Origin of the sequence: Chryseobacterium hagamense, from assembly GCF_007991455.1 — a bacterium.
GTDB lineage: Bacteria > Bacteroidota > Bacteroidia > Flavobacteriales > Weeksellaceae > Chryseobacterium > Chryseobacterium hagamense.
Genome location: NZ_BJYJ01000006.1, coordinates 1 through 57,671, shown reverse-complemented (window position 1 = coordinate 57,671; position 57,671 = coordinate 1). Strand labels below are relative to the sequence as shown.

General features: G+C 41.7%; 46 protein-coding genes (1 of these 46 running past the window's edge). 23 read left to right on the top strand and 23 right to left on the bottom strand.

Features of this window, described 5'->3' with window-relative positions; all coding sequences use genetic code 11:
* Positions 1-1,194: the 5' portion of a putative DNA modification/repair radical SAM protein gene (locus tag CHA01nite_RS08560; protein WP_146940900.1), read on the bottom strand. The gene continues 66 nt to the left of window position 1, outside the view; only the first 1,194 of its 1,260 coding nucleotides appear in the window; its start codon is at positions 1,192-1,194; its stop codon lies off the left edge, out of view.
* 200 nt (positions 1,195-1,394) lie between these two features.
* On the opposite strand from CHA01nite_RS08560, the gene CHA01nite_RS08555 reads away from it, so the two are divergent.
* The 7 genes from CHA01nite_RS08555 to CHA01nite_RS08530 all read left to right on the top strand — a co-directional run bounded on the left by CHA01nite_RS08555 (position 1,395) and on the right by CHA01nite_RS08530 (position 8,075).
* Positions 1,395-2,723 carry a hydroxymethylglutaryl-CoA reductase, degradative gene (locus CHA01nite_RS08555; RefSeq protein ID WP_146940899.1) on the top strand — a complete coding sequence of 443 codons (1,329 nt, stop codon included), beginning with the start codon at positions 1,395-1,397 and terminating at the stop codon, positions 2,721-2,723.
* On the top strand, positions 2,723-2,887 hold the full coding sequence (locus CHA01nite_RS20480; RefSeq protein ID WP_170234704.1) for a hypothetical protein: 165 nt from the start codon (positions 2,723-2,725) through the stop codon (positions 2,885-2,887). The genes CHA01nite_RS08555 and CHA01nite_RS20480 overlap by 1 nt, the downstream gene beginning before the upstream one ends.
* On the top strand, positions 2,874-4,019 hold the full coding sequence (locus tag CHA01nite_RS08550) for a hypothetical protein (RefSeq protein WP_228458374.1): 1,146 nt from the start codon (positions 2,874-2,876) through the stop codon (positions 4,017-4,019). The genes CHA01nite_RS20480 and CHA01nite_RS08550 overlap by 14 nt, the downstream gene beginning before the upstream one ends.
* A 106-nt stretch (positions 4,020-4,125) precedes the next feature.
* Entirely contained in the window at positions 4,126-5,424 is a 1,299-nt protein-coding gene (locus CHA01nite_RS08545) for an AAA family ATPase (RefSeq protein WP_146940898.1), read from the top strand.
* Positions 5,414-6,043 carry an RloB family protein gene (locus CHA01nite_RS08540; protein ID WP_146940897.1) on the top strand — a complete coding sequence of 210 codons (630 nt, stop codon included), beginning with the start codon at positions 5,414-5,416 and terminating at the stop codon, positions 6,041-6,043. Before CHA01nite_RS08545 ends, CHA01nite_RS08540 begins: the two co-directional genes overlap by 11 nt.
* A gap of 18 nt (positions 6,044-6,061) precedes the next feature.
* Entirely contained in the window at positions 6,062-6,448 is a 387-nt protein-coding gene (locus CHA01nite_RS08535; RefSeq protein ID WP_146940896.1) for a DUF423 domain-containing protein, read from the top strand.
* Between the two features lie 349 nt (positions 6,449-6,797).
* Positions 6,798-8,075, top strand: a complete 1,278-nt coding sequence (locus CHA01nite_RS08530; protein ID WP_146940895.1) for a chloride channel protein — start codon at positions 6,798-6,800, stop codon at positions 8,073-8,075.
* Positions 8,076-8,214: 139 nt separating this feature from the next.
* On the opposite strand, the gene CHA01nite_RS08525 is transcribed toward CHA01nite_RS08530, so the two are convergent.
* The 3 genes from CHA01nite_RS08525 to CHA01nite_RS08515 are packed head-to-tail and all read right to left on the bottom strand — an operon-like array spanning position 8,215 to position 12,610.
* The gene (locus tag CHA01nite_RS08525) at positions 8,215-9,636 is read right to left on the bottom strand and encodes a TolC family protein (protein ID WP_146940894.1); all 1,422 of its coding nucleotides are present in this window, start codon (positions 9,634-9,636) and stop codon (positions 8,215-8,217) included.
* Entirely contained in the window at positions 9,620-10,933 is a 1,314-nt protein-coding gene (locus CHA01nite_RS08520; protein ID WP_146940893.1) for an HlyD family secretion protein, read from the bottom strand. Before CHA01nite_RS08520 ends, CHA01nite_RS08525 begins: the two co-directional genes overlap by 17 nt.
* Positions 10,934-10,945: 12 nt before the next feature.
* Complete coding sequence (locus tag CHA01nite_RS08515) at positions 10,946-12,610, bottom strand: peptidase domain-containing ABC transporter (RefSeq protein WP_146940892.1); 1,665 nt, start codon at positions 12,608-12,610, stop codon at positions 10,946-10,948.
* Between the two features lie 380 nt (positions 12,611-12,990).
* Here CHA01nite_RS08515 and sucC point away from each other — a divergent pair, with 380 nt between their 5' ends.
* Both sucC and CHA01nite_RS08505 read left to right on the top strand, forming a co-directional pair.
* Complete coding sequence (gene sucC / locus CHA01nite_RS08510; RefSeq protein WP_146940891.1) at positions 12,991-14,181, top strand: ADP-forming succinate--CoA ligase subunit beta; 1,191 nt, start codon at positions 12,991-12,993, stop codon at positions 14,179-14,181.
* Positions 14,182-14,340: 159 nt separating this feature from the next.
* The gene (locus tag CHA01nite_RS08505; RefSeq protein ID WP_146940890.1) at positions 14,341-14,832 is read left to right on the top strand and encodes a hypothetical protein; all 492 of its coding nucleotides are present in this window, start codon (positions 14,341-14,343) and stop codon (positions 14,830-14,832) included.
* 108 nt (positions 14,833-14,940) lie between these two features.
* Here the strand turns inward: CHA01nite_RS08505 and CHA01nite_RS08500 are convergent, their stop codons facing one another.
* Positions 14,941-15,828 carry a mechanosensitive ion channel family protein gene (locus tag CHA01nite_RS08500; RefSeq protein WP_146940889.1) on the bottom strand — a complete coding sequence of 296 codons (888 nt, stop codon included), beginning with the start codon at positions 15,826-15,828 and terminating at the stop codon, positions 14,941-14,943.
* A 98-nt stretch (positions 15,829-15,926) separates the two neighbouring features.
* Here CHA01nite_RS08500 and CHA01nite_RS08495 point away from each other — a divergent pair, with 98 nt between their 5' ends.
* Positions 15,927-16,562 (top strand): peroxiredoxin, encoded by a 636-nt coding sequence (locus CHA01nite_RS08495; protein ID WP_146940888.1) that lies wholly within the window; start codon positions 15,927-15,929, stop codon positions 16,560-16,562.
* Between the two features lie 115 nt (positions 16,563-16,677).
* On the opposite strand, the gene CHA01nite_RS08490 is transcribed toward CHA01nite_RS08495, so the two are convergent.
* The 3 genes from CHA01nite_RS08490 to CHA01nite_RS08480 form a co-directional block, all read right to left on the bottom strand.
* Positions 16,678-17,268, bottom strand: a complete 591-nt coding sequence (locus CHA01nite_RS08490; protein WP_146940887.1) for a porin family protein — start codon at positions 17,266-17,268, stop codon at positions 16,678-16,680.
* A 153-nt stretch (positions 17,269-17,421) separates the two neighbouring features.
* A complete protein-coding gene (locus tag CHA01nite_RS08485; RefSeq protein WP_146940886.1) occupies positions 17,422-17,937 on the bottom strand; it encodes a PepSY-associated transmembrane domain-containing protein in 516 nt (171 codons plus the stop codon).
* Positions 17,938-18,025: 88 nt separating this feature from the next.
* Entirely contained in the window at positions 18,026-20,305 is a 2,280-nt protein-coding gene (locus CHA01nite_RS08480; RefSeq protein ID WP_146940885.1) for a TonB-dependent siderophore receptor, read from the bottom strand.
* A gap of 166 nt (positions 20,306-20,471) precedes the next feature.
* On the opposite strand from CHA01nite_RS08480, the gene CHA01nite_RS08475 reads away from it, so the two are divergent.
* On the top strand, positions 20,472-21,527 hold the full coding sequence (locus tag CHA01nite_RS08475; protein WP_146940884.1) for a Gfo/Idh/MocA family oxidoreductase: 1,056 nt from the start codon (positions 20,472-20,474) through the stop codon (positions 21,525-21,527).
* Positions 21,528-21,717: 190 nt separating this feature from the next.
* On the opposite strand, the gene CHA01nite_RS08470 is transcribed toward CHA01nite_RS08475, so the two are convergent.
* Positions 21,718-23,616, bottom strand: coding sequence for an ABC-F family ATP-binding cassette domain-containing protein (locus CHA01nite_RS08470; RefSeq protein ID WP_146940883.1), 1,899 nt, complete (start codon positions 23,614-23,616; stop codon positions 21,718-21,720).
* 203 nt (positions 23,617-23,819) lie between these two features.
* Between CHA01nite_RS08470 and CHA01nite_RS08465 the strand changes: the two genes are divergently transcribed.
* Complete coding sequence (locus tag CHA01nite_RS08465) at positions 23,820-24,986, top strand: peptidogalycan biosysnthesis protein (protein ID WP_146940882.1); 1,167 nt, start codon at positions 23,820-23,822, stop codon at positions 24,984-24,986.
* 212 nt (positions 24,987-25,198) lie between these two features.
* Here the strand turns inward: CHA01nite_RS08465 and CHA01nite_RS08460 are convergent, their stop codons facing one another.
* A complete protein-coding gene (locus CHA01nite_RS08460; RefSeq protein WP_146940881.1) occupies positions 25,199-26,062 on the bottom strand; it encodes a glycoside hydrolase family 25 protein in 864 nt (287 codons plus the stop codon).
* Positions 26,063-26,128: 66 nt separating this feature from the next.
* Here CHA01nite_RS08460 and CHA01nite_RS08455 point away from each other — a divergent pair, with 66 nt between their 5' ends.
* The 5 genes from CHA01nite_RS08455 (at position 26,129) to deoC (ending at position 30,539) form a co-directional block, all read left to right on the top strand.
* A complete protein-coding gene (locus tag CHA01nite_RS08455; protein ID WP_146940880.1) occupies positions 26,129-27,391 on the top strand; it encodes an NAD(P)/FAD-dependent oxidoreductase in 1,263 nt (420 codons plus the stop codon).
* On the top strand, positions 27,388-28,065 hold the full coding sequence (gene trmD / locus CHA01nite_RS08450; RefSeq protein WP_146940879.1) for a tRNA (guanosine(37)-N1)-methyltransferase TrmD: 678 nt from the start codon (positions 27,388-27,390) through the stop codon (positions 28,063-28,065). The genes CHA01nite_RS08455 and trmD overlap by 4 nt, the downstream gene beginning before the upstream one ends.
* 293 nt (positions 28,066-28,358) lie before the next feature.
* Positions 28,359-29,303 carry an endonuclease/exonuclease/phosphatase family protein gene (locus CHA01nite_RS08445; protein WP_146940878.1) on the top strand — a complete coding sequence of 315 codons (945 nt, stop codon included), beginning with the start codon at positions 28,359-28,361 and terminating at the stop codon, positions 29,301-29,303.
* Between the two features lie 15 nt (positions 29,304-29,318).
* Complete coding sequence (locus tag CHA01nite_RS08440; RefSeq protein WP_146940877.1) at positions 29,319-29,789, top strand: Lrp/AsnC ligand binding domain-containing protein; 471 nt, start codon at positions 29,319-29,321, stop codon at positions 29,787-29,789.
* 3 nt (positions 29,790-29,792) lie between these two features.
* Positions 29,793-30,539 carry a deoxyribose-phosphate aldolase gene (gene deoC, locus CHA01nite_RS08435; RefSeq protein WP_146940876.1) on the top strand — a complete coding sequence of 249 codons (747 nt, stop codon included), beginning with the start codon at positions 29,793-29,795 and terminating at the stop codon, positions 30,537-30,539.
* 59 nt (positions 30,540-30,598) lie between these two features.
* On the opposite strand, the gene dusB is transcribed toward deoC, so the two are convergent.
* Positions 30,599-31,597, bottom strand: a complete 999-nt coding sequence (gene dusB, locus CHA01nite_RS08430; protein WP_146940875.1) for a tRNA dihydrouridine synthase DusB — start codon at positions 31,595-31,597, stop codon at positions 30,599-30,601.
* 196 nt (positions 31,598-31,793) lie between these two features.
* Between dusB and CHA01nite_RS08425 the strand changes: the two genes are divergently transcribed.
* The gene (locus tag CHA01nite_RS08425) at positions 31,794-33,575 is read left to right on the top strand and encodes a T9SS type A sorting domain-containing protein (protein WP_146940874.1); all 1,782 of its coding nucleotides are present in this window, start codon (positions 31,794-31,796) and stop codon (positions 33,573-33,575) included.
* 93 nt (positions 33,576-33,668) lie between these two features.
* On the opposite strand, the gene CHA01nite_RS08420 is transcribed toward CHA01nite_RS08425, so the two are convergent.
* Positions 33,669-36,893 (bottom strand): DUF8818 domain-containing protein, encoded by a 3,225-nt coding sequence (locus tag CHA01nite_RS08420; protein ID WP_228458373.1) that lies wholly within the window; start codon positions 36,891-36,893, stop codon positions 33,669-33,671.
* 174 nt (positions 36,894-37,067) lie between these two features.
* Between CHA01nite_RS08420 and CHA01nite_RS08415 the strand changes: the two genes are divergently transcribed.
* A complete protein-coding gene (locus CHA01nite_RS08415) occupies positions 37,068-37,928 on the top strand; it encodes a lamin tail domain-containing protein (protein WP_146940872.1) in 861 nt (286 codons plus the stop codon).
* A gap of 156 nt (positions 37,929-38,084) precedes the next feature.
* Positions 38,085-38,942: a lamin tail domain-containing protein gene (locus CHA01nite_RS08410; RefSeq protein WP_146940871.1), complete on the top strand. Its 858-nt coding sequence runs from the start codon at positions 38,085-38,087 to the stop codon at positions 38,940-38,942.
* A gap of 302 nt (positions 38,943-39,244) precedes the next feature.
* On the opposite strand, the gene CHA01nite_RS08405 is transcribed toward CHA01nite_RS08410, so the two are convergent.
* The 8 genes from CHA01nite_RS08405 to CHA01nite_RS08370 all read right to left on the bottom strand — a co-directional run bounded on the left by CHA01nite_RS08405 (position 39,245) and on the right by CHA01nite_RS08370 (position 48,642).
* Positions 39,245-42,061 carry a gluzincin family metallopeptidase gene (locus CHA01nite_RS08405; RefSeq protein ID WP_228458372.1) on the bottom strand — a complete coding sequence of 939 codons (2,817 nt, stop codon included), beginning with the start codon at positions 42,059-42,061 and terminating at the stop codon, positions 39,245-39,247.
* Between the two features lie 54 nt (positions 42,062-42,115).
* A complete protein-coding gene (gene pyrF, locus CHA01nite_RS08400; protein ID WP_146940870.1) occupies positions 42,116-43,495 on the bottom strand; it encodes an orotidine-5'-phosphate decarboxylase in 1,380 nt (459 codons plus the stop codon).
* 171 nt (positions 43,496-43,666) lie between these two features.
* A complete protein-coding gene (locus tag CHA01nite_RS08395; protein ID WP_146940869.1) occupies positions 43,667-44,014 on the bottom strand; it encodes a YkvA family protein in 348 nt (115 codons plus the stop codon).
* A gap of 80 nt (positions 44,015-44,094) precedes the next feature.
* Entirely contained in the window at positions 44,095-44,634 is a 540-nt protein-coding gene (locus CHA01nite_RS08390) for a TlpA family protein disulfide reductase (protein WP_146940868.1), read from the bottom strand.
* Positions 44,635-44,709: 75 nt separating this feature from the next.
* Positions 44,710-45,273, bottom strand: coding sequence for a thioredoxin family protein (locus CHA01nite_RS08385; protein ID WP_146940867.1), 564 nt, complete (start codon positions 45,271-45,273; stop codon positions 44,710-44,712).
* 18 nt (positions 45,274-45,291) lie between these two features.
* Complete coding sequence (aroC, locus tag CHA01nite_RS08380) at positions 45,292-46,362, bottom strand: chorismate synthase (protein WP_146940866.1); 1,071 nt, start codon at positions 46,360-46,362, stop codon at positions 45,292-45,294.
* Positions 46,363-46,407: 45 nt separating this feature from the next.
* Positions 46,408-48,048: an LIC_10190 family membrane protein gene (locus tag CHA01nite_RS08375; RefSeq protein WP_146940865.1), complete on the bottom strand. Its 1,641-nt coding sequence runs from the start codon at positions 48,046-48,048 to the stop codon at positions 46,408-46,410.
* A gap of 51 nt (positions 48,049-48,099) precedes the next feature.
* Positions 48,100-48,642: a YMGG-like glycine zipper-containing protein gene (locus CHA01nite_RS08370; RefSeq protein WP_146940864.1), complete on the bottom strand. Its 543-nt coding sequence runs from the start codon at positions 48,640-48,642 to the stop codon at positions 48,100-48,102.
* A gap of 271 nt (positions 48,643-48,913) precedes the next feature.
* On the opposite strand from CHA01nite_RS08370, the gene CHA01nite_RS08365 reads away from it, so the two are divergent.
* Both CHA01nite_RS08365 and CHA01nite_RS08360 read left to right on the top strand, forming a co-directional pair.
* The gene (locus tag CHA01nite_RS08365) at positions 48,914-49,348 is read left to right on the top strand and encodes a hypothetical protein (protein WP_146940863.1); all 435 of its coding nucleotides are present in this window, start codon (positions 48,914-48,916) and stop codon (positions 49,346-49,348) included.
* Positions 49,349-49,786: 438 nt separating this feature from the next.
* Positions 49,787-50,074, top strand: a complete 288-nt coding sequence (locus CHA01nite_RS08360; RefSeq protein WP_146940862.1) for a hypothetical protein — start codon at positions 49,787-49,789, stop codon at positions 50,072-50,074.
* 422 nt (positions 50,075-50,496) lie between these two features.
* Here CHA01nite_RS08360 and CHA01nite_RS08355 read toward each other — a convergent pair whose 3' ends face one another.
* Positions 50,497-51,336: a glycosyltransferase family 2 protein gene (locus tag CHA01nite_RS08355; RefSeq protein WP_146940861.1), complete on the bottom strand. Its 840-nt coding sequence runs from the start codon at positions 51,334-51,336 to the stop codon at positions 50,497-50,499.
* 646 nt (positions 51,337-51,982) lie between these two features.
* Between CHA01nite_RS08355 and CHA01nite_RS08350 the strand changes: the two genes are divergently transcribed.
* Complete coding sequence (locus CHA01nite_RS08350) at positions 51,983-55,753, top strand: fibronectin type III domain-containing protein (protein ID WP_146940860.1); 3,771 nt, start codon at positions 51,983-51,985, stop codon at positions 55,751-55,753.
* A 387-nt stretch (positions 55,754-56,140) separates the two neighbouring features.
* On the opposite strand, the gene CHA01nite_RS08345 is transcribed toward CHA01nite_RS08350, so the two are convergent.
* Both CHA01nite_RS08345 and CHA01nite_RS08340 read right to left on the bottom strand, forming a co-directional pair.
* Entirely contained in the window at positions 56,141-56,329 is a 189-nt protein-coding gene (locus CHA01nite_RS08345) for a hypothetical protein (protein ID WP_146940859.1), read from the bottom strand.
* A gap of 776 nt (positions 56,330-57,105) precedes the next feature.
* The gene (locus tag CHA01nite_RS08340) at positions 57,106-57,378 is read right to left on the bottom strand and encodes a hypothetical protein (protein WP_146940858.1); all 273 of its coding nucleotides are present in this window, start codon (positions 57,376-57,378) and stop codon (positions 57,106-57,108) included.
* Positions 57,379-57,671 lie beyond the last annotated feature (293 nt).

Sequence of the window (57,671 nt, the reverse complement as noted above, 5' to 3'; positions counted from 1 at the left end):
TTTCTTTAAATTGTTATCGGTTAAATATTTCAGGAATACATTGCCTGCATTAAAATCGATAAAATACTTTGCCCGGTTGACCGCCGCCCCAAGTTTTTTAAGGTGGTCTATGTTCAATACCTGGAAACGTCTGGCGCTTACAATTTTTTTTGCCGTCTTTACACCGATTCCGGGAATCCTCAGGATCATCTGGTAATCGGCGGTCTGTAAATTCACCGGAAACTGCTCAAGGTGACGCAATGCCCAGCTCAGCTTCGGGTCTATTTCCAGATCGAGGAACGGCATACCCGGATCCAGGATTTCTTCAGCTTTAAAACCGTAAAACCGCATCAGCCAATCCGACTGGTACAGACGGTTCTCCCGCAGCATTGGAACCTCAGTGGTTAAAGAGGGGAGCCTTTTATCTTCCAATACCGGAACGTATCCTGAATAATATACCCTTTTCAGGCTGAAATTCTTATAAAAATGATCGGCCACTTTAATGATCTGCAGATCGTTTTCATTGGTAGCACCCACAATCATCTGGGTAGACTGGCCGGCCGGTGCAAACTTCGGGGTTTTCCTGAAGATTTTCTTTTCATCTTTATACTGGGCAATCCCGTTCTGGATGTACTTCATCGGATTGAGCATATCCTGTCGGTTTTTTTCAGGAGCCAAGAGTTTCAGTCCGCTTTCCGTCGGAATTTCCAGATTGATGGATAGCCGGTCTGCATACAGGGCTGCTTCCTGCATCAGTTCATCACTCGCTCCCGGAATCGATTTCAAATGGATATATCCGTTGAAATTTTCTTCCAGACGCAGTTTTTTGGCAACACGTACCAGGCGTTCCATCGTCGTATCTGCATTTTTAAAGATCCCTGAACTCAAAAACAGGCCTTCAATATAATTCCTCCGGTAAAAGTTGATGGTGAGATCCACCACTTCCTCTATGGTAAAAGCTGCTCTTTTAATATCGTTCGAGCTTCGGGAAACACAGTAGGCACAATCATAAATACAATGATTCGTAAGTAGAATTTTAAGAAGGGAAACACACCGCCCGTCTTCGGTATAGGTGTGGCAGATCCCGCTGGCAGAGCTGTCTCCCAAAGCACCTTTTTTATTTTTCCGTGACCCTCCGCTGGACGAGCATGAAACATCATACTTCGCTGCATCGGCAAGGATTTCAAGTTTTTCTTTCAGGCGGTCAAAATTCATATATCGTATTGAAAATAATTGTTTTGGATCTTATTTACTTTTCAAATATAACTCCAAAATTGATAAAAATCAACCTTTTTTGATTGATGTTATCAACAGTTTAAAGTGACAAAATTAGTATATTTACGCTCATCAAATAATGGATGAAATCAGCAGGATCAGATTTGATCAATGATATCAAAGAAATAAACCCATCACTTATGAACCATAAACCCGTTGAAGGTTTTTCCAAATTAACAAAAGAGGGGAAAACCGATTGGCTCGTTAACGAATACCTTGAAGGAAATGTAGAATACCGGAAAATATTACAGCAGTACTGGAATGAAAATCCGGATCTTCAGAAGCTCCACGACGAGTTTTCCGAAAACACGATTTCCAATTTCTATATGCCTTACGGAATTGCCCCGAATTTCCTGATCGACGGGAAACTTTTCGCGCTTCCGATGGCGGTGGAAGAAAGCTCGGTAGTGGCAGCCGCTTCAAAGGCCGCTAAATTCTGGCTGGATAAAGGCGGTTTCAAAACGACGATCATCAACAATGAAAAACTGGGGCATACCCATTTTATCTTCAATGTGGAATCCCACAAACTGCTTCACTTTTTTAATTTTAATTTAAAGAAAAAATTACTTGAAGCAACGGAAGACATTACTGCCAATATGAGAAAACGCGGTGGTGGAATCTTAGATATTAAACTGGTTGATAAAACGGCCGAAATGCAGAATTACTACCAGCTGAAAGCGAGCTTCGATACGGTAGATTCAATGGGGGCCAATTTTATCAATTCGTGCCTGGAACAGTTCGGTAAAACTTTAAAGCAGGAAGTAGCCATAAGTGAGGATTTCAGCCAGGAAGAAAAAAACTCTTTGCAGATCGTCATGAATATTCTTTCCAATTTTACGCCGGACTGCCTGGTAAGGGCTGAGGTCTCCTGTAAAATTGAGGATCTTAAAGATGACAGCGGGATTTCCAATGAAGAATTCGCCTGGAAATTCAAACAGGCGGTTACCATTGCTGAAATCGAGCCTTTCCGTGCAACGACCCACAACAAAGGGATCATGAACGGAGTAGACGCCGTAGTCATCGCGACCGGAAACGACTTCCGGGCTACGGAAGCCTGTGCCCATGCCTATGCTGCAAGAAACGGGAAATATTCTTCTCTGACCCACTGTACCACCGATAACGGGATTTTCAGATTCTGGATCGACCTTCCGATTTCCGTAGGAGTGGTGGGCGGTTTAACAAATCTTCACCCGTTGGTTAAATTCTCGCTGGCACTTTTGGGGAAACCTTCTGCGCAGGAACTGATGAGCATCCTGGCCGTTTCCGGGCTGGCCCAGAATTTCGGGGCGATCCGTTCACTCGTCACTACCGGAATTCAGAAAGGGCACATGAAAATGCACCTGTTGAATATCCTGAACCAGATGGGGGCTACCGAAGAGGAAAAGCAGCATTTTGTGACGTATTTCAAGGATAAGACGGTGAGCCACCATGAGGTGATCCATGAGTTTAACCGGTTAAGGGGTCAATAATGTTCGGAATTATCCTATCCGCTTTGATGTTGGTTTTCGGAATTTTTCTGCAGCTGACTAAAGATCCCGGGTTTGCAGGCAGTAAAAAATTTGCGTGGATGTTTATGACTATCGGGCTGGTGGCCCTGGTATTTAAAATGTATATGTTCAGTGAGAATAAGTAATCTTTTTCCCGGGGTTTTTCATCGGGTGGTTTCTGCGGGCCGGAAAGTACGGAGTGGGTCCGTTTTAAAGAAAACGCTGTTGTTTTTACTCATTTCCGGACTGGGTTTCAGCCAGCAGCAAAATGTAAAGATTACCGATCTGCCGCCCAGATCCGAAGACTTTGTTTTTCCGTTCGTTTCTTATCCTCAAAATCCGAAAGCAGCAGAGAAAATCAATAGGTATCTGCAGGTGGATCAGTTGGAATACATTCCCGGATCGGCAGGAAATCCTTCTGAACGGGTATCTTCAGGCAAAACTTCTTATTCCAACTATGTCTATTTTTATAATTGGGAAAAGCTGCCGGCGCCTGAAAATATTTTGAGTATTGCTTTGGATGGTGAAGCTTCAGGGGCTTATCCCGAAGGCTTTGAAATCTGGAAAAATTTTGATCTGAGAACCGGAAACCTGATCAATGCCAAAGATCTTTTCCAGCCTGATGCAGTTAAAACGATAGAAGGCATGATCCGTAAAAAAGTCCGGAAAGAGATTGATGATTTTCTGAAAGATCTGAAGTCGCAGAAAGATTCTTCTAAAGAAATGAAAGATCAGATGGCCATCTACGAAGATTGTTTTACGGATTACACTTTGGGCAGCATTCAATATTATTTTACAAAAGACAAAATAAAATTCATTGCCGAACGCTGTTCCAATCACGCCATGCGGGCATTGGACGAACTGGATACCCATGAAGTTGATTTTACCTATAAAGAACTGGAAAAATACTGGAGCCTTTATGCTAAAAATATATGGTCCGGTGCCCGGCAGACCGATCAGACCGGCTTCAGCAATAAATTATACCACGGAAGAATTGACGGAAAATATCCGGTAACGGTTCTGATGGGAAATGTAAATGAAGACGGCTCTTTTTCCGCAAAATACTGGTACGATAAGAATAAAAAGATCATCGGGTGGCACGGAAAAATAAAAGGCAGCCACATTTCCCTGGTAGAAAGCAGTGAATATAGCGAAGAAGCCAATCAATGGATGGTGACCGCTTTGATAGAAGCAGATCTGAAAGGAAATAAAATTACCGGGACCTGGCAGGATCAGAAGACAGGAAAAAATTTAAAACTGGAATTAGAAGAATTATAATAAATTTGAAAAAGGCTGTTTTTTAACTTTACTTTTCATTAATAAAAGCTTTAATCCTTTTTTTTAGTTTAATTTTGTAAACGATTTACAAAAAATAAGATAAAAAATGATAATTAATTTCAGTGTAGAAAATTTTGGTTCTATAAAAGAAAAGCAAACTTTATCTTTTTTGGCCAATAAATCTGATCATCTAGAAGATTATTATATTATTGAGCCAATAAAAGGTTTAAGACTTAATAAACTGGCTCTTATTTATGGTGCCAATGCTTCTGGTAAGACTACGATTTTAAAAGCTTTAGACTTTTTAAGAGAAATCTGTACAAATCCTTTTAGTAAAAAAACAGAGACGTTTAATTTCGAACCCTTCCTTTTTGATGAAGATACACCAAACCAAAACACCAGATTCGAATTAGAATTTATAAAGAGCGGAATCAGATATTTATATGATGTTGAATTAAATAAAAATTCTATCATCAATGAAAACTTGTATAATTTTAATCCGAACAAAGCATTAGTATTCGGAAGAATAACGGATGAAAAAAAGGAATTAACAAGAATAAGATTTGGAGGTAAAATTTCTAAAAGAAAAACATTAAATGATAATTTAGAAATTTTCACTCTTTGGAATAATACTGTTTTGGGAGGGTTTCAAAAAGCAAATTTAGATAATTTTGAACTTAAGCAAGTCTCAGAATGGTTTAAAACTTTATTAAATTTACCAGCTGATAGTAAAAAAACAGAAGATCTTGTCACAAGATTATTGGAGAAACAAAATATAAAGAAATCATTCATATTAGATATTCTGAAAAAAGCTGATTTGAATATTGTCGATTTAGATTTAAATATAGAATCTGAAGACTTAGATGACGATACAATAAGTTTTTTTGCAAAAAAATACGGAAATGATGTAGTAGAGGAATTAAAAGATAAAGCAACCGTAAGAGAAGTTATTTTGACACATAATGTAAATGGTAAAAAATATTCGCTAAGTGTAAATAATGAATCAAAAGGAACTCAAAGGTATTTAGGGTATTCAAGTTTGTTGAGCATGCTAATTGAGTTCAATGGATTCATTATGCCAATTGATGAACTTGAATCATCTCTTCATCCTGATTTATTTCACCATTTTCTTCTAACATATTTGGTGAATGGAAAAAAGGAATCTCAATTAATAGCTACGACGCACAACAGAGAGATTCTTAATAACCGGGATTTGTTCCGGGACGATGCTATTTGGTTTACTGATAAAAATGGAGATTCTGCAACAGAGTTATACTCATTAGCAGATTTTGATTCATCCGTGGTCAGAGATACTTCTAATGTTTTTAACGCTTATAAATCCGGAAAGTTAGGAGGTGTACCAAATCTTGGGGATTACTATATTGATTTGGAAGATGAAGAATAGAAAATCATTTTTTAGCAGAGGAAAAAAAACTTACGCAATTGTAGGGGACGGCGATTGTGAAAAATGGTATTTTCAATTATTAAAAGACAAAGAGCAACTTACAATCAATATCCAGCCTCAATTATTAAAAAAAGCTACTCTTGCAAAGCAATACGAATATGTAAAAGAATTGGCCAAAACTTTTGACAGAGTTTTTTGGATTGTAGACTATGATGTAATAGATAGAGAAACTAAGGAATGTAAAAAGGGAGAAGAAAAACGGAGTTTAGAATTTGTAAGGTATTATAAGGAATTAGCTTCAATTGAGAACGTAAAGATATTAGTTGTTAATACTTGTTTTGAGTATTGGTTATATCTTCATTTCAAATATTCTAAAAAGAATTACAAAGATTGTGATGAAATAGGTAAGGATTTAAAAAAAGAATTCCCGGCTTACGAAAAAACTGAGAAATTCTATAAGAAGAATAATTCGGATATTTATTCTACCTTAAAACCTAAACTATCGACAGCAATCTCGAATGCTGCTAAACTAGGAGATTTTGATATGAAAAATCCTGGCAATCCTGTTTGTGAAATACATAAATTATTTAACGAAGACGGGAGCTTTAAAGAGGATTAGGCAATAAATTTAAATAATATGAAAACAATTACTTTGGTTTTTGGTGCCGCTTACGGAATGCTTTCCGTGATTCTGGGTGCATTCGGCGCGCACGCTTTAAAGAAGATTTTATCGCTGGAACGGCTGGAGAGCTTTGAAACGGGCGTACGATATCAGATGTATGCCGCCTTCTTCTTAATGATCGTCGGCTATATCTTAAAATTCGATACGTCTTCCCAAAAATGGATTTCCATCCTGATGATTGCCGGAACCCTACTGTTTTCATTCAGCATCTACGGTTTAAGCATGCAGGATTATTTTGGGATGAACCTGAAATTTTTAGGACCGGTTACCCCGCTGGGCGGATTGCTGATGATCATAAGCTGGCTGATGCTGATTTTTTACTTTGCTAAAAACAGGATTTAGTCTTCAAAGGTTCAGTACTGATCCGGAAGATTAATTTTCTGAAGATTGATCGGATTTTTAAGGACGAAGATGCAGTGCTGACCCATGAGTCACAAAGAGATTTTAAATAGTTTGAAAATATTTTAGAATACAGATTCCACGCATGACGGTATGGCTTCGGCTTCGCTCAGCCACCGGAGCAGCTGTGCGGCGTATAAAAATCTTTGATTTTTTCTGATGTGCTCTAAAATATGCGCCCGGCAGGAAACTAAAAATCTGATGTGACTCATGTGCTGAAAGGCTTTTTGCAACTTTTACAGTGGGGTATCGGTTAAAACAAATGATGATGGTAATCTAAATTTAAATTAAAATGAGAATCAACAGAAAACGGAGGATTATCAGAACCCTGAATTTGCTGGATCAGCCGATCCGGTTCAACCCGTTTGTATTCAGCCGAACTTTTTTTATGTGGGCCATCACCGGATTGGTCGGCGGGATTATTGCCGGCGGTTACTGGATTGTTCTGGAGCACTTCACTGAGTTTTTAGCGGAGTTCAAGGGCTGGATGGTAATTCCCGTCATGGCCATCAGCGGGCTGCTGGCCGGGCTGGTGATCCACTTTATCGGTGACCCGGGAGAAATCCATCTGATTGTAAACAACATCCGGTTCAACAAAGGAAAGCTGGAGCCTAAAAACAATCCTTCGATGATCCTGTCGTCGCTTTTCTGTGTGGCATCCGGCGGAAGCCTGGGGCCGGAAGCACCTTTGGTACAGGTCACCGGTTCTACAGGAACCTGGCTGGGGAAAATTTTCAGACTGAAAGGGGAGGAGCTGCGTTCCTTAAGCATTGCCGGCATGGCTTCCGGATTTACCGCATTATTCGGGGCGCCGCTCGGAGGAAGCCTGTTCTCACTGGAGATCCTGCACCACAAGCATGCGGTGGAATATTACAAAGCCATCATCCCTGCATTGGTGGCGAGCTGCTTCAGTTACCTGATGTTTGCCCTGATCATCCACCTGGGAATCGGAGCAATGTGGGACCTCAAAGCCTATCATTACACCGGCGTATACGATTTTTTATATGCTACCTTATTCGGCATTGTAGGAACCTTATTCGGATGGATCTTTATTTTTGTAGTTAAATTTTTCAGGAAAATTTTCGAATACAGGACATTTCCGATTTATATTAAAACCTTAACCGGCGGCCTCGTTTTAGGCATAATCGCTTTTTACTTTCCCATTACGCGGTATTTCGGGCATAACGAAATCAATCAGCTGATCAACGGGGATTATGCCCTGAAATTTCTGATTGTTGTCCTGATCTTTAAAATTATTGCCATAGCGGTTACGGTAACTTCGGGGTGGAGAGGCGGTTTCATCATTCCGCTTTTTTTTGTGGGAACGACTTTAGGACTGATCATCCATCAGCTGTTTCCGACGATTGATACAACGCTGGCTGTTGTGAGCTGTATGGCAGCCATCAATGCCTGTGTCACCAGAACGCCGATGAGTACAACGATCATTCTCGGAACCTTAACGGGATTCACTTATTTCGTACCGATCCTTTTTGCAAGTTTAACAGGTTATTTCCTTGCTCCTAAAATTCCGTTTATCGGTTCGCAGTCTCATCAGCTGTCGGAGGAATAAAACTAAAAAAGTTCAGGCTCTCCCTGAACTTTTTTATAAAATGCAATGATTCCGTTTTATGATCCATCCCTTTGATCCTGTTTTTACAATAGGAACTTCCGGCATCCGGCTTCCCTCTTCCGGCATATTTACCTGATTCCTATTCTGGATTTGCTGTATTATAGAGGAAATTTTCCCTCATCCATTTCAGCTTATTGAAGCTTTTCAGGAATTTTGTACGGATGGAGATAAATTTTTCCTGGGCTTCAATGACTTTATTTTCCCTCGAGTTGATCAGAAAAAGGGAGCTTTCCCCGTTGCTGTATCGGGTTTCTTCGGCATACAGCAGTCTGCGGTAGTTCTGAAGGTTGTTTTCCGATAAGCTGATCTGGGTATGATAATTCAGGATTTCGCTTTTATAAGTCTCGATCTTTACATTCAGTTCCCTTCTTTTAACGTCCGTATCCAGTTCATTCTGCATCAGCTTAATTTTCGCCATCTGGTAATTGGCCCGGGCTTCCCGCTGGAAAACGGGGATTTCCAGTTTCAGCCCGTATTGAAAGTTATTGTCAAACAGCGGCAGATAGTCGGCCCTGTAATTTTCCTTGTTGAAAAAATTATAGGTAAAATCGATTTTGGGGAGGAAGCTCTGCCATTTCAGCCGCCTTTCGCTTTCCAGGATATTCTGCTTCTGGCGGTAGTATAAAACAGAAAAATGGGTATTGATCTGCCTGGATTCTACATCATCGATTAAGAATTCAAAATCGGAATAGGCAGGATGACGCGAAAGGCCATCAGCAGGATAGATCATCTGAGATAATTCGTAAAACTGCCGGTTTTCTTTCCACAGGAACAGCTGGAGCTGCCGGGTGCTTTTCACAAAGTTCAGGAATGCGTCCTGCTGCTGAAGTTCAAAGCTCTGCAGCTGGGAAAGGGCTTCTACCGTATCGATAGCCGGCTTTTCCCCATATTCGAAAGTTTTTTTGGTCAGCTTTAAACGTTCTCTGTTGATGTTTACGATTTCCGATTTCAGTTTATACACCTCATAATTCTGCACCCATTCCCAATAAGTATTTTCCGCTTCCAGCAGCAGATCGTTGGTTAAGACCGCCTGTTCCGCTTCCGTCATTTTCTGTGCAAATTTTGCCTGGTCCAGCAGCGCCCGTCTTTTGTCGTAGAGCAGGTTTTTGGCCAGGGGAACGGTGACCCCAAACTGGTAGAGCCCGCCTCTGGTATCACTTGGGTCCAGCTTTTCACCATCCAGGTAGTTGTAGCTTCCGGTAACTTCAACTCCATACCAGGTGGGAATCTCCAGGGCTGCATTTCTCTGTTCGTAGTACCGGGTTCCGCCGATATTCTTTTCCCCGAGCTTTCCGGCCAGAACAGGATCGAAATTTCCCCTTGCCCTGGTGATTTCAGCTTCCGCCATTTTATTCTGGAGGCGGTATTTTAAGGCTAAGGGATGATAGCTCTTCACCACCGAAATAAATTCATTGGCAGATATTTTAAGGGAATCCTGTGCAAAACCGGACTGGAAAAGCAGAAAAATCAAAACAAAAAGTACCTTATTTGCTTTTTTCATCTTTTGCTGATTTTGTGTTCGTTACTTCATAATAATCCGGCGGGAAGCCATTGATATTCCGCCATAGCTCGTACCAGATCGGTACATCGTTCAGGATGGCGATTCCCTGTACGCCGGTTCCCATCTTTATTTTCGGCGGCCATTTCTTCTCGTTTTTATCCTCGATCACCAGGGCTTTGAAGAGCCCGTTCGGACTGATGTTGCTCTCTACCGCAACCACTTTGCCGGCAAAGGTTCCGTAGCTGGAATCGGGCCATCCGGAAAATACAATGGCCGGGAAACCGTCGAAAATACACATGACACGCTGCCCTTCCTTTACCAGCGGAAGATCCACCGGCTTGATGTAGATTTCCACGGCATAGTCAACCGTTGTGGGAACAATGGTCCCGATATTCTCTCCGTCTTTCAGGACTTCCCCGATACCGGCTTTATTCAGCTGGACAATCTGCCCGTCCTGGGACGCAAGAATGAAGTACAAACCCTGTCTGGCTTTGTAGTTGGCAACCTGATTCTGAAGTTTGGCAATATCGCCGTCGCTTCCTTCAATCTGTCCCATACTCTGGAAACGTTCCCCTTCAGTTTTGCTCAGTTTTTCGGTATAATCCTGAATGACGGAATTCTGCTCGATCTGCGTGTTGACGATTTCCTGGCGGGTCTGTGCCACTTTATTTTCAGTGGCGGTCTTCTTGGCAACGGCATTCTGGTAGGAAATGCTCCGCTGCTGAAACTGCGTCAGTGAAACCAGCCCTTCATCATACATTTTTTTCTGTCTGGCAAACTGATCTTCCGAAAGTTTCAGCTCGTTTTTAGCAGCTTCGAGTTCCGCTTCTTCCCCGGTGAGCTTATTGTTGAGCTGGCTTATTTTAATTTTCAGCTGGTTCAGTTTGAGTTCCCTTGAGGCATTTAAGGCCTGCAGCTGGTTTTTTGCCGTTCCCACTTTGGCTTCGTAATAATCCCTGACGCCCTGTTTTGCCTGCACCTGTTCCTCGGTTCGCTGCACCAGAAGCGGGTCCAGGTAGTCGTCTTTAATCTCGGACAGCTGCAGCAAAGTATCGCCTTTTTTTACGTAATCCCCGTTTTTCACATTCCACTTAATGATTCTTCCGGGAATCGGTGAATTCAGCTGCTGGGGCCGCTGTTCCTGATAAAGGGAGCTTACGTTTCCTTTTATTTTGATGTTCTGTGTCCATGGAAGAAACAGGGTAATGATGCCCGCCAGAAGGATGAAGAAGAACCACCTTTTGACCCTGGATTTTTTATGGATGCGGTATATTTTATCGAATGATTTCAGTTTCATTTTGTTTGAATTTTAGGGGATAATTCTTAAGGTGCCGTTATCAAGATGAAGATGCCGGTCTGCGCCGGCAATAAGGTGCCGGTCTGAAGAAACGATAACAACGGTAGCTCTTATCTTAACTTCATGCAGGTACTGAAGCAGCTTTTGCTGAAATTCTTCCGGCATTCCGGCCATCGGGTTTTCCAGAAGGATCAGTCTCTTCTCGCCCAGCAGGGTGCGGAGCAGCAGGATTTTTTTTCTGGAACTGAAGGTAATCTCAGAATCCGTTTCGCTGATATCGGTATAAAAACCGTTGCTGAAAAGATGAGAAATATTTTCGATGCCTATTTTTTCGGAAACCTGCAGGATGTTTTCGGTATCGCTCCTGGAATTTCCCAGCAGGATGTTTTCCTGGACCGTCCCCTGGATCACTTTCATGTTTTCAAGATACAATCCGACCTGTGACCGGAAAAGCGGTTTATTTAAATTTTTCAGCGGAATCTTATCAAAAAGAATGGCTCCTGAGACCGGTTCATAAAATCCCGCCATCATATTCAGCAGAAGGGATTTCCCGGCTCCGGTATCTCCGGTAATCACATTGAGGGTATTGGGCTGTATTTTAAAATTCAGATCATTAAGAATCGGATGGGCATCCTGAAATCCAAAATTAACGTCCTTGAATTCCACCTCCGTACCGTAAGGTTTCTGAGAAAGCTCGATATCACCGTCCGTTTCTTCTTTCAGCTCAGTCACTTTCGTCAGTTTTGCATAGGAGGCAATCAGGTCATAATAGCTTTCCAGGCTTACGATCAGCTTTTCCACGGCAGCCATAATGCTGAGCACCACGATTTCCGTAGCAATAAAGGCCCCGATGTTCAGCTGCTGATCCAGCATCAGGTAAGTCCCGATTACAAGCATGACCAGGGTGATAATCACCTTAAATGCAATAATAGTCTTGTACTGGAACATCAGCACCTTAAAGTGGGAAGTCCGGTGATCAAGGTATTCCAATACGCGCTCATCGGTTCCCTGGAGGTGCGTCTCATTCTCAGAATGCATTTTGAACGTTTTTACGGAACCGGCAATATCTTCGATCCAGGCTGCGGTATCGTATTTTTTATCACTTTCCTCAATGCTTGATTTGATCCCGCTTTCCATAGTGTATCTGAAGATCACCGCAACGGAAAGTACCACCAGTCCTCCGAATGCCAGAAACCATACATGATAAAAGGAAAGGAGCAGGATCCCGAAAACAATCTGGATAAGGGCGGTCGGGATTTCAAGAAGGATCTTAGAGATCCCTTTCTGAAGATTCTGCACATCAAAAAAACGGTTAACCAGTTCAGGCAAGTAATATTTTCTGGATGACGAAAGGTCTGTTTTAGGCAGCTTTTCGGTAAAAGCAACGGAAAATTCAACAAAAATTTTCTGCTGGATTTTCTCAATGATCTGTAAAACCTTCAGTCGGAAGTGCCCGACGAAAAAAGTACCGAGCACCACAAAGAAAATCAGGAGGTAAATAGAAGTTACCATCGTTGCCCCCATCACAAAACTGATGATGGACTGAATTCCCAGAGGAATACTCAGGGAGACCAGCCCGTTGAGGATTGCGTAAAAATAAATATTGGTAACATCTTTTTTCTCTTTGGTGATGTACTTCAGGAGTTTTATTCCATATTCATTTGCTGTTGCCGCCATTTTATTGATAATAAATTATGTGATATACCTGTTCAGGGCATTGCTATATGTCCTGATTTTATATGATTAATAATCAATATTGTGTTTGGTGCATCAGCCACATATAAAACATATGTTTTATGGCCAGTTATATACAAAGATAGATGATGAAATCCATAATACCACATCATGAAATTAGAATGCCATTAAAATCAGATTAGAATTAGTAGACTTATTTTAACGGAATGCTTACTGCCAGGTCCTAAGTACGGAAAAATAAGGATCAGAAAATCAGCTGACTTTTCCATTCCGTTAAAAGTTCCACAAATTTCTTTTTAACCTTGTTCATTTTTATTAAATTTGTCAACCTTTAACTATTAAAATAAAATAATAAAAATAATATGAATCTTCACGAGTATCAATCAAAAGAGATTTTATCAAAGTATGGAGTAGCTATCCAACGCGGTTTCGTAGCAAACAACGTAGACGAAGCTGTAGCGGCTGCTGAAAAACTGACGGCTGAAACCGGCGCTCAGGGTTGGGTGGTAAAAGCTCAGATCCATGCAGGAGGCCGTGGTAAAGGAGGCGGTGTAAAGTTCTCTCCAAATTTGGATAAGCTTAGAGAAAACGCTCAGAACATCATCGGAATGCAGCTGATCACGCCGCAGACTTCTGCTGAGGGTAAAAAAGTAAATTCTGTTTTGGTTGCAGAGGATGTATATTATCCGGGAGAATCTGAAACAAAGGAATTCTATGTTTCTATCCTGTTAGACCGGGCTGAAAATAAAAACACCGTAGTCTATTCTACCGAAGGAGGAATGGATATCGAGCATGTGGCTGAAGTAACGCCGCACCTGATCCATAAGGAAATCATCGACCCTACTTTAGGGCTTCAGGGATTCCAGGCCAGAAAAATCGCTTTCAACCTGGGTCTTGAAGGGAATGCTTTCAAAGAATTTACAAAGTTCATTACGTCTTTATATAACGCCTACACGGGAATCGATGCTTCTCTTTTTGAGATCAACCCGGTATTGAAGACTTCCGATAACAAGATTATCGCAGTAGATGCCAAAGTAACCCTGGACGACAACTCATTGTTCCGTCACAAAGATCTTGCTGAGCTTAGAGATACGAGAGAGGAAGATCCGATGGATGTAGAAGCAGGGGAGGCAGGTCTTAACTTCGTGAAGCTTGACGGTAACGTAGCCTGTATGGTAAACGGTGCCGGTCTTGCCATGGCAACGATGGACATCATCAAATTGTCAGGCGGTAACCCGGCCAACTTCCTGGACGTAGGTGGAACTGCAGATGCACAGAGGGTACAGACGGCTTTCGGAATCATCTTAAGAGATCCGAACGTAAAGGCAATCCTGATCAATATCTTCGGTGGTATCGTAAGATGCGACAGGGTAGCACAGGGAGTTGTGGATGCTTACAAAGCAATGGGCAGTCTTCCGGTTCCGTTGATCGTAAGACTTCAGGGAACCAACGCAGTGGAAGCTAAAAAACTAATTGATGAATCAGGTCTTCCTGTACATTCAGCAATTACTTTAGAAGAAGCTGCCAACAAAGTAAAAGAAGTTCTGGCATAAGGCTGAAATTTTTATAAATCTGAAACCGTTTCATTTTGAGGCGGTTTTTTTTTTAGGCAGGGGCCTGTTTTGAAATCAGATATACGAAATTTGTAATTTTTAAGTTTAAGATGATAGAACCATGGGTTCAAATTTTATAATTTAAAAAAAACTTACATCATGGAAAAGATAAACATTCCGGATCCCTGTTCTGAAGACTGGGACCGTATGACTCCCTTTGAAAAGGGCCGCTTCTGTGCGGTTTGCAACAAATGTGTAATTGATTTTACGCAGAAAACACCGTCCGAAGTCCGTCAGATTTTAGCCGAAAGAAAAAATGAGAAAACCTGTGGACGATTTTATACCGTACAGCTGGATCCGGTTCGGAATTCCGGAAAAGTAGGTAATCCACTCTTCGGGTATCTGCCTTCAGCATTACGGAACAGCAGCATTTTACTGGGCATGTTGTCTTTCATTCTTTTTCTGGCCGGTTGTTCGAAAAAGCACGAAGACTTCAGAACTACAGGTCTGATCGTTTCGGATACGGAACAGGACAGTATCCGTAACAAAGATGTTATCATAGGTGAAACCGTTATTCCGGAAGACCCGGATACTATAAAAATGCCTGCTAAGGACAACGTTCGTTATGATCGGAAAATGCCGGAAAAATAACCGGCTGGTCATGCCGTCAAATAGCTTAAGATTATCAGTAATGCACCAATTATTTAAAAAGCAGTCTCGTCACAGGCTGCTTTTATAATTCATATTTATTGAGGAGAATTACTGTTGCTGATTATTCAGCAGTGCTGAGGAATTTCCGTCTGCGATGCTGATGCTGGTGGGGGTTACCAGCTGAATGCCGCTTTGATCCAGCCTTTCCTTGATCTTAAGGAATGCTTTGCTTTTCAGGACCCCCATATTGGCTCCCACAGTCATCCAGAATTTAACCTGTAAGGTAAAAACCCCCTGTTTCAGGTCGGTGAAAATAACTTCCGAAGCTTCAGGACGGTCAATATCATGAAGTTCCTGAAGAATTTCGGAAGCAATGACACGGGCTTTGTTGATGTCCTGATCTGCCGGAATTTCAAAATTGAGAATGATTTTCCGCTGCGGCGACGCACTGATGTTGGAGAACGGAGCGTTGAAGATCACCTGATTCGGGATGTAGACTTTCTTCCCGTCGTCACTGATGATTTTCGTCGTCAGGAAACCGATTTCCATCACGGTACCTGAATTATTTCCGATACTGATATAGTCTCCGATTTTAAAGGCTTTGTCAATCCCGATCAGCATTCCGGAGAATATACTGGAGACGAGATCCTTCAGCGCAACCCCGGCAATAACCCCGGCTACTCCTAAACTTCCGATAAACTTCCAGAGGAAGCCACTGAATCCCATAATCTCCAGCGCAATGAATGTTCCCATAATCATGATCAGAAAACGGAAGATACTGATGGTTGTCACCAGGGAACTTTCTCTTTTGCTTTTAGGAAACAGCTTATGGAAAAGTTTGACGGCAGCCTTACTCAGATATTTACTGGTGATAAGAAACAGTGAGAACACCAGAATTCCGACGACGAGTTTGGGGGTAAGTTCTGCAAATTTCAGGTACCAGTTTTCCAAAACCCGGTACACCACATCAATATATCCGAGAGTGCCTTCCTTCATGCTAAAAAAAAATTTGATTAAAGATACAATTTTTAAACAAAAATTTTGCCAGTTTCAAAAACTCTACTAAATTTGTAGACTAATAAGAACAAAATATTATGTCAATCAAACTAGGAGACACCGCACCCGATTTCCAGGCAGAAACTTCTGCAGGAGATCTTCATTTCTACGATTACCTGGGAGATTCCTGGGGGATTTTATTTTCGCATCCTGCAGATTACACCCCGGTCTGCACTACAGAGCTGGGTTATACTTCCAGACTGAAAGAGGAATTTGATAAAAGAGGGACAAAAGTAATTGCCCTGAGTGTAGACGGAGTAGAAGACCACCGGAACTGGATCAGAGATATTAATGAAACCCAGGAGACAGATGTACAGTTTCCGATTATAGCGGATAAGGACAGAAAGATTTCCGAACTGTACGACTTTATTCATCCGAATGCTTCGGCAACGGCAACTGTCCGTTCTTTACTGATCATTGATCCTGAAAAGAAAGTGAGGCTGATTATTACCTATCCTGCTTCCACAGGACGCAATTTCAATGAAATCCTGAGGGTTCTGGATTCCCTGCAGCTCGTGGATTCCCATAAAATTGCTACGCCGGTAAACTGGCAGGATGGCGACGATGTGATTGTTCCGCCTTCGGTTTCTACGGAAGAGGCCAGAAAAATCTTCCCGAAAGGCGTAACCGAAGTAAAGCCGTATCTGAGATATACGCCCCAACCGAATACATGATTTATTTGATTTTTTATAGTTTAGTTTTAATTTGTACGAAAATCGTCCCGGAAATTTCTTCCCGGGACGATTTCATTACTAAAGTATATAGTGAGTGTGAAGTGATTGCTTCTTTTTATCTTACATCGTTTACAACGTCTCTTCCTTTTGAAGATGGAATAAAGATGCTGAAACCAACGTTGAAAGTAATATTCGAGTTTAAGCCTTCGCTTCCGAATCCTGCCTGCCCCTGATATTTTACCAATCCTTCTACCCCGATGTTCGGTGTAATAAAGTAAGAATATCCAGGACCAACACCGAAATCAAGACCGCTGGTAGAAATTCCGTTTTCAACAGAAGATCCTCCTACTCCCAAATTTCCTTCGAAGAACCAACGACCGTGGTTTAATAAGTTATCCACTCCTTTTTCTCCCGGAGACAGATAATAACGTCCTAAACCTCCTACTGCATAATCAAATCTTGTAGGGCTTCCGTTTGTTACTTTGCTTACTCCCAGATTTACATAACCACCGACAGCTACATTATCTTCAATAAAATAAGCCGCTTTTGGCTGGATAGCAATGTTATAACCACCTCCTGTGTTCAATCCGAAATTACTGGTCAAAAGGCTGCTTCCTACCATCCAGTTTCCTCTTTGGATCTGTGCATTGGCAGTAGTTGTCAAACCAGCAACTGCTAATATTCCTGATAAAATTAACTTTTTCATAATTTATTATTTTAATGTTTAAATGCTTATCATTTGTGGTTTCAGAAAAACAATAAATGTGCCATACTCATCCTTATGTAGTGAATTGAACATAATTAAAACCAATTTCGGGGATACCACATCCTATAATACATTCTGTCTGGCGATGGGCATTCAGACAAGCAGCAGGATAACGGCAACGGCCAATCCTGCCACCGTAAAAATCATTCCCCTCTTGAACGCTTTTGTCTTAGGGTTGAACATCCAGAAACTGGAGATCACAAAAAAGAATAATGAAATCCCGAAAAATGTATTAAGCGGCGATAGGGTGTCTTTGGACTGGGATTTATGAAGCTTTGTCATTTTGTCCAGCAGGAAGGGCAGTTCCTTTTTGGTATACCTTGCCTGTCCTGTAGCTGAATCGTAGGTTCCCTGCTTGAATTTTAGAACATTACCTTCTGTTTTCTGCACTTCCAGGTTTTTTATTTTTAATTCTTTTCCTAAAGCTTTTTCATCCAGGTTTTTGCCGATAATTTTGTCATAATTTTTTTCTTTTTTCAGGAAATCCGTGTCCCGGTAGACCAGCAAAACCCCGCTTACCGCATAAACGGCCATAATCCCGGCAAGGAAATAGCCCAGGTAACGGTGGGTAACCCTCATAAAACTTCGTGTGTCTTTAATCTTATCCATATCTTATTTGTTTGTTTTAAATTTCAAAAGTGGAAACTGCAAAATTGCAATTCCCACTTTGATTGAAGAAATTATTCTAGTTCTGTTTTCAGAGTTTGTACGTCAGGGTAAAATAATAATTTCTCGGCGTAATCGGATTCACGGAATAGTTCTCATGAACATTGTAGTTGATCACATCGAAAAGGTTTCCGACCTTTGCCTGAACGGAAAATTTACTCCATTCATATCCCAGGGAAAGGGAAACCGTGGTATAATCCTTAAGGTCAAACATTCGGCTTACATTATTCCTGCTTGTGTTGGTAGATTTGGTATCATTCCAGCCTGCAATCCGGTCACCGATGTAATAAATCCCGGCACCTACTTTCAAGCCTTTTGCATAATTCGTGAATTTATAAAACACAGACGCATTGGCAGTGGTAGCAGGCGTTCTTACCAACCTCTGATTTTCAACATATCCTTTTTCCGGAGTATCTATGTATACCGAATTGTTATAAGAAAAACCTCCGATGATCGAAATGTTTTCTGTCGGGTTTCCTGTAATGTCCAGTTCAGCACCACGGCTCCTCATTTTTCCTGCAAATTCTTTGAGATTGGTGTCTTGGGAAGTGAGAGGCTGCCCGTTTTGTCCGAGATACCAGTAAGTCTGGTAATAATTATTGTACATAATCTGGTAAGCTGTTACATTTACCGCCAAGGCATTATTCCACAGGTTTTTCTTGAATCCGATTTCATATTGCTCTACGGTAGTGGGTTTTATACTTAATCTGGAAAGGCCATTTAATTGGCTTTCAACCTGTGTGGGTACACTCGTATTTACCGTATTGAACTGATCGGAAGTATATCCTGTATTGGCAACGAATGAATTGGTATAGGTGGCAAATGCTGAAAAATTGTCATTCGGCATATAGACGATTCCTACTTTTGGAGAAAATGCCGTATTGGATGTGGATGAATTGGCAACCTCAGACTTTTCGTTTGTCGTTAAGCGGGTCATGATGGTCGGCATATTTTCTACATAAGACCATCTTAATCCGGCAATTACCTTAAACTGTTTGGTCAAGCTGATAAAATCCTGTGCATAAACACCGATTCTTCTTGTATTGATCCTGCTTTTTGTATTACCAACCGCATTTGGCATATCAACACTGCCCCACGTAGAAGGATCATCCAGATATAGTAGATTGACAGGTGCACTGACATTGTAGGTATAAGAGTCTGCCTGGCTGTAATCGGCATCTGAACCGATCAGTACCTTATGGCCTATTGTTCCGGTACTGAATTCACCATTGAGGTTCACCTGGGCAGAAGTATAATTCTGCTCGTTGTAGGTTTTTCCGAACGGTCTTTTCCACGACAGCCTGTTCGGATCTACCGTCTTATCTTTCGTATCGTAAATCCACTGTACCCTTTCGGTAGAAAAATAATCTTTGGTGTAATTCTGGTATGAAGCCGTGGCATTCAAAGACCATTTTTCATCAAACCGGTGATTGAAAGTGACATTGGTGGAAGCCTGTTCTACATTTTGATACTGCCAGTCCGTTCCGAAGAAGACATTCCGGGCAACCGTATCGTTCAGGCGGTAGCTCTGGTCTTTTTCGGTGATGGAACCGATCCCGAAATCGGGAGTAAAATTATTTTTTAGATAGTCTGCTTCAATGATCAATTGTGAACGGTCGCTTAGATTAAACAAAAATGAAGGATTGAAATAGTATTTTTCCGATTGTACCACATCTCTGAAACTTTCTGCATACTCATACGCCCCGTTCACCCGGAAAGCTATATTTTTTGACAGCGGCCCGTAAAAATCAACCACAGGCTTGTAAGAATTCCAGCTCCCGGCATTCATTCCTACGCTTCCCCCGAAATTGAACTTCGGTTTCTTGGTGATCATATTGATGACACCGCCGGCTGCCGTATTTCCGTAAAGCATGGCATTTGCCCCTTTTAAAACCTCAACCCTTTCCAGCCCCGTTACTTCAGGGAATACGCCGCTGTTAATTCTTGAACCGTTCTTGAAAATATTATCATTCCCCAAAATGAAACCGCGTCCGCCGAAACTGTCCTGGGAATTTCCTCTGGAAGACGTTATATAAATACCGTTTACATTCTGCAGGACGTCGCTCAGCTGCTTGGCCTGCTGCTGCTCGATGATCTCGTGTGTTACGATAGCGATCGGCTGGGGCGTTTCCATCACCGTAAGATTGGACTTGGTAGACATAGGCCTTGCTTTATTCGGATTTCCCGTTTTGTGAAGGTTGACGTCTTCAATGGTCTGAATCCGTACGGTATCCGCTTCGGCATTTTTCAATTGTGCCCCTAGGGATACGGCTGTGAATAATAATCCTAAAGTTACCAGCTGCTGTTTCATGTTGAGTTTATTATTTAGAAGAGTTTTAAATAAGCCGCAAATGTATAGTTTATTTAGATTTATTCAAAATAAAAATAATGATTTTTATCAGTTGATCTCAGGCTGCCGGAATAGAAATTCCGGGGGAATAAAAAATTTTATAAATATATTTGTTAAAAACAGACTTATGCAATTAGTAAAAGTTGGGCTTTGTGCCTTCGGAATGAGCGGAAAAGTATTCCATGCCCCATTCCTGAAAGAACATCCAGGATTTTCTTTGTCGGCCATTGTAGAGCGGAGCCGGGAAGAATCCAGGGAAAAGTATCCTGAAGCCACCCTTTACCGTTCGGTAGAAGAAATGCTTCGAAATGCAGATGTTGAATTGGTTATTGTTAATACTCCGGTGCAGACCCATTTCGAATATGTAAAAAAAGCTTTAGAAGCGGGAAAGAACGTCGTGGTGGAAAAGCCTTTTGCCGTTAATGTGGAAGAAGCGGAACAACTGGTGCTGCTGGCAGAAGAAAAAGGATTGTTTCTGAGCGTTTACCAGAACCGGAGATTCGACCGCGATTATCTTCAGGTACAGAAAATCGTGAGTGAAGGCAGATTGGGGAACATTAAGGAGGCGGAGATCCGTTTCGACAGGTTCCGTACCGATCCTAGCGGAAAAGCACATAAGGAAAATCCCGAAGCTGCGGGTTCCGGTTCGCTTCATGATCTCGGGTCGCATCTCATAGATCAGGCGGTGCAGTACTTCGGATATCCGGAAAAGCTTTTTGCTGACGTATTTTCGATGAAAGGAAAAGAATTCGCCAATGATTATTTTGAAATTATTTTATTTTATCAAAACGATCTCCGGGTAAGATTAAAATCTTCCGTATTTACCAAAGAAGCCCATTATGCCTATGCCATCCATGGGGAAAAGGGCAGCTTTTTGCAGGAAAGATCCGATGATCAGGAGAATGAGCTGGTTGCAGGGAGTATTCCTGCCTACGGTGAAGACTGGACACGGCCACTGAAAGAAGCCGACGGAATCCTGAATTTTTTAAATGAAAATAAAGAAACCGAAAGAACATCCACTTCCAGCGAGCCCGGCAATTATATGAATTATTACCAGCAGATTTACGAATTTATCGTCTTCGGGTATGCTCTGCCGTCACCGGCCGGAGAAATCATCAGAAATATGAAAATCATCGATGCTGCCCTGGAAAGTGCCGCGGGTGAGCGGGTGGTTTATCTTTAGAAGTTAGGGCGTTTGAGCCTGCGAGTTTTTGGGGTGATGGTATCAGACAGTGATAGGGGTTGGAGTGTTTGAGTGTTATAAAGTTTAAGGTTAATAGAGTTTGAGTTTTTTTGAGAATAAAATTCAGAATAAATTTTATTCTCATACCCTCAAACGCTCAAACGCTTCCGCTCCAAAACACTCAAACCCATCAGGCTTCTCCCAGCATCTCCTGAAGTTCCAGCCAGCGCATTTCATGGTCTTCCAGTTTGCCGGAAATGTTTTCCAGGTCTGCGGAAAGCTTTGAAATTTTTTCGTAATCGCTTTCATTATTAAGCTGATCCATGATTTTTGCCCGTTGTTCTTCCAGTTCGGGCATTTCTTTTTCAATGGTTTCCAGTTCGCGCTGTTCCTTGAAGGAAAGCCTTTTCTTTTTGGAGGCATTAGGAGTATTCACAGCCTGAGCCGTTTCTTTTACAGGTTCCGGTTTTGCCGCAGCCGATTTTTCCAATGCATCTTCCTTGCTTTTCGCTTCACGGTATTCCGAGAAATTACCGGTAAAATCACGGATCTTTCCTTCGCCTTCAAAGGCCAGGATATGATCTACGATCCGGTCCATAAAATAACGGTCGTGGGAAACGATGATCAGTGAACCCTGGAACTGCTGCAGGAAATTTTCCAGCACCGTTAAAGTCGGAAGATCCAGGTCATTCGTCGGTTCATCAAAAATCAGGAAGTTCGGGTTCTGGTACAGGATATACATAAGATGCAGCCTTCTTTTCTCTCCACCGGACAGTTTGGAAATAGGAGAGTACTGCGTCTGGTCGTCAAATAAAAACAGTCTCAGGAACTGCGATGCCGAAAGGCTTTTGCCATTGGCCAAAGGGTAATACTCCGCCACTTCTTTAATAAAATCGATGACTCTTTCGTTTTCTTTATAAGTAAGCCCTTTTTGCGAAAAATAGCCGAAGCTGATGGTTTCACCGGTTTCGATTTCCCCTCGGTCGGCTTTTTCCAATCCCTGGATAATATTCAGCAGGGTCGATTTTCCGGCTCCGTTTTTTCCTACGATTCCTACTTTTTCGCCCCGTTGGAACTGGTAACTGAAATCTTTCAACAGCACTTTGCTTCCGAAACTTTTATCGATATGGTGGAGCTCCAGGATTTTGCTGCCCAGCCTTTTCATTTCGAAATCCAGTTCGAGGCCCTGTTTCCGGGTATCGGTTTTGGCTACTTTTTCCGTGTCGTAAAAAGCATCGATCCGCGATTTGGATTTTGTGGTCCTGGCTTTCGGCTGCCTGCGCATCCACTCCAGCTCTTTCCGGTAGAGGTTGTTGGCTTTATCGATGGTCGCGTTGAGGTTGTCCTCGCGGATCATTTTATTCTCCAGATAGGTTGCATAAGACCCGTTATGCATGTAAAGATTCCCGTCTTCCATTTCCCAGATCGTATCGCAGACGCTGTCGAGGAAATACCGGTCGTGGGTAACCAGCAGCAGGGTAATTTTTGCTTTGCTTAAATAATTTTCCAGCCATTCCACCATTTCCACGTCCAGGTGGTTGGTGGGCTCATCCATGATCAGCAGGGTATGGCGGTGCTCGGCACGGGTTTCCGTAAGCAGCTTGGCCAGGGCAACCCTTTTGATCTGTCCTCCGGAAAGGGTTCCCATTTTTGCTTCCAGATCCGTAATTTTAAGCTGGGAAAGGATCTGCTTCATCTCGTTTTCCAGGTCCCATGCCTTATGGGCTTCCATATCCAGCAATGCTTTTTCAATAAAACCGGTGTCGGTGGAATGAAGGGATTTATGGTAATTCTTCAGGGCCATGATCGGCGCCGAATCCAGGGTCATCATAAATTCGTCGATGGTAAGGCCCGGATCAAAATCAATTTCCTGATCAAACAAGACGACCTGGATGTCTTTGTTGATGTTTACCGTTCCGCTGTCGGCAATCTCTTTTCCCATCAGGATTTTCAGCAGGGTGGATTTTCCGCTTCCGTTTTTGGCAACAATGGCTATTTTATCACCTTCATTGACATGGCAGGTAATATTTTCGAACAAAACTTTGATGCCGTAAGATTTGGTCAGGTTTTCAACGGAAACGTAATTCATGGGAAACTGATGGTTTGGGTTATAACTTCTACTGAGCCGCAAAAGTACGAAAATGTAATAAGAAAAAACGGCCGCTGTTATCTTCCCCCGATAATTTCCCTGAATGGCGATTGATTAATAATTGAATGTTGATATTTCTGAGGGGAATTAAAAAATAATTTTAACGGTTTGAAAGATAAAGCTACTTTTGTACAGTCTCTTTTATGTCATATCATTTAAAAATCTATACAGCAGTTGCCGGTCTTCCTGAAGATTGGGATTCGGTGACCGGCAGTCATAACATCATGCTTTCCACAGCGTACCTCCGTGTTCTTGAAGCCTCAGGACCTGAAAATATGACCTGTTGTTTTGCAGGGTTCTTTGATGATGAACATTTGATCGGCGGAGCTTTGTTTCAATACCTCGATTTTATCCGGCACAGGACGTTCCAGAAAGATGAGGTCTGGTGCAGCATCCGTAATTTTGCCGCAAGGAAGTTCAGCAGGGATGTGATGATTCTAGGCAATAATATGCTGACGGGGCAAAACGGATTTTATTTCGATCCGGAAAAAATAAGTGCTGAGAATATGCTTGCACTGCTGGGGGAAGCGGTACATCAGATGCAGAAAGAAATCAGGAAAACGGCACTCATCATTTATAAAGATTACCGGCCGGAATTCTCCCCGTTTTTCCAGGGTATGGAATCTCAGGACTATTTTAAATTTTCCGTACAGCCGACGATGATTCTCGAAATGCGGGAAAACTGGAAGACTTTTGAAGATTACCTCAATGATTTTTCCACCAAGTACAGGACCCGGGCGAAGACGGCACGGAAGAAGCTGGCGGGTATCGAAAAACGGGAATTGGGTGCTGAAGAAATCTGCAGATACCGTGGAGAGATGAATATACTGTATCAGAATGTGGCTGATAATGCGCCTTTCAATACTTTTTTCCTGGAAGAAAACCACTTTGAAAGCATGAAGGAACATTTAGGAACCTGTTTTAAAGTGTTCGGCTATTTTTCGGATCTTGAGCTGATCGGTTTTTATACATTAATTCTGAACCATGATGATGTGGATACCTATTTTCTAGGTTATGACAAAAAACTTCAGAAGGAAAAACAGATCTACCTGAACATGCTTCTGGACATGACAAGGTTTGCCATCGATCATCAGTTTAAAAGAATTATTTTCGGAAGGACGGCACTGGAGATCAAATCCACCATTGGTGCGGAGCCGGTTGAAATCTTCGGACTGATCAGGCATACTTATTCAATAATCAACCCTTTTATGAAAAATATTTTTCCTTCCCTTTCTCCAAAAACGGAATGGGTGCAGAGAAATCCTTTTAAAGCTACTTTAGATTCTGTTAAAGGCGGAAAAACAAAGTGATCCAACTTGGTTCCGGAGCAATTGCCAGTTGAAAAGGCTGCCGGAAGTTCTTTGTGCCGGTAATACAATCAAAGATAATGAGTGATCATCAGATGAAATCATTTTTCACCTGAGCAAAAAATGAATTTTATTCAAATCTTCAATCAGAAACATGGTTTTATTTTTTACCTTGACAACCGATTGGATATACATTGAACAGGGTAGGGTTTATGTTAATCCAGTGTCAGGCTTTTCAGGGACCATGTGCTTCCGTTGTAGATGTCCAGGTCCACTTTGGTATTGATGCCGTGAACGATCCCGTTTTCCGTAAACTGCCAGAAATCCCAATGTCCCTCGGGGGCGGGCGCCGGAACATCGTTGTAATTGGCCAGCCATAGCGGATAATCATCGAATTCGCCTTTCAGGAAATCTTTATAGTAATAGTAATACGTATAAATGATCGGTTTTTCACCATAGGTTTCCTCCACAATTCTGCACCATATTTTCAGGTCCTCGATCAGCTTTTTATTGGTTTTGCGTTTCGGGATTTTTTCAATATCCAGGATTGGCGGCAGGTCCCCGCTTTCGAGTTTTACATTTTCAAGAAAATTATTGGCCTGGATCACCGGGTCTTCATCGGCCCTGTAAAAATGATAAGCCCCGCGGATCATCTTCTGTTTTTTAGCCTGCGCCCAGAAGTCGTCGAAGTGCTTATCGGCATTGCGGTTTCCCATCGTGGCGCGCATCACGACAAATTCCAGCGGAATGGTTTTGTTCCCGATGGTAAGGCTGTCCCATCGGATGTCTTCTTTGTTCTGGTAATGCGAAACATCGAATCCGTAGGTTTTATCCAGGTTGTCGGAGAGGATTTTCTGGATTCTCAGGGTTTCGGCTTCGCTGTTGTGGAGTTTTTTGTGGGTGAATTTATTGAAGTAAAGGGCATAGTAGTAACTGATCGACTGCTTGAGATAGAAACCTGTTCCTGCCAGGGCGATAATCAGGATGGCCAAAAGGACTCTGCGGCGGAAAAAGTAGTTTCTCCGTCTGTTGCCGTGAATCTTTTTGGCGGTTTTTTTGCTGTACTTTTTAGGTGGCATAAAGTTCTTGCAAAACTAACTTTTTTCACTTCTAAATGCTAAATAAAATCAGTAAATTTGTCTACTATGGAAACACGCGAAAAGATCATCATCATCGGAGGTGGTTTTGCGGGGCTGCAACTTGCAAAAACATTGAATAACAGGAATAAAAAGGTAATGGTCTTAGACCGGGTCAACCATCACATGTTTCAGCCTCTTTTTTATCAGGTAGCGTGCGGAAGGATCGAACCTTCCAATATTTCCTTTCCTTTCAGAAAAATTTTCCAGCGTTCCAGAAATACCCAGTTCCGGCTGACGGAAGTAAAAGAAATTGATACCGCCAACAACAAGGTGATTACCGATGAAGCGGAGTTCAGTTATGATAAGCTCGTTATTGCTACAGGCTGTAAAACCAACTTTTTCGGAAACAAAGATCTTGCGGGAAGAGCTTTCGGAATGAAAAATACCCAGGAAGCCATCGGCATCCGGAACCATATCCTGATGACCTTTGAAAAGCTGATCCTGGAAAAAAGCCGGAGCGACGACGGAAACTGGAATATCGTAATCGTGGGCAGCGGACCTACAGGAGTGGAACTGGCAGGTGCATTTGCCGAAATGAAGAAAGACATCCTTCCCCGCGATTATCCTTATATGAATTTCGACCATTTACAGATCATTCTGGTAAGTTCTACGGAAAAGCCCCTCGCGGTGATGAGCCCCGAAGCACAGGTGAAATCCGAAGAATATTTAAAAGACCTGGGCGTGATATTCATGAGCCAGGAATACGTAACGGAATATGACGGGGATAAAGTGCACATGAAAAGCGGGAAAAGCATCCCTTCCAACAGCGTCATCTGGGCAGCCGGTGTCACGGGAAATGTGATCGGCGGTTTCCCGGCAGAACATCTGATCAGGAACCGGTATATTACCGACCGGTACAACAGGATAAAAGGCTACGATAATATTTTTGCCATCGGCGATATTTCTTATATGGAAACCCCTAAATATCCTCAGGGACATCCTCAGGTAGCTAATGTAGCCATTAATCAGGCCCGGAATTTAGGTAAAAACCTATTGAAAAAGAATTCCGAACAGTGGGTGGAATTTGAATATAAAGATAAAGGCTCCCTGGCCACCATTGGTAAGCACCGGGCGGTAGTCGATCTGCCGTTCATTAAGTTCCAGGGGCTTTTAGCTTGGTTTTTCTGGATGTTCTTACACCTGATGCTGATTCTGAGCGTAAGAAACAAGCTTGCCGTATTTTTTAACTGGATGTGGAGCTATTTCAATAAGGATTCCTCTTTAAGATTAATCATTTCGCCGAATAAGAAAAACGAGACATTACAATGAGAATTGATATTATAAGCGTACTTCCCGAGCTGATGGAAAGTCCGTTCAAAACTTCTATTTTAAGAAGAGCAATGGATAAAGGCCTTGCCGAAGTACATTTTCATCATCTGAGAGACTGGGCAATCAACAAGCACCGCCAGATCGATGACGAACCTTATGGTGGCGGAGCCGGAATGGTGATGATGGTAGAACCTCTGGATCAGTGTATTTCGGAGCTGAAATCCCAGAGGGACTATGATGAGGTGATTTATCTTACCCCGGATGGGGTTACCCTGAATCAGAAAATTGCCAATACTTTATCCATCAGGAAAAACCTGATGTTTCTATGCGGCCATTACAAAGGGATCGACCAAAGGGTAAGGGATCTGCATATCACCAGAGAAATTTCTATCGGTGATTATGTACTGACCGGCGGTGAGCTGGCGGCCTGCGTGCTGGCGGATTCCGTGATCCGTCTGATCCCCGGTGTGCTGAATGACGAGCAGAGTGCCCTGACCGACAGCTTTCAGGATAATTTGTTGTCACCTCCGATCTACACCCGCCCCGAAGTATATAAAGGCTTGGAGGTACCAAAGATTTTGCTGAGCGGTAATTTTGCCAGGATTGAAGAATGGCGCCATGACGAAGCCGTGAGGATTACCCGGGAAAAACGCCCGGACCTTTTAGAGGAATAGCCTTTTTGGATTACCGGTTTATTTTGTTAATCCGTTAAATATTTATCAGACTTTAGCGGTTAATTCATGGAGTTCCGCAAAAGGCAGTTTGTTACTTGTTTAGACTCATTTAATAGTTAATTTTAATAATTTCTGTGCAATCTGTCCTTGTGCATTAAGATTCGTATGATTTACGATTCTTATAATGCAAAAAGGTTTAAGATTTTAAGCGAAATATTTATTATATATTAAATAAAATAATAAATTTACACTTTCGATTAAATGTCAGTGAAAAATTCTAGAAAAGCGTGTTGATGGAGCTGTTCAGTTTTTACAACGTTGAAAATTTATTTCTTCCTGATCCTCCGCCGGTCCATAAGCTGGATCCTACGGCATCCGGACTCAGAAATTGGGATGAAAGGAAATACAGAAATAAGCTTCTGAAGATCGCTCATGTTTTTCAGCTCATCAGGGACGAAAATGGGGTACTGCCTTTTATGATCGGCCTTTCTGAGGTTTCCGGCAAAAAAGTGCTGGAAGATCTTGTACAGCTGCATCCTTTTGATGCCCGGTACGGAATTGTGCATTACAATTCCATGGATGAAAGAAAGGTAGATGTAGCTTTATTATATGACAAAAACAAAGTAGAAGTACTGGATTCGGAAGCCATTACTTTTTTTTTCGAAATAACCGATAAAAACCATGAATACTACGATACAACTAGAGATGTACTATATTCTAAAGTGAAATATAAAGGAGAAACCGTACATGTTTTCATCGCTCATCTTCCCTCAAAACGTGAGAAGGATGTCAACAAACCGAAAAGGGACTTTATACTGAACGAAATCCGTACCCGGATCCTGAATATGGTACATGGAGATAAGGAAAATGTCATATTGTGTGGTGATTTTAATGAAAACCCGGATGATGAAAATTTAAAGAAAATTCTTTATAATGATGCTCATGAGAAGGTGATGGAAAACCCTTTCGAGCATCTGTATGCTTCAGGAACTTACTCTACTTTTCATTATAAATCCGGCTTGCTTTTCGATCAGATCCTGTTATCCGGATCATTCTTTTCCGGGGATAACGGACTGGTATTTCAGCAGGCAGAAGTATTCAGATCAGAAAAAATAAAGAGCCGCGACCGAAAGATGCAGGGGCGCCCTTTCAGAACCTATGCAGGAAGCAGGTATCTCGGAGGCTACAGTGATCATTTTCCGGTTTTTGTAAGATTTAAAATGAAAAAAATAAAGTAAAAACATAAATAAAAAATGAAAAATTCTAAAAACACAAGCTATCAATTAGATTCTATTGACAAAGAAATTATTTACATGCTGATGGACAATGCAAAATCTTCCCTGGCCAATATTTCGAAGAGCGTAGGAATTTCCACGACGGCCGTACATCAGAGAATTAAAAAGCTTGAACAGGCAGGGGTTATTGAAACTTCAATTTCTTTTTTGAATCCCAAAAAAATCGGATATAAAGTGATTTCTTACATCGGGGTGTTTCTGGATCTGCCCAGCCATTACCCGGATATGGTGAAATCTTTGAAAGATATCAATGAAGTGGTGGAAGCCCATTATACGACGGGAAATTATACCATCTTCCTGAAGGTGATCTGTAAAGACAATGACCACCTGATGCAGATTCTCAGCAAGCTTCAGCAGCTGAAAGGAGTCATAAGAACAGAAACTTTCATATCTTTGGAACAGGGAATTTACAGACAACTGAAAGTATAACAGATGATGAACATTGCGCAATATTTGGATTCAACTTACCTTAAAACGCCTGCACAGTCGGGACTTTCGGAAGAAGAAACTTTACAGAAAGATAAGGAACTGGCTCAGGAAGCAATCGACCACGGGATTTTTGCCGTGATGATCCGCCCGGACTATGTATCTGAAATTAAGGAGTACCTTCGCGGGAAAAGTTCGGAGGTGGTTGTAGGAACGGTCATCGGATTTCATGAAGGAACCTGCACCACTGAAGAAAAGCTGGCAGAAGCCGAAAAAGCAATTGCCGACGGAGCCGATGAATTGGATTTCGTGATCAATTATACCGCTTATCTGAACGGAGATTTGGATTTGGTAAAAGAAGAATTTGTTAAGTGCACCGCTTTATGCCTGCAACACGGTAAGATTGCCAAATGGATTATCGAAATTGCGGCGTTAATGGATGATCAGATTGCTGAAATGACCAAACATATTTCCGGTTGGGCTGAAGCGAATTTCGATGAAGACCGGTTGCCCGGAATCTTTGTGAAGTCCTCAACCGGTTTCTATGAAACGGAAAACGGAAAACCCAACGGGGCAACGTTTGAAGGAATACGGATAATGCTTGACAATGCCGGTAAGCTTCCGGTAAAAGCGGCAGGCGGTGTGAGAACCCCGGAAGATGCCGAGAAGATGATCACGCTGGGCGTAAAAAGAATCGGAACTTCATCTGCGTTGGCTTTGATTAGAAATACGTCGTCAGAAGAAGAATATTAGAAAATAGATAATCGCAAAAAAAATAAAACCATCAGAACAGCCTGATGGTTTTTACTTTTTTAAGCCTGCTGGGCCAGATATCGGGTGTAAAATTCCTGCGTCTCTTTGATGAGGATATCCATTTCCTCCAGAGTAAATACTTCGAGGAATTTCTTTCTGAAATCCTTAAAATGCGGAACTCCGCGGAAATAATTGCTGTAATGCTGTCTCATCTCTACCAGGCCTAATCTTTCCCCTTTCCATTCTGCACTCCATTCTGCATGCTGGCGAACAGCCAGAAGGCGGTCTTCAATGGCAGGAGCCGGTAAATGCTCTCCGGTTTCAAAGAAATGTTTGATCTCGTTGAATATCCACGGGTATCCGATGGCTGCACGACCGATCATAATTCCGTCGCAGGCATATTTCTGCTTGTATTCCAATGCTTTCTCCGGAGAGTCGATATCACCGTTTCCGAAAATCGGAATTTCGATATTGGGATTCTGTTTGATTCTTGAAATATGGTTCCAGTCTGCTTCTCCTTTATACATCTGGGCACGCGTTCTTGCATGGATCGTCAGTGCCTTGATTCCTGTTTCCTGAAGCCGCTCGGCTACCTCGTCAATATTGATGGAATTGCTGTCCCAGCCCAGCCGTGTTTTTACGGTCACCGGCAGGCTTGTTGAACGTACAACTGCCTTGGTGAGGCGTACCATCAGGTTGATATCTTTCAGAACACCGGCACCGGCGCCTTTACAGACAACCTTTTTTACCGGACAGCCGAAGTTGATATCCACCAGATCAGGATTTACCGTTTCCACAATCCTTGCCGACATGGCCATGGCTTCCTCATCACCTCCGAAAATCTGAATACCCACCGGCCTCTCATAATCAAAAATGTCCAGTTTCTTTCTGCTTTTTATTGCATCACGGATAAGCCCTTCGGAAGAGATGAATTCAGAGTACATCAGGTCTGCACCGTGCATCTTACACAATCTCCTGAAAGGCGGATCGCTGACATCTTCCATCGGTGCCAGCAAAAGCGGAAATTCCGGCAGTTCTATGTTGCCAATTTTTATCATGGTGCAAATTTACGAAATTATAATGATTGTGCAGAAAGCCTTAAAAATAGGCTTACAAAGAATTTATCATATTCTTGTTATTTAATTATTTTAACGTAATTACTTTTTTTAGTAAATTATTTACGTTATAATTTATTTAATAATTAATATTTTGTATTATTTTAACTATATTTATAGAATCAAATACCATTATATTATGAGAAAAACTCTATTTTGTTTATTAACAACAGTAGCGGCTGCCCATTTCAGCGCGCAGATCAGCCTTACCGCGAGCGGCGGTACGACGACAGGAACTTATACTACATTAAAAGCAGCATTTGACGCAATTAATGGAGGCGTACATCAGGGAGCAATTACCATTAACGTAACAGCCAGCACCACAGAAACAGCTTCTGCCGTTTTAAATGCCAGTGGTTCAGGCAATGGTAGTTATACGAACGTATTGATTAAACCGGCTGCCGGAGTAAATGCTACTATTACCAGTGCGGATCCCGCCGCTACCATTAAGTTCAATGGGGCTGATAATGTAACTGTTGATGGCAGCAATAATGCGACAACGAGCCGAAATCTAACGATCAGCAATTCTTATGTAGCAACTACCGGAACCACACCTACCGTGCTCTGGGTATCAAGTACAGCAACTGACGGTGCTGAAAATATTACGATAAGAAATACAAATTTTGCGGGATCTTCATCTACCGGAACTGTCGGGACCCTTATTGTCTCGGGATCAACCCTCGGGGCCGCAGAAGTTCCGAATAACAATTTTTCAGCAATCAACAATACTTTTGTACGGGCACAGAACGGTATTTTCGCTGTTGGAAATGCGACCAATACAGATACAGGATGGATCATCAGAAACAATGTTATAGGCTCTGCTGTAACGGCGGATAAAATGTTATTCAGAGGGATTGCCGTTCAGAATGCAAAGAATTTTGAGGTAAGCGGAAATACAATAACCGGTGTTGTTTTACCGGCTAGTTCCACCAATACTTCTCAGGGAATACTGCTGGGTGCAGCAGTGACCAACGGAACCGTATTTAAAAACAGAATTTCTGACATTAAACAGCTGAATACAGCAGGCTACGGCGCAGTGGGGCTTTACATCAATTCAAATGTTGCCGCGTCCAATCTTTTAATTTACAATAATATCATCAATGATGTCGCAGGTACCGGATACGCATTGGGCGGCGGACTGGCAGATAACGGGAATGGTATCGTTATCGGAAACGGTGGAGGATTCAAGCTTTATTACAATACGGTGGTCATGGATACTAACCAGACAAATGCGGGGAGGCCTTCGGCGCTGAATATTCTCAGTACCGTCACCGCTGCCGGAGCTATTGATATAAGAAATAATATTTTTGTCAACAAGCAGACGCAGGCCGGAGACCGGTATGCCATTTATGCAGGAGCAGCAACTACGGTATTTTCCAATATTAATTATAATGATTATTTTTCTTCCGGCGCTGCCGTGGGATATATAGGAGCTATTGCGAGAGCAACTCTGGCAGAGTTACAGCTGGGCTTCGGAGGTAATGTGAATTCACTGAATATTTCGCCGGTATTTGCCTCTGCCACCGACTTTCACCTTTCTGCTTCCGGCAATGCCGCACTCGATAACAAAGGGACTTTTATAGCCGATGTAACGGTAGATGCCGATGGGGTAACCCGAAATGCCACCACACCGGACTTGGGAAGCTTTGAATTTTCCGCTGTTGTTCTGGCTGTTCAGGATGTTAAAGCCAAAACCGGTCTGGAATATTATCCGAATCCGGTCGTTGATTTTATCAATATCAGCAATAATATGAAGATCAAAAACGTAGAAATTTACGGTGCTTCCGGACAAAGAGTAGCCAATGAAAATATCAATGCCGAAAAAGGATCCGTTAATATGAGAGAATTGCCTTCCGGAATTTATATCTTAAAAGTAAATACGGAAAAAGGGTCCCAATCGATAAAAGTAATGAAAAAATAATTGATGAATAATTAATCAGGAACCCCGGTAAATCCGGGGTTTTTTATTTGTGAGATGTTGTGCCCGGCAAATTTATCCAATGAAAGACACGGCCTAAAAGCTTGCCTTTACCTGCATACTTCCGATATGGATCGTCCGGTCTCCTGAATTCCTGCCTTCATAATTCAGATTTAACTGAAGGAAGGAGTTGATGGCCTGCTGGATAAATACACTCCAGACCTGGTTTTTTCCGGGCTTTAAACCGTCCAGCATCTGATTTCCTACAATGCTGAAATTATTTCCGGTAAAATCATTATTGATAAAGGAGAAATTTCCCCGGATGGAGGTTTTCCTGCGTTCCCATTGGATGGTTCCCGTGACATCAAAAGCTTTCAGGAATTCTTCGCCGTCCACGCGCTGCTTCTGCCGGTATGCGGAAGAAAACTCTGCCTGGATGGCATCGGTGAATTTATAGGTCGCTTTCGGCTTGGTCTCAAAATTATTCAGACGGTAATCCCGTGTGGCAAATAACTGTGATGAATTCCGGAGATCGTGCACCGAGTTCTCCCAGTCGATCCTGAATTCTTTGTTGAACCAGTAGCCGATATTCAGGAAATGAGAAGTCTGTTCCCGCTCTTCATTGCTGAAATTGGCATTGATGAGGTTGTCATTGGAAATGAAGCGGTAGTTCCCGTTCCAGCCGGACTTATCGGTCGGGCTGAACTGCATGGAGGCCAGGATGTTCTGGTTTTTAAGGATCTGGTCCTCATTTTTTTCAAACGGATTCAGTACCAGGACCTTGTCTTTTTTATAGAATGAGTTCTGGGAATTCAGGGAAATATTGAAATTCCACCGTTTTAAGAATTTATTTTCAGAATTAAAAACAATCGAAGGGTTTACGAATAAAGCCAGCTGGATTTTATTTTTATTGGAAGGAATATATCGTACGGAATTCGTGTAAATCCGGATGTATTGCGCCAGATCCGAATATTCGGCAATTTCGAACTCATCCAGCTGCTGGACACCGTCTCCGTTGTAATCGGTCCATTTATAAATACCTTGTCCGTCCGTCACTTTTATATACTGGAATTCCCTTTGGGCTTCCTGCCCGTTACCCAGCTCATAAAAAGCCTGTAAGCGCATCCCGTTTCTGAAAAGCTGTTGGTTATACAGGATATTCCCGACAACAAAATCGTTGTTTCTCGAAAGATCGGTATCCTGGTTCTGGTAAAAGAATTTCCGGTAATGGAGCAGGGCATTCAGCGTTGTTTTTTCGGTTTTGATGATCTGGCTTTCCGCCATGAATCCTAAAATATTGTTCATGCTCTGCAACCTGTTGTCGCGCACCGAGTCGTTATCCCGCATGTAGACTTTGGCCAATAGTTTCGTCCTTGTACTGTCTCCGACTTTCTTCTGTACAAATACTTCTTTCCAGCTGAAGCTGGTAACATCCATCAGGCCGGTATCGTTGTACTTTTTCTCGTTGTGCTCCATGCTTCCTCCGAGTGCCCAGCTTCCTTTCTTACCGGTGAATTCCGTAGAAGCACCGCCCCGGATGAATTTGGTATCCTGCAGCACGGCATTGGTGCTCAGGTAGGATAAATTTCCCTTGGTGAAAAATTTCCCTTTGATCCATCCGAAGTCCAGATCGTTCTTAAGCCCTTTATAGGTATCCTGCTCGTCCAGATAATTGATTCTGTAATTCAGGGTCGATTTGTTGGTCCACTTATTTAAGAAGCTGAAGATAAAGCGGTTTTGGGTCCGTCCGCTGAATTCCTGGGCAAGGTTGAAATCCCGGGAGAATTCCACATCGTTGATCCGGTCTAGGATATGGAACTGCCGGTCGATATACTGGTATTCGAAATTCGGGGTTCCTTTCCAGCTGTTTTTGGTAAAGGTCTTATTTCCGAAAACCCGCCAGGCATATCCGATGTTCTGTTCGGAATCTTTGGATGAAAATAAATTCAGATCATAATTGCTCAGGGAAATATCAGCACCTACCTTTCCGTCTTTCAACAGGTATTCGGAATTGAACGAGTAGACCTGCGATTTTTGCGGAGACGGCAGTTTCCGTACGGCCCGGTAGTCGCCCATATTCGGACCGACATACTGGAAAACCCTTCCGTTATTGGTGGTCTGGGTAACTTTATAATCACCGAGATTGGCTCCGAAATACGTATAAGAAACGGTATAGAGCGTCTGCGTTGCGTCGGTTGAAAATTCATAATGGTTTCCGGAAGGATCCTGAACCAGCCGGTACAGAATTTTGTTCACGTCATATTCAGCCACAACTCCGGAAGGCGCATACATCAGGTTGGGGTCATTTCCTGCCGCTGCCAGGATCTGCTGGTCTTCCTGCGAAAGGTTTAATGACAATGGTGCATTTTTATTGTCATTTTCCATGAACCAGTTTAGTCCCAGCCTCAGTTTTTCCCTTTTATGCTCCAGTTTTCCGGTAAACAAATACCGTGAGTAATTCCGGTTTGCATAATTATAGGAGATCGTGATGAAATTCTGCTGGAAAATAGGCCGGAAGCTGGTAAAGGTAACTTCCCCGGTATTATAATTAATGATATAATCCTGGTTTTCTCCCCGCTTCATCAGGATTCCGTCGATGAAAACCTGTTCGGAGCCTGAAATCAGGGTAATAAACTGTTCCCCATTCTTTCCGGTCAAGCGGTAAGGTCCCTGGTTGCCTTCCACCCCCTGGAAACGGATCCTGTGGAATTCACTCCGGGCGACCCCCATGGAGACATCAACAAACGTCTTGTTATCTTTTCCGAATTCGGTCTGGAACTCAAGTCCCATGCTCCGCCGCTGGTATTTGGCAAAATAATTCTTGGCTTCCACCAGATCCAGGTGCCCCGCTCTCAGGATGGATTTGTCCTTGATGTTCAGCTGCATGTAGATCTTATCGAATTCTTCCAGCGTCTGGGTATAGCCGTCGGCCTGAATCGGTAAATTGTGGTCGGAAATACTGGCGAGAATGGTTACATCCTTGGAAAGCCTTCCGGAAATCTGCAGATCCATTGAACTTTGCACCGACTGCCCCTGGTTGTTCCCGAAGGTGATTCCCCTGATAATGGATCCTTTTGAATTCAGTTCGCCCAGAAATCTTTTTTTATCGTTTCTGGCAAGTACGCCTTCATCAACGATAATCCGGTTGTTTGTTTTTACAAAATCCAGAGTATCTTTTGCGAAAATATCCTGCCCGAAACGGACGGCCAGAATACTGTCCTGCCGGATGCTGTCCTGTTTAAGGCTATCCTGTGGGAGATTGGGGTTTTTCCATGTGAATACCTGGGCATTACCGGAAAATAAGCCCATAAAAAACAACATGAATACCAGAATATAATTTCGCAAACCTGTAGAAATAGTTCGTAAAAATACTTAAAAATACCTTACGGTAAGGACATTAGTGTTATTAACAGAAAATTAACCTTATTATTGTCTTATTTTGAAAATTTGACTTATTTTTGCCATGTAAATTATTAATAATTAAATTTTTAAATCATGAAGAAAATCTTTACTATCGTTGGACTGATCTCAGCAGCAGCCTCAATGAATGCACAAATTGTGATTAATGAAGTATATGGTGGCGGAGGAAACAGTGGTTCTGTTTACAAGAACGATTTTATTGAATTAAAGAATATCGGATCAACAACTATAACATTAAGCGGAGCAACGTTACAGTATGGATCAGCTGCAAATCCTTTTTCACAGTATCATACTTTACCTGATATTACATTAGCGCCTGGGAAAACTTATTTGGTTCAGGAAGCTGTAGGTAATGCAGGAACAACAAATCTACCAACTCCTGATTATATTGCGCCTATCCCTACAAATTTTGGAACAGGAACGAATACTACTGCTGGTCTTGCAATGTCAGCAACAGCAGGAAAAGTTGCTCTGGCTAGTAATTCAACACAGGTTACTTCACCTACTGACAGTAATGTGCTTGATTTTGTTGGATTTGGAACAACAGCAAGTCAGTATGAAGGTGCAGGACCTGCTCCGGCTCCCTCAAATAGTAATTCTATAGCGAGAATTTCAGGAGATACAAATAATAATGCTGCTGATTTTGTTGCAGGTGCGCCAACTCCTCAAAACTCCACCTCAGGAACCCTCGCCGTTTCAGATTTAGCTAAATCCAACGGAAACTTCATCAGAAACTCTTTCGTAAAGAACAACGAGATCACTTTCGGTGCTGAAACAAAAGATGTGAAAGTGTATACTCTGAGCGGACAGCTTGTGAAAACGGCTTCTGTAAAAGAAAACGAATCGTTAAGCGTTGCTGAACTGGCAAAAGGAAACTATATCGTAACAGGTATGGTAAACAACAAACCGGTTTCCCAAAAAATCTTAAAGGACTAAGAAATTAGTTGTTTATAAAATATTAATCTCCGTTTCAAATGAAGCGGAGATTTTTTTTGCTGAATTAGAAGCATTTAAGAAGTCTTAAATAGGCAATCATCCAATTTTGATGGTACTGTTTTTGCATTTTTTATCATATCCACAAATTAAATTGTTATGAAAAAAATTTTTACACTCATCGGAATTGTTTCTCTTATTCATACCGAAGCCCAGATTGTCATCAGTGAAATATACGGTGGTGGCGGAAGTCCAAGCCTGGCGCTGAGCCATGACTATGTTATGCTTAAAAACATCGGTGCCGAAACCGCTGCCCTGAATGGGGCAACCCTACAATATGGTCCTGCTGACGGAAATTTCACGCAGTATCATCTTCTTCCCAATATTACGCTGAATCCCGGACAAAGCTATCTTATTCAGGAGGGAACGAATATCGGCGGCATCGTTGATCTTCCGGCTCCGGATTTTATTGCCGATCAGGTAGTTTATTTCAACGGGGCACAAAATTCTTCCGGCGGCATCGACCTTGATAACAGGGCAGGTAAAATTGCTCTGGTCAATGGTCCGGTACAGATTCAGGATTTCAAAAGCAATGAGATTATTGATTTTGCAGCTTATGGAACAACCAATGCGGTCCCGGTTTTTGCTTCTGCGGCCAACACGGCATTTAAAAGAGTAGTTGAAAACACCGGCAACAACAATGTAGAATTTGTTACCGCACCTGCCTATCCCATGAATTCTTATGCCGGAAGTACAGCTATTGCAATTACTCCAGCGGATCCTGATTATTCCAAATTTAATTTTATTGTCAATCCTTTTTTAAAAGACAATAAAGAAGTTGTTTTCAGCAGTGAAATACAGAATGTGAAAATATATGATGAATACGGACAGGTGGTGATGCAGTCTCCTACAAAAACATCCTATGGAATGAATCTCATCGAACTGCCGAAAGGAAAATATACCGTAACCGGAATGATCAACAATTCCCCGGTATCCCAGCAGATTGTAAAAGACTAGATCATTTGAAATCAAATTAGAGGGTTCACTTTAGCTTAACGCGAGTTCGATCGTATTGATATCGCTTCAGTTGATTATTTAACTCAAAAATAAAAATGAGGCTGATTCGTCAGGGTTAAATACCACTCTTCTTGTCAGAAAAATAAACGGTTCACCTTTGTGACAGGATTTTATCCTGTTCTGTACTAAGCCGTCTCTCCATGATTTTCTTTGATCTTATGTTTGGCTGGTGAAACTTCCGGCATCCTTCTTCCAGCCTGTTAATCCAGGTTCTTTTCCGGATTAAGGTTAATAAATACATATTAATACCAGCCTCTTCGTGCTGCATTGATAATGGAGCTCAGGTTCAGGATCAGGGTATACCGTATTCTTTTTCCGTAATCTTTGAAGGCAGGCTCAAATCCAAGGGAAGACTGTACCGGCAGATAGACTTCGAGGAAGTCAGGAATGATTCTCACTTTCACGCCACTGTCCCAGATAAATTTCGTCGATTGGTTTTTGTTGTCGTAAACGCCTGCATCGGCATAGACATGGAAGATTTTCCATACACTGGTGTCCACATTTACGGACGTGATCCATTTGTTGACTGTGCCGGGAATAAAAGACTTAAAGCCACCGTCCGCAAGAATAAACTGTTGTGAAAGGATTCCGCCTGTCGCACTTTGTCCCAGCAAATTATAGGAGAAGGAGTAATCTGAAACCCTGGAGATCCCAAAATTAAAGGTATTGTTGCGCGTATTGTTTTTAATAAAGTATCCTGCAAACAAACGGACACTGAGTTTCTGCCTGGGTGCAAATTCCCAGCGGTAAAAACCCTCTGCCGTTACTTTATGGAAATCTTCCATCCATTGGGTGCTTACCCCCAGACTCTTTTCATGAATGCTCTGGCTGTCGTTATAGCCATAACCTGCGCTCCAGAGATTGTACCGGTCATAGTCATTGTTAGCAATCATCAACTGGCTCAGATCCCTCTCAAAATAATTGTACGAAATCCCGAAGCTGCTGCTTACCGTGCTCCGCGGATTTTTCATAAAACTTAAGTTGGAATAAATGGAAGCTTTCCGGTACGCCAGATCATAATCATAATGGAAATAAGATCCCGAAACACCGAAGGTCAGGCTTCGGATAAGGCTTTCAGCAGGGAGGAAAGAGTAGGCGATAGCTCCTGATCCCGTCAGTTTTCCGGTTCCCGTACTGTAAGTAGGAGTGAGGGAATACAGGAACTTCTGATCGAAAAACGACTGGTTTTTAAAGTTAAGCCCGATTAAAAATTTATCATAGGTATTGCTGAACCGGACACGGGGATTAATATAAATCTCGTTGAATTCAGGATTCGGAATGTCTTTAATCAGTTTAAGCTTGATTTTTTTAGTATTGGAAAATAAACCTTTGGCATAGAGGTAATTGTCCCGGTAGTTGGATTCCGGAAAAATATATTCGTCATTCAGGGTTATTTTATAAATGTCCAGGGCCGGAATCGAAACGGTTTTTATTTTCCGGCTTTCTTCCGTTTCCACCCAGTATTCTTTCTTCTGGCCATCACGGGAAGTCGTCTGAAGTTTCACGGGGATATTGGCTGGAGTATTTTTCTGGATTTTAATATCCAGGAAATCGCCGTTTTTTCTGAACCTTTTTAAGGTAAAATTTACCCTGTTCTTGTGCTGGATAAACTCAGACAGGTAAGATGCCCTTGTATCTTTTACGGCCAGTTCCTTTAAAAAATCTTTGGGATTGGTTTCCTGGTCTCTGTTTCCGGCAATAAATTCCTGAACCAGGCTTTCAAAATTCTGGCGGCCCATTTGGTCCGCGGTATAATTGAAAAGGGTTCCCGTTTCAAAGCCGCTGATGGCCATATCGTTGAAATTACTCAGGGCAGAGAACTTCTCATCGATTTTCTGATCCAGGTTCTGGGACATGATGTACTGATAGGCCAGGCCATACCGTTCAGTCAGTTTTACATCCGAAGCGTGGAAAAGTTTCAGGGGCTTGATGCCGAAAATTTTTGTGTCATTCAGCATGCCCAGCAATTTGGTGTCCGGATAGAATTTCCTGAGGTACTGGATTTCAAGATAGGATTTCAGTCCGTTTTTAAACCAATGGAAATCTTGCTTATCGGTAATGATGCTTTCATCCAGGACCTTTTTAGAGATGATTCCGAAATAATCCATATCCCTGTTTTCCGCAGCAGTAAACAGCCTGAACCGGTATTTCCAGAAGGTAATGTCGTTATTCCCGAAAAAGTCTTCTTTATTTCTGAACTTTTCAGAGATGTAAATGCTTTCCGGGATGGTACCGATTCTTTGCTTGATAAAATTTAAATGTAAAGGAAGATAAAATTCCAGATCCTGCTTTTCTTCCGGCTTCAGGGGATACCCGAATTTTACCTCTGTGTGAATATCATCGGTATTGATGGCAATGGAAGGATATTGATCGGGTGAAATCAGAAATTCCGGATCGGCATCCAGGTATCCTGTGAATGAATTGGGCTGGCTCTGCTTTAAATTGCCTTCTGCAAAATAAGTAGCAGGCAGATCAAAGTTTACTGTCCAAAACGTATTGAAGCTGACTGATTCTTCGATATCCTGATATTCCCGGGCAGAAATATTGTCCGGATCGAAACGATCCGGAACAATAAAGAAATATTTTAAGGCGGTACCGGTGGCCGAGGTTCCGTATCCCGTAAATCTGCTGTCGGGGAGCTGGAGTATGTATTGCAGCTGCAGTCTGATCTTTTCTCCGGGCTTTAAAATTTCTTTTAAAGGAAGAAAAAGATTTTCTTCAGAAGTATCGCTTACAGGAATATCCTGGTCCGAACTTTTTACCTGTAATTGCAGCAGTTTACCCAGCTGGTCCTGCCTGGCAAAATGTAGGTCGGTATTACGGTCTTCCAGTTTGCGGTAGGCCAGGGAAGTACCCCGTTTGTTGTAGGCAGCTACCCAATTTAAAAGTTTAACGGAGTCCAGGTCTTTGGCAGAATGGTTATAATAAACGATTTCCTCACTCACCTCCAGCGTCTTCCTGTCCTGCGACAGCTTGGCCTGAATATGAATACTATCCTTCTGCGCAGAAACCTCGGCGACACCCAAAAATAAAATAAGACAAATGCTGATCCTTTTCAATTACTGTGATAAAGTATCAAATATAACTTATTTTGTATAAATTCGGTAAAGATTTTAATCCTGAATTGCTTTTTTTTCCAGGGAGCTTAAATAAGCATTCCAGCCTTCGTTTTTGTAGGTGATGGCAGCTTCTTCCGGATTTTCTGCTTTATAGATGCCTCTTCCGACAATGATGAAATCGGTATGGAGCGTTTTAAAGACGTGTTCAGGCGTATTGTACTGCTGTCCTTTTCCGTCTCCGGAGTCGGCCAGGTTTACGCCGGGAGTGAATAAAAGCATTTCGTCCGGCAGCGGGTTCTGCGATACGCCCCCGATGACATTCGGGTGAGAAGCAGCCACTTTTAAAGCTTCTTCCCGGTAAGCACTGGTCGTTAAAGCGCCTTTGGACGACATTCCGATGATGGCAACTACCCCCACGTTCCGGAAATAGTCTAAAGATTCAAAACCTCCGATGACCTGCGAAGTAACGAAATCTGCCCAATCGGTAATTTTGAAAACACCGCTGGTAAACTGAAGTTCCTGCGTATTTCCGATGTCTGCAAATTTTCGGTCTTCCATCAGAAGGAAATTATGTTGGGTAGCCAGCGCTTTTAAAGGGACAATCGTTTTTTCATAATCAAAATCGGAAATGATGTCGATATGTGTTTTCAAAGCAATCACATGCGGACCTACTTTTTCAGCAAGATCCAACAGTTCCTGAGTCGTGGTAACATCGGCAGAAGCGATGAGATTGGATTCTTTGGCCAGTGCAGTTTCAAGAAGCTTCTTTGAAACGGAATGCTGGGCCTGTTCAAATTTTTCCTGGTAGGAAAGCCTGGTTTTCTCTTCAAACTGAATGTGGTTTCCTTTTAAAAAATCCTGGATTCTTGCTACTTCATCATCCGATAATTCCCCGTTTTCCTGCAGGATTCCACAGACTTCAGAAATATTGAAAAGGGTATGAACCCGGTATCCCCTGTTTTCCAGAAGCTGTTTACCTCCCTGTTCCCGGTCGAGAACCACAACGATATCCGCAACTTTAAGATCCTCCTGTTCCACTTCGGCAATCGTTTCGATCAGAGATTTTCCGGAAGTGATGACGTCTTCTACCAACAGGCAGTTCTGGCCTTTCTGGTAAATGCCTTCGATCAGCTTTTTGGTACCGTAGTTCTTGGCTTCTTTTCTTTTGATAATTAACGGAATGTAGCTCTGTAAAGACATCGCCGTAGCCATCGGAAGTGCAGCATAAGGAACCCCGCAGATCAGGTCGAAATTATCCAGCGGAAGCATATCCAGCAGGTAATTGGCAAGATTTTTCAAAATCTTGGGATCTGATGCCAAAGGTCTTAAATCTACATAAAAAGGGCTTTCGATACCGCTTTTTAAAGTGAATCTTCCGAATTTGATGATGCCCAGTTTGTAGCATTCTAAAAAGAATTCTTTTTTACTTTCCATTATTTTTTATTAGATGTTTGCAAATTTAAGGATTTGAGATGAAAGGTTGAAAGTGAATAGTTAATTTTGCTTCGCAAGTCAATAGTCAATTTATGATTTGGAATAAATTCATCTTGTGTAGTAGCGAAATGTAGGGTACGAAAAAACCATCCCTTAAAGATGGTTTGTTACTTATTCTACAATTTCGGCATCGATAATTTTTGCACCGCCGGTATTATACTTCCGGTCGGCTTCCCAAAGCAGGAATTTATCGACTTCCCTGATGAGTTTCGGGATGGCCAGTGACAGTACGGCAAGGTCATCCAGAACTCCGATTACCGGAACAGCCACTTCCGGAAGCAGGTCGATCGGGGAGATTACGTACAGAAGTCCCAGCAGAGGCAGGATAATATCCAGTGAACGCATCGGATAGGCTCCTCTTCTCCACATTTTTACCATTCTGAAAATATCGGGGATTTTCTGTACAAAACCTTTATGGCTGATGGCTTCTTTTGCCAGGTTTAATTTGGAATACTTCATTCTGTGTCCGGCTTTAAATAATTTTAAACCCTATGTATTTGACAAATTCTGTACCAACAGACTGTGAACTTCTGTTAAAGTTATTTAATTATATTATCAATAAACTGATGGGTAGATTCTGTATTCCAGTCTCTTGAAGCGTCTTCCTTAATGAGGATCCTGCCGTTTTTATCCAGAAGATAGGTGGTTGGGAAAACCTTCGGAAGGATCTTTTCGGAGATCGGACTTTGGGCAATATAAACGGGAACATTGTAATGGTTTTCCTTTAAAAATTTTCTCACGGCATCTTCCTGGTCGTTCATGGCAATCAGGACAAAATTTACATGCTCTTTCCGGGTATCGTACAGCTTCTGGATGGAAGGCCATTCTTTCCGGCAAGGCGGACACCAGGTTCCCCAGAAATTCAGGAATACCGCTTTTCCCTTAAATGTTTTAAGGTTGGTGCTGGGAGCGTTGATTCCCTGCAGTTCGACATCGTAATCCTCATCGTCAATATGGACGGCATTTTCGATAGCGGCAATAGGGAAAAAGGTATCCTGCAGCTTCTCTTTTACTCCCGGCACAAAAGCAATAACGGCAATCAGGGCAATCAGGATAACATAAATGATGTTTTTTTTCATTTTAACGCTTGATAAAAATTATTTTATTTAAACGGAGATTTTACGGAACGGGTATTATTGGAGATAACCCGAAAATCACAACAATTCCAGGATTTCCTGAATCGCATCTTTTCCTCTGTTTTTAGCATAATAAAGCTGAAGGTCGTTGTAAAATAGATCCCGGGTATAATGCTCAGGATCCGCTTTAAATTTACCAAGCAGCTGCCTTCCGTATTCCGGTCGCGGTCCCCATGAATTTTTTACGCTGAAATCGCTGTTCAGAATGATCACTTTCGGGATCGATTCCGTACCGTTGGTAAGAAACCGGTTGATCAGGCTTTTATCGCTGTCCCGCAGAAAAATCCTTACCTCATTTTTCCCTTCAAAAAATTTAACCAGGGCCGGAACGGTGGAGCTGGCATCGCCGCACCAGACTTCGGAAATAATTAAAATTTTTCCGGTGAAATTTTTGGAGGCCAGCTCTTTCAGCTGTTCTTCATCAGCCACGTACTTTTTCACGGTTCTGTCGATCCGCTGAAGCCCCAATTCGTAATAATGTTTATAATCGATTTCCTGTTGGTTGGCAGGGTTTTCCAATCTTTGTTTTCCGGTTTGCACATACTCTTCAAAAGAGACGGCTTTTTCCCAGTAATTTTCCATTACTAAAAATATTTATGTTTAAAAATTATTGATGTTTCTGGTTTTGTTGATCAGGAATAAATCGGCCAGTACAAAAGCGGCCAGGCTTTCCACGACGGGGACAGCCCTTGGCAGAACACACGGATCGTGACGGCCTTTTCCTTCCACAATTACAGGGTTCCCTTCTTTATCCACACTTTCCTGAGGCCTTAAGATCGTAGCGATTGGTTTGAAGGCTACGCGGAAGTAAATATCCATTCCATTGGAAATTCCTCCCTGGATTCCTCCTGAAAGATTGGATCTGGTAGTGAAGTCTTCATTGAAAAGGTCATTGTGTTCTTTACCGGTCATTTTTGCCCCGCAGAACCCGCTTCCGTATTCGAAGCCTTTGGCCGCATTGATATTGAGCATGGCTTTTGCCAGTTCCGCCTGGAGTTTAGAGAAAACAGGTTCGCCGATGCCCACCGGAACATTTTTGATGACACACGTAATGGTTCCGCCGATGGTATTGCCTTCTTTTTTGATCTCTTTAATCCTTTCGATCATTCGCTCTGCCGTTTCTGCATCGGGACAGCGTACTTCATTGCTTTCCGTTTGGGAAAAATCCAGAGCCTGATAAGGTTTTTCACAGAAGATATCCCCTACTGAGGAAACATAGGCATTAATTTCAATATCCGACAGCAGCTGTTTGGCCAAGGCACCGGCTACCACCCAGTTGATCGTTTCCCGTGCCGAAGATTTCCCGCCGCCGCGGTAATCCCTGATCCCGAATTTCCGGTCGTAGGTAAAATCGGCATGGCTGGGACGGTAAGAACCGGCGATATGATCATAATCTTTCGATTTCTGATTTTCATTTTCGATGATAAAGCCGATCGGGGTGCCTGTGGTTATCCCTTCAAAAACTCCTGACATAAACTTTACCGTATCGCTTTCTTTCCTTTGGGTAACAATGGCAGACTGTCCCGGTTTCCGGCGATCCAGTTCATACTGGATTTTATCGAAATCAACCGTTAATCCTGCCGGAAAATTATTAATGATGCCACCGTAAGCCAGACCATGACTCTCTCCGAATGTTGTAAGACTGAGAAGATTACCTAGAGTATTTAACATGACACAAATTTAAGGCTTTTTATTCAGATGGAAATGCAGCGAAGTTCAGTTCTGTTTATAAGAACGGTTGATGGAATGAATGATCTGATCTGCTGCTCTTTTTTCTTCCGCATCCAGCTTTTTCCAGATAAAGCCATTTTTTATCTTTTTCGGATCTTTCAGCTGCGGAAAAATTCCGGCTTTCACATCATCAAAAATATAACCTTCCGAAATGGCCGGCAGTTCCGTATCGAAGTTATAAGGGTATTTTTTAGAAACATTAAACCTCAGATTTCCAATTTGATAGGGAGTGTATTCATGATATTTATAGGCTGAAGGCCGGTACAGCTGTTCTGCCTCAAAGGTCCCCATGAAATTGCCGGGCCTGAAACTCGGAAGCCAGGTCCGAAGAATATGGGGTAAAGCCATGGCCCCGATGAAAATGACGCTTAATACCGAAAATGCAGCAATCGCTTTCTGCCGGCTAACATGATTCCTGAAAATTATAAAGAAGATTACAAAAAAGACATCGGTAAAAAACCGGTACTGGGCAGAAAAGAGGAGCACTAAAATACTTTTAACTAAAATTGAAATACAGATAAGATGGAGGATCCTGTTTTTTTTGATACAGCTGAATATGATAAAGCCCAGCAGGCTTACGATAAACAGAATATTTATTTTTGATTTGATGCCTTCGAGAAAAAGCCAGTTTTTGATGTAATCGAACGGAGAAAACTGCCGGATCTCTTCATAAGAATACTGCATATCATAGGTTTTCTGAAGGGCAAACTTCGAAGAATTCCGTAAGATTTCAGGATTGGGCTTCCACAGGATATTCAGATCTCCGGCAGCAATGGGAAAAACCGGATATCCGAAGGTCCAGATGTTTTTTGCAAAAAACAACAGCGCCATAAGGAAACCGGGGATAAGACCGGTAAATTTTGATTTGATAATGAAAGCAGCGTAAAGAAAACTCACCAGGGGAAGCCAGATCATGGTGGGCTTTACCGCAAAAACAAACACCGAAAAGGCAAAGAGGATAGAAGTTTGCCTGTTTTTCTTCAGCATCTCATCTACAATGATCAGTGAAAAAATAATGACGGGCAGATCGGGGCTGGGAGATTGCGAAAATAGAAGGAGAACCGGAATAAACAAGAAGTGGATCCATCTTTTGTTTTCTATCATATATAAGGTGTAAACAACCAACAGAATGGAATTGATCCTTAAATAAGGATCGGAAAAGTTAGAAAATCCGGCCTGAAAAATATGCCAGAGCGACATTTGGCCCAGTGTAAGGTCCAGATTGGATATTCCTTTAACAAGACCGAATTCCCGCAGCCATTTGACCGTAGGTACATAATAACCGAAATGATCCAATATATAAGGATAGAAGGATCCGCAGAATAGAATTATCCCCGTTACCGAAAACAGCAGTAAAACTTCTTGCTTTGAAAACCGGAAAAACGCGCTGTATAACTGATCCCTTATAAAATAAAACAGCCCTAGGGCTATTATAGGAATTTCAACGTATATATTCAAGGGAACAAAAAAGGAGATTATGGTCAATAATATACTGATCCCTGCAATTCCCAACAGAATATCCCCTGATATTCCATGAATAAAATTCCCTGAGAAGCATTTCGTGATATTTCCCAGTCCCATTAGAACCGGAATCAGAAGGAGGATAGAAAGGAAAAGTAATAACATAAAAAAAGATTGCTTAAAATTAAGCAATCTTTCTATGTTATGTTAAAAATATTATCTTGGCTGAACCCTTCCGCTTTTCCGGTCCTGGGCTCTACCTAAAGTATAACCGGTAGCACCCCCGATTACCCCACCGATAGCGGCACCTGCGCCCGGACTTTTCTTATTTACGATAGCTCCTAAGGCAGCACCTCCGACAGCACCGATAATCGTACCTTTTGCTGCTTCACTCATTCCTTTCTTTTTGGCAGCAGTCTGCGTTGAAGTTCCGTTGCTGGCATAATTGCCGTTGCTTGAACTTGAGCTGGAACGGTCTCTGTATACCGTACGGGTTTCTCTGATTACCTGTGGTCTGGCATTTACTGCAGCAGCCGTTTTAGCCTTTTGCATTTCAGCAATGCTGTCTGCTTTTTTCTGTGCTTCGTAAGCCATTTTTTCTTTTTCAATGGCTAATTTCTGCTTCTCTATTTCCAATTGTCTCATCTGGAACTCCATCTTCTGTTGTTCCAAAGACTGTTGTTCAGCGATCTGATCATCTTTCTTACAGGCCGTCAGTAAAAAAACCGACATCAGCCCTGTTAACACTATATTTCTCATAATTCAAATTTTTATAAGGATGTTAAGTCAGTCTGACTTTGAATTTATAGTATTTCCAATTATGAAGCCAAAGTCCGTTAAGCAATGTTAAAAAAAATGAAAAAGTATTAATATTTTCTTATTTTGAAGCAATTCAGCAATGTTCATTGAGCCATGCCGGGCTTTTATACGATGAGAGACATTCTCTGCGAAATGTAACTTTCGCTTAATATTCCCCGGGTATTGAATTAATATAGAATGATTATTTTTGTTTTACCTAAATGATATTAATATGAAAAATTCACTTGTAAAAATCCTGCTGATGGCAGGTGTTGTTATCGTGGGAAGTTCTTTTTCCACTGAGGCAAAGGATTCACACACAAAGAACATCGTTTCTAAAGAACCTGCAAAAGCCAAAACGTATAAAATCCGTTATGGCCTTGTGGGACAGGACGGAAGCAAGACGCTTTCCGGGAGTTATGACGTGGGAAGTTTTATCGCGACCCATACGGTAACCGGGCAAAGTTACGATACCTATTACGGAGGCGGCTTCCAGACATTACCTGCCTATTCTGAGGATTTGCCTGCCGGAACTTATACTTTTACTGCCATGCAGGGACAGGGCGGCTGGGTAGGATACGGCTCTGTAACCTCTGAAGTTTCGGATGCACAGGTAGATCCTGACGGTTATGTCACGATTTATATTCCCATTGTCTGGGAAGAATAAAACGAATGAAAATCTCACCTGAAACGGTGGGATTTTTTTATTATGAAATAACAGAACTGCTAAAAGTCTGAAAGACTTTATGATACGTATAATTTCTGTTTTTCTGAAATTTTAATACTTACTATTTTGTTTATTTCATTAATGCTTATTATCTTTGGCCTCTCTCATCTATAAAAGTTAAGGGTAAGATCTACCATATTATTACAATAACTTCATATAAGCGGAGGAATTGTAAATCGAAGTATAGCAGCAATAGCTGCATATAAGCTCTGTTCAGTGCACTCTGAATAGATTTTTTTCATCATTTGTGTTTTTACGGCCTCCTGCAAGGGAGGCTATTTCATTGAATATTTATCCTGTGTTATGACTCCGCTCATAGAATTCCCATTTTTTTAAACATAATTTTGATTTAATATTTAAACATCAAAAAATTATTATATGAAAAAAGTAATGCTATTAATGCTGGGATTAAGTCTTTTTGCAGTAAGCTGTAAAAAACAGGAAACACAAAATGATAACACAACCATGGCAGATTCTACCGGTACTTCGGGAACCATGTCTGATACTTCAGGAGCCATGCCTTCAGATTCTGCGGGCACCGCCGGCGACAGTGCGATGAACCAGGGGAATACCCAGAATAATCAGAGAAGTACTACAACGAACCAGACTAACGGCTCAACCGGCAGTACACCATCGAATGGAACGCGGACGGATTCTGCAAGATAAGACACTTTTTCCAACCCATATACACCTTAAGAAGAGGCGGCCTTTTAAGGCCGCCTCTTTATTTTAACGTGAATTATGTCCAGTTGTTTAATTAATTTTAAAAATAAAATTCACTGCTAATTCAGTCAGGATTTTATCCCATCCTGTAGAAAGCCATCGCTTCGGAACTTTAAAACAATGTAAATTTTGCTTTATTCAATTTGTGTTGAACCGTTTATTGGTTAAAATAAAACCAAGCCGCTGACAAAAGATTCAGTTTGATCATGAGGACCTCTTATTATATTTTTGACGAGAGAAACTTTCTGCATCAGGCATCCCTCTTCCAGCCTTATGATCATATTTCTACATCGAGCTCACGTTATTTTAGGATCAGATTTCCTGGAGAGATCGGCTACTCAAATTTAAGCTTGGTTGGTTATTACTCAGTTGCTGATCGTGCTGAGATGAAGTTTTATTTTATTCATTAACCTATAATGGATTTTCGTCTGGTAATTCAGCATATCATAAATATCCTGGGCATCCGTATAGACTTCAGGGACGGGAGTTCCGTTAATGCTGGTAATTTCCCTCCGCTGCATGGTTTCATGAATAACACGAGCAAAAGATTCTTTTACGCTCTGTTTGGAACTGTGCTGGGAAATCCCGTCAGGATGAATCCTGTATTTATAAAGAACTTCATCCACGAATTTAGCGTCTCCTGTTTCAAGCAGTTTAAGATAAAGATCCTGATCAACGGCATTCTTAAGATCCGGATTAATACCGGAAGTTTTCAGGTACGCTTCTCTTTTAAAAACAAAAAAGGCGTGAATCTGTATCGGGATATTAAAAAAATACCTGTTGTTATGAATTTGTTTTATTTTCGAAAAGACCGCTTTTGGATTGAGGGATTTATCGCAGAAAATTAATTTGGAATAGGCTGCAATGATTTTCTGATTCCTATTGAATTCCTTTAATATGCTTTCTGCCGCATTATCAAAAAGCGCGTCGTCAGGATCAAGAAAGGCACAGAATTCACCGGTCGCAAGATCCAGACATTTTTTCTTGCTGTAGCCGCATCCTCTGTTGGTTTTGTTCTGATAGAATTTAAAACGGTTATCCTCCTTAATAAGTATTTTTATAAGATCCGCAGAGCCGTCTGTAGAGCAGTCATCGACAATAATCACCTCCCAGTTTTCCCAGCTTTGCGAAATAACGGAATCATAACAATCCCTGAAATATCTGCCATTATTATAATTCGCAATAAGTATGGAGATTTTATTCACGTCAATTTGATTTATTCAATACGGTAAAACTACTTAACATAATATTTAAATATAATGATCTAAATCAATGAATTTTTATAGAATTAATTCTATGGTTTTATGACCGGTACTTGTTCAGAGTGTTTGGATCCATACTTATTAAAGATTACTTCATAAATATCCTGATCGAGCTGGTAAACAATTATTTTTATAATAAGTATTAAAATGAATCTTATTTATCTGGAAAAAAACTGCCGGTATGATTTCAATCATAAATAAAATAAAGCATGCCTGATTAATTTTACGGCATGGATTAATAATAATTGATTCAATAAAATTTTTTTCATCATTTGTGTTTTTTTTGGTCTCCTTTACAAAAAGGAGACCTTATTTTTTTCATACCGATTACAGATTATTGTACTGGCCTGATTTCTTCAATGATGAATGATTATATATAAAAACCCATTAACAACCAATTGATTTAGATTGTCCGGAAAACAATAAAAGTATACATTGAACGTTTACTGTCTAAATGCCTTTATATATTTGTTTTTCAATAGATGGACTATTGGATTTACTGTAATTTATTTAAAAATTATAGTATTTTATGCTACAAATTATCAAAAAACGGATTAGATTTGCAAGGATTAATATTAAATGATAACTTATGAAGAAAATTTCTACTTTCTTAGTACTTCTTCTGTGTTTGTTAAATTTAGGCGCCATTCCGGATGTCTATGGACAAACACCTGCTCCATTACCGTATTCACAGAACTTTAATACCGCCAATGACTTTACGTTACTCAACGGAAGCCAGACCAATAAGTGGTTTTACGGTTCTGCAACGGGAAATGCGGGCAACTCGCTCTACATCTCAAATACGAATGGAACGACGAATGCTTATTCAACCAGTGCAACGAGTGTTGTACAGGCCTACCGGGATCTTACCATTCCAACGGGTGCTTCCGTAGCCAACTTTTCATTCGATTGGAAGGGAACAGGGGAGTCCGGATGGGATTACCTCCGGGTATGGATGGTTCCGGCTACGTTTACTCCTACCACAGGAACACAGATTACTGCCGGTGGCGGAAGAATCCAGATCGGGACTGAATTTATAGGACAGACTGCATGGCAGACCTATAGTACCATCAGCTTGAACATCAGCTCTTTTGCCGGGTCAACGATGCGTCTCGTCTTCGAATGGAGAAATGATGACAGTTTCGGGACACAGCCGCCAATTGCCATTGATAACATCAACGTAAGCGTACCAAGCTGTTTCCCTCCTTCTGCACCAACTACAGGAACTATCACCACCAACAGTGCGGTTTTATCATGGACGGCTCCCGGTACCGTTCCGGCCAACGGATATGAGTATTATATAAGCACTAATCCTACAGCTCCTACTGCGGCCACTACCGGGGTAGCAAATGCAGGAACCAGTGTTACCGTACCATTATCTCCAAGTACTACTTATTACTGGTGGGTACGTTCCGTATGCGGGGCAACCAATAAAAGTGTCTGGATCGCTGCTTCAAGTTTTTCAACGCTTCAGATCCCTACCACGATTCCTTATGTACAGAACTTCTCAACGGGGAATGATCTTCAGCTGACCAGTTCCGGACAGCCTAATATCTGGTTTTACGGTTCGGTAACCGGAAACCCTGCCAATTCTCTGTATATCACCAATGATAACGGAGTTACCAATGGGTACAATACGTCCGCTTCAAGTGTGGTGCATGCTTTCAGGGATATTATTGTTCCTGCAGGAAGCACCAATGCAACTTTATCGTTCGACTGGAAAGGAGAAGGGGAGTCCGGATGGGATTACTTAAGGGTATGGCTCGTACCGATCTCTTATACACCGGTTGCCGGAACACAGATTACAACAGGTGGAGGAAGGATCCAGCTGGGTGGTGATCTGAACCAGCAAAGTACATGGCAGAATTATTTCAATACCCTGGTTAACCTCAGCAGTTTTGCCGGTCAGAACGTGCGCCTGGTGTTTGAATGGAGGAATGACGGTGTTTTCGGAACGCAGCCTGCTGCAGCTATTGACAATATCAATTTAAGCATCCCGACCTGTCAGGTTCCTACCAATATTGCCATCAGTACCGTAGGAAGCAGCACGGCAACCGTTACCTGGACCGCTGCAGTACCGGCTCCGGTTGGCGGATACCAATATTATTTATCCACTACCAATGTAGCGCCTGTTGCAGGTACCACACCAACCGGTACATCTGCAGGAACAACGCTTAACCTGACGTCGCTGACCCCTAATACGACTTATTATATCTGGATACGTTCCGTATGTTCAGGACCGGACAGAAGTTTCTGGATGGCCGGACCAAGCTTTACGACTACCCAGATTCCTGCTACCATTCCTTATATCCAGACCTTTACAACCGGAAGCGACCTGGGATATACAAACGGTACCCAGACCAATAAATGGACGTATGGAAGTGCAACCGGAAATACCGGAAATTCACTGTACATTTCCAATACCAACGGAACTACCAATGCTTACAGCATTACATCAACCAGCGTTGTTCATGCCTACAGGGATATCATCGTACCGGCAGGAACTACAACGGCGATTTTCTCATTCGACTGGAAAGGCGTTGGGGAATCAAGCTTTGACTATCTAAGAGTATGGATGGTGCCGACGACCTTTATGCCTGTTTCAGGAACTCAGATTACGGCAGGTACCGGTAGAATTCAGATTGGTAGCAACTATAACCAACAGACTGCATGGCAGAATGTCTTTAATCCAACATTAAATATTTCAAGTTTTGCCGGAACAACCATGCGTCTGGTATTTGAATGGAGAAATGACGGAAGCGGCGGTACACAGCCTCCGATTGCCATTGATAACATCAACTTACGTATCTGCAGCAATGCAACGCCAACCGTAACACTGGGTACGCCAACGCACAACTCAATCGTGTTGACCTGGAATCAGGATATCGGTGGAGCTACCTATACGGTAAGATACAGACCGATTACTTCTCCGGCTTCAAACTGGCAGACCGTAAACGTGGCAGCCGCTGCTTCTCCGGCAACGACCAACACAACAACACTGACCAACCTTTTATCGGCTACCCAGTACGAAGTAGAAGTAGCTGCCATCTGTAATACCAATACAGGAGTATATTCACACAGTACGTTTACGACCCGATGTGATCCTACGCCTCCAAATGTAACGGTAAGTGCTATTACTACCACATCAGCATTAATCACATGGTCTCCGCTTGCCGCAAGTTCTCACTATTTCCTGAGATACAGGATCGTAGGAAGCGGTACCGGTGGATGGAGTGCAAACATCCCATTGCCGCTGGCTCCGGCCAACACCTACACGCTGTCGAACCTGAATGTGTTTACCAATTATGAAGTGCAGGTGGCCAATATGTGTGATAATGAGAATACATTGAATCCATGGTCCAATCCTAAAGTATTTACTACGGAAAGAACCTGTGAAATTGCTCCTCCGGGACTGACGATCACGAATATCACCACCACGACAGCACAGGTAACATGGGCTGCTTTCCCAGGCGCAACCTACGTCCTGAGATACAGAAAAGTAGGCATTCCAAGCTGGACGACGGTAACATCCAATACCAACACGATTACCTTAACCGGCCTGCTGGAACTTACACAATACGAAATGCAGGTAGCCAACATCTGTAGCGGAACACCTGGTAACTATACGCTTCCGTATCTGTTTACGACACCAACTATCGTATACTGCCAGATGCATGCGACAACAGCCAGTTCAAATTATATTTCGAAGGTAACAGTAACGCCTAATGGCAAGCCGGTCATGACCAACCCGTCAGTAGCTTCAAACTATACGGATTATACCGGTGTAACCAATAATTTTATCCAATTGGTTCAGGGATCTGTAAATAATAAGATCAGCATCGATAAAACTTCAGGAAATGCCGGAGTTGCGGTGTGGATCGATTTCAACAGAAACGGATATTTTGATATTGATGAAAGAATCCTGGTATCAGGACCGAACACGGATCAGACGGTAAGCGGAACATTTTCTGTACCGGCGGATGCATTCATCAGCCTGACGGATTACAAATATGTCGTAATGAGAGTGGCTATGTCGAAGGATGCTGTTCCTGTAAACTGTACCAACTTCCCGAATGGTGAAGTAGAAGATTATACGGTAAGAATTTCTAAGCTTCCGGTACCTAATGCAGTAGACCAGAATGAGATTTTAATTTACCCTAATCCGGTAAAAACAGTTCTTAACATTAAGAACATTAGTCCTAAAGCTAATTATAAAATTTATAATGCCACGGGACAGATGGTATCATCAGGCATCATTTTAAATAACAAGATCGATGTTCATGCATTGATTAATGGAATTTATGTGATTGATATCGATGATGTGAAAGGTACTGCACAGAAAAAGTTTATCAAGGAATAAAATTAAATTAATTGATAATCATAAATGAATAAGCTCTCAGTAATGAGAGCTTATTTTTTTTAACATTTTTTAAATGAATGTTTAATTTTTCAGGTCGTAAAATTTCAGCATAAAATAATGCAAAGATTCTCCAAATCCCGATGTATACAGGTATTCTGCATTCTTATCATACATTAAAGTATTTTTAATCTATACTAAAGTTATGTTAATGGATAAAATTTATCCTGCCAATAGATGCATTTAAGATGAACATTTCTTACATTTGCAGTCACTCATGTTTAATTTGAGTTTTCATGGTTATTAGTTTTTTAATCCCTGTAGCAATACGGGGATTTTTTATTTAAATTTATTTGATGAAAATTGATAACTTATACTGTAGGTTTCTTTTCAGATCCGGGTTTTCGGTAGAAGAAATATCTTGAATCTTGCATTGCTGCTGTATTTTTTACAGCTGTCATCAGGAAAAGGAAGAGAAGCCTTTTTCAGTTCATCCATATATTTTTTACCTTCATCCTCAAGCTCAGGAATAATTACATAGTCATATAGGGTCTTGGTAAACTCACTTGTGTTTTTCAAAATATTTTTTTTCTGTCTAAGTGCTTCGTTGAACGTCATGGTATTGAATCAGTTTGTACAAATTTAATCATTATTGTGTGAAAAATAGAATAATTTTTAAAATAATAGTCATCAGGCTGATCAATTAAATCCATCTTCTAAAGTGGCTGTCTCATGTTCAGGTCTTTTTTATCCTCAAAAAGTTAAGATAATTTTTTCCGGTTGTGATTTCGGTCATAAACATCTTTTTGGAATGATTTATATTTTTACAATAGCAATAACACAATATTTATTCTCAGTAAGTTTGCCTCTCATTACGAGAGGTTTTTTTTTGACCTTAAATTATAACTGCAGCATCCTATGACGCAATAATTCTACAGAAATAAATCCCATCTGTTTTAAAAATTTTTAAATTTCTAGGAATGCTGAGAAGTTTTTTATTGATAGCTGCAGAATATTTAGGAGGATTCAAATTCATTTCATTGTGAAAATGCAATAAGGATACTGAAACCGGTATCCGGTAATTCTTAATATAATTGAAATGAACTGTAAAAACGTGCATCTTCAGTAATGCCGTTTACCATTTTTGAAGGTGAATCTGCTATGCTTTAAAGTAAAGAAAGTTATTCAGATTGCATAAAAAGTGTCATACCTAATCGAAAACAGTCCGGTTAAAATTAATTATTTTAACTGCTTAACAGGAAAATCTGAAATGTTGGTACGTTCTTTGAATTTAAAATGATATTTAATCACCACTATATCTTTCAAATTATTCCCTGGTTTCGGCCGGGGACTTTTCATTTAATCTCATTGATCTCAGAAACCATCTGATCTGGATTTAAATCTCCGCTGTTGATATGATTGACATAAAACGAAAGGCCCAATGATTCCGGTTGGGAAAGTTTCGACGTTTCCGGCGTAAGGGCAGCTTTAAGTGTATCGCCGGATACGATAACAACTTCGTCATCCAGATTGAAGTCTCTTTCAAAACGTTCTCTCATTTTTGCTTTCAGCCAGTTCATTGCAATAGCTGAAGCCTCTTCCTGATTTTGTGAATGGGTATGTTCCATATTCTTAATTTTTCTATTATACAGGAACAATTGGGCCAATTTTAATCTTTGGAAGATTTTAGATTTGAAACGCAACTTAGAAAACGATCAGTTATTACATTAATATGTTTTAAAAAAATTACGATGAAAGTAGCTGAATCCTTCAATACTGAAATCAAAGCTTTAGAATGCAGTTCCGGAGAGTCAAAAGACAGAACCCTTTTCCTATTAAGATTGACCAAACTTTTTGCCTAGTCCCAACTTTTGCGCGTGATCCAACTTTTGCGCATGATCCTTTAAAACGGATCAGTACT

Bases quoted from the DNA above. Each gene is read 5' to 3' on its own strand.
- CHA01nite_RS08455 (WP_146940880.1), top strand. From the start codon at position 26,129: ATGGAAACACGCGAAAAGATCATCATCATCGGAGGTGGTTTTGCGGGG.
- CHA01nite_RS08360 (WP_146940862.1), top strand. From the start codon at position 49,787: ATGAAAAAAGTAATGCTATTAATGCTGGGATTAAGTCTTTTTGCAGTA.
- CHA01nite_RS08375 (WP_146940865.1), bottom strand. From the start codon at position 48,048: ATGTTATTACTTTTCCTTTCTATCCTCCTTCTGATTCCGGTTCTAATG.
- CHA01nite_RS08540 (WP_146940897.1), top strand. From the start codon at position 5,414: ATGAAGAATAGAAAATCATTTTTTAGCAGAGGAAAAAAAACTTACGCA.
- sucC (WP_146940891.1), top strand. From the start codon at position 12,991: ATGAATCTTCACGAGTATCAATCAAAAGAGATTTTATCAAAGTATGGA.
- CHA01nite_RS08425 (WP_146940874.1), top strand. From the start codon at position 31,794: ATGAGAAAAACTCTATTTTGTTTATTAACAACAGTAGCGGCTGCCCAT.
- CHA01nite_RS08460 (WP_146940881.1), bottom strand. From the start codon at position 26,062: ATGCCACCTAAAAAGTACAGCAAAAAAACCGCCAAAAAGATTCACGGC.
- CHA01nite_RS08420 (WP_228458373.1), bottom strand. From the start codon at position 36,893: ATGTTGTTTTTTATGGGCTTATTTTCCGGTAATGCCCAGGTATTCACA.
- dusB (WP_146940875.1), bottom strand. From the start codon at position 31,597: ATGATAAAAATTGGCAACATAGAACTGCCGGAATTTCCGCTTTTGCTG.
- CHA01nite_RS08415 (WP_146940872.1), top strand. From the start codon at position 37,068: ATGAAGAAAATCTTTACTATCGTTGGACTGATCTCAGCAGCAGCCTCA.
- CHA01nite_RS08480 (WP_146940885.1), bottom strand. From the start codon at position 20,305: ATGAAACAGCAGCTGGTAACTTTAGGATTATTATTCACAGCCGTATCC.
- CHA01nite_RS08475 (WP_146940884.1), top strand. From the start codon at position 20,472: ATGCAATTAGTAAAAGTTGGGCTTTGTGCCTTCGGAATGAGCGGAAAA.
- CHA01nite_RS08505 (WP_146940890.1), top strand. From the start codon at position 14,341: ATGGAAAAGATAAACATTCCGGATCCCTGTTCTGAAGACTGGGACCGT.
- CHA01nite_RS08350 (WP_146940860.1), top strand. From the start codon at position 51,983: ATGAAGAAAATTTCTACTTTCTTAGTACTTCTTCTGTGTTTGTTAAAT.
- CHA01nite_RS20480 (WP_170234704.1), top strand. From the start codon at position 2,723: ATGTTCGGAATTATCCTATCCGCTTTGATGTTGGTTTTCGGAATTTTT.
- CHA01nite_RS08390 (WP_146940868.1), bottom strand. From the start codon at position 44,634: ATGAAAAAAAACATCATTTATGTTATCCTGATTGCCCTGATTGCCGTT.
- trmD (WP_146940879.1), top strand. From the start codon at position 27,388: ATGAGAATTGATATTATAAGCGTACTTCCCGAGCTGATGGAAAGTCCG.
- CHA01nite_RS08445 (WP_146940878.1), top strand. From the start codon at position 28,359: ATGGAGCTGTTCAGTTTTTACAACGTTGAAAATTTATTTCTTCCTGAT.
- CHA01nite_RS08370 (WP_146940864.1), bottom strand. From the start codon at position 48,642: ATGAGAAATATAGTGTTAACAGGGCTGATGTCGGTTTTTTTACTGACG.
- aroC (WP_146940866.1), bottom strand. From the start codon at position 46,362: ATGTTAAATACTCTAGGTAATCTTCTCAGTCTTACAACATTCGGAGAG.
- CHA01nite_RS08440 (WP_146940877.1), top strand. From the start codon at position 29,319: ATGAAAAATTCTAAAAACACAAGCTATCAATTAGATTCTATTGACAAA.
- CHA01nite_RS08535 (WP_146940896.1), top strand. From the start codon at position 6,062: ATGAAAACAATTACTTTGGTTTTTGGTGCCGCTTACGGAATGCTTTCC.
- CHA01nite_RS08470 (WP_146940883.1), bottom strand. From the start codon at position 23,616: ATGAATTACGTTTCCGTTGAAAACCTGACCAAATCTTACGGCATCAAA.
- CHA01nite_RS08555 (WP_146940899.1), top strand. From the start codon at position 1,395: ATGAACCATAAACCCGTTGAAGGTTTTTCCAAATTAACAAAAGAGGGG.
- CHA01nite_RS08465 (WP_146940882.1), top strand. From the start codon at position 23,820: ATGTCATATCATTTAAAAATCTATACAGCAGTTGCCGGTCTTCCTGAA.
- CHA01nite_RS08530 (WP_146940895.1), top strand. From the start codon at position 6,798: ATGAGAATCAACAGAAAACGGAGGATTATCAGAACCCTGAATTTGCTG.
- CHA01nite_RS08385 (WP_146940867.1), bottom strand. From the start codon at position 45,273: ATGGAAAATTACTGGGAAAAAGCCGTCTCTTTTGAAGAGTATGTGCAA.
- CHA01nite_RS08520 (WP_146940893.1), bottom strand. From the start codon at position 10,933: ATGAAACTGAAATCATTCGATAAAATATACCGCATCCATAAAAAATCC.
- CHA01nite_RS08395 (WP_146940869.1), bottom strand. From the start codon at position 44,014: ATGAAGTATTCCAAATTAAACCTGGCAAAAGAAGCCATCAGCCATAAA.
- deoC (WP_146940876.1), top strand. From the start codon at position 29,793: ATGATGAACATTGCGCAATATTTGGATTCAACTTACCTTAAAACGCCT.
- CHA01nite_RS08485 (WP_146940886.1), bottom strand. From the start codon at position 17,937: ATGGATAAGATTAAAGACACACGAAGTTTTATGAGGGTTACCCACCGT.
- CHA01nite_RS08365 (WP_146940863.1), top strand. From the start codon at position 48,914: ATGAAAAATTCACTTGTAAAAATCCTGCTGATGGCAGGTGTTGTTATC.
- CHA01nite_RS08515 (WP_146940892.1), bottom strand. From the start codon at position 12,610: ATGGCGGCAACAGCAAATGAATATGGAATAAAACTCCTGAAGTACATC.
- pyrF (WP_146940870.1), bottom strand. From the start codon at position 43,495: ATGGAAAGTAAAAAAGAATTCTTTTTAGAATGCTACAAACTGGGCATC.
- CHA01nite_RS08340 (WP_146940858.1), bottom strand. From the start codon at position 57,378: ATGGAACATACCCATTCACAAAATCAGGAAGAGGCTTCAGCTATTGCA.
- CHA01nite_RS08490 (WP_146940887.1), bottom strand. From the start codon at position 17,268: ATGAAAAAGTTAATTTTATCAGGAATATTAGCAGTTGCTGGTTTGACA.
- CHA01nite_RS08545 (WP_146940898.1), top strand. From the start codon at position 4,126: ATGATAATTAATTTCAGTGTAGAAAATTTTGGTTCTATAAAAGAAAAG.
- CHA01nite_RS08525 (WP_146940894.1), bottom strand. From the start codon at position 9,636: ATGAAAAAAGCAAATAAGGTACTTTTTGTTTTGATTTTTCTGCTTTTC.
- CHA01nite_RS08410 (WP_146940871.1), top strand. From the start codon at position 38,085: ATGAAAAAAATTTTTACACTCATCGGAATTGTTTCTCTTATTCATACC.
- CHA01nite_RS08495 (WP_146940888.1), top strand. From the start codon at position 15,927: ATGTCAATCAAACTAGGAGACACCGCACCCGATTTCCAGGCAGAAACT.
- CHA01nite_RS08500 (WP_146940889.1), bottom strand. From the start codon at position 15,828: ATGAAGGAAGGCACTCTCGGATATATTGATGTGGTGTACCGGGTTTTG.